We start from the raw sequence: 53,923 nt of genomic DNA, 5'->3' as shown, positions 1-53,923 counted from the left end.
GGGCGGCGGCCGGCAGCCGGGCCGGCTCGAGGTCCCAGAGATCCCAGGGCGGGCGGGGAGCCGGCGGGAGGCGCTCGGGTGGAGGAGCGGATCCCGGGTGCGCCGTCGCCGTCATGGCGACAGTATGACACATTCTGTATGGTTGTCACATGGTCGACGAACCATCCGAGACTGAGTCCGCCATCCTCGACGCGGCTCTCGCCGAGGTGCTGGACCACGGCATCCGCCGCACCACCGTGTCCGACATCGCGCGGCGCAGCGGGCTCTCCCGTCAGACCGTCTACCGCTACTGGCCCGACGCGCAGTCCGTCTTCGCCGCGCTGGTCACCCGCGAGCTCGTCGCCGCGCTGCCCACCGGGCTCCCCGAACGCGCCACGCTGGAGAGCACCGTGGCGGTCTTCGTCGAGACGGCCGACCGGGTTCGCAGGATGCCGCTCGTCGAGAGGCTGCGCGACACCGACCCCGAGCTCTTCGCCCGGTACATCCTCGACCGGCTGGGGACGAGCCAGCGCGCCATCCACGCCGAGACCGCCCGCCGATTGAGCGCCGGGCAGGCGTCCGGCGACCTGCGCGCCGGCGATCCGCTGCAGCTCGCGGCGATGGTGCTGCTCATCGCGCAGTCCGCCGTGCAGTCCGCCCCGCTCGTGGCCGAGTGGCTTCCGGGCGAGGCCTGGCGCACCGAGCTCACCGCCGCCCTCACGGGATACCTCCGGCCATGACGACGCGGATCGTCGGTCGCACACCCTTCCCGTCGGCGCTTCACGCCCGACGGCGCGACCGCGAGCTCGACGCGCTCGCCGGTCCGGGCGCGATCGACGTGCTGGTGGTCGGCGGCGGCGCGACGGGAGCGGGGATCGCCTTGGATGCCGCGGCCCGCGGCCTCCGGACGGTGCTGGTCGAGCGTCACGACCTCGCTCACGGCACGAGCCGGTGGAGCTCGAAACTCGTACACGGCGGCCTGCGGTACCTGGCGACCGGGCAGGTGGCGATCGCGCACGAGAGCGCCGCGGAGCGGCACCTGCTCTTGACGCGACTCGCCCCGCACCTCACGCGCGCGCTGCCCCAGGTCGTGCCGCTCTACGCCCCGGGACACGTGCGTCGCGGGGCGGTCGTCGGGTTGGGGTACGCGCTCGGCGACGGCCTCCGCCGGGTCGTCGGCACACCGGGCGACGTCCTCGGCCCGCCCGCGCCGATCTCCGCCCGCGAGGCGCTCCGGCTGGTGCCGGCGATCGCGGAGGACGGGCTCCGCGGCGGCATGCGCGGCTGGGACGGTCAGCTGATCGACGACGCCCGGCTGGTCGTGGCGATCGCCCGGACGGCCGCCGGGTACGGGGCATCCGTCCTCACCCGGGTGGAGGCGGTGTCGGTATCGGGCGACGGTGCCGTGCTCCGCGACCGGCTGACCGGCAGTGAGGTGCACGTGCGGGCGCGCGCCGTCGTGAGCGCCACGGGTGTGTGGGCGGGCGAGCTCGACCCGGCGGTGCGGCTGCGCCCGAGCCGGGGCACGCATCTCGTCGTGCCGGCGTCGCGGCTGCCCGGGGATGCGTCACTGACGGTTCCCGTGCCCGGATCGTCGAGCCGCTTCGTGTTCACGCTGCCCGCTCCGCACGGGCGCGTCTACATCGGCATCACGGACGTGGCGGCCGACGGCCCGCTCCCCGACGTGCCGCAGGCCACCAAAGCGGAGGTGGAGGGGCTGCTCGCGACCGTCAACACGGTGCTCGCCCGGCCCCTCGGGCGCGAAGACGTGGTCGCGACGTTCGCCGGGCTCCGGCCGCTTCTCGCCGCGCCCGACGGCACGGCCGATCCGGGGGCGACGAGCGACCTCTCCCGTCGCCACGCCATCCTCGAGTCGGCGACAGGTGCGCTGAGCGTCGTCGGCGGCAAGCTCACCACCTACCGGCGCATGGCGGAGGACGCCGTGGACGCGGTCGTGTCGCGGCGGCTGGGCGGAGCGGCCCCCGGTTCGCCGACGCGCGGACTGCCGCTCGTCGGGGCGTGGCCGCGTCGCCTGCTGGCCGACCTCGACGTTCGACCCCGCTTCGTGCGCCGCTACGGGGCCGAGGCGCCGTTCGCGGCGTCGTTGCCGGACGGGCCGGCGGCGGCCGGCGGCGTGACCGCGCAGGAGCTGGAGTGGGGCGTGCGGATCGAGGGCGCCCTCAGTATCGACGACCTGCTCGAGCGGCGCACGCGGCTGGGTCTGGTCCCCGCCGATGCGGAGGCGTCGACGGATGCCGCGGCCGCCGCCTTCGCCCGCGCGGGAGTCGCTCCGGTCTGATCGCCGTCAGAGAGTGAGCGCCGCCCGCATGATCTCGGCCTGCTCGGACGCGTGCACCTTCGGGGATCCGGTTGCCGTCGAGGCCGCGGCCGCCCGCGACACGCGCCGGACGGTGCGACCGTGGAGGTGCTTGCTGACCTCCAGCGCGATGAACGGCCACGCGCCCTGGTTCTCGGGCTCGTCCTGCACCCACACGAGCTCGGCGTTCGGGTACCGGTCGACGACCGCGTTGAGCTCGTCGATCGGCGACGGGTAGAACTGCTCCAGCCGGACCAGCGCGATCTCGGGGTTCGGCTTCTTCTCGAGCTCGGCCCGGAGGTCCCAGTGGATCTTCCCCGCGTGCAGCAGCACCCGCTTGACGGCCGTCGCGTCCAGACCACGGTCGTCGTCGAGCACCGGCTCGAACCGTCCAGTCAGGAAGTCCTCGACCGGACTCGTCGCGCCGCGCAGGCGGAGCATGGCCTTGGGGGTGAACACGATGAGCGGCCGTCGCGGGCGGGCGTACGCCTGGCGGCGAAGCAGGTGGAAGTACGACGCCGGCGTCGACGGGCGAGCGACCGTCATGTTGTCCTGCGCGCACATCTGCAGGTAGCGCTCGATCCGCGCCGACGAGTGGTCGGGGCCCTGGCCCTCGTATCCGTGGGGGAGGAGCAGCACGACACTCGACTGCTGGCCCCACTTCTGGTCGGCCGAGCTGATGAACTCGTCGATCACCGACTGCGCGCCGTTGGCGAAGTCGCCGAACTGGGCCTCCCACAGCACGAGCGAGTCGGCCCGCTCGACGGAGTAGCCGTACTCGAACGCCATCGCGGCGTACTCGCTGAGGAGCGAGTCGTACACCCAGAACCGGCCCTGGTCGGCGGCGAGGTTCGCGAGCGGGATCCACTCCTGCCCGTTGGCGCGATCATGCAGCACCGAGTGGCGCTGGACGAAGGTGCCGCGGCGGGCGTCCTGACCGGCCAGGCGCACATTCGTCTTCTCCAGCAGCAGCGAGCCGAAGGCCAGCAGCTCGCCGAAGCCCCAGTCGATCGAGCCGTTGCGGCTCATGTCGAGGCGCTTCTCGAGCAGCTGCTGGAGCTTCGGGTGCACCGTGAAGTTCTCGGGCTTGTTGACGAAGGTGTCGCCGATGAGCTGCACGATCTCGCGCGAGACGCCGGTCGTGTCGGGCTCTCCGACGGCCGGCTCTTCGGCCGCGGCATCCGGATGGATCACCGGCGACGAGCCGGTCTCGGCCGCGTGCGTCTCGGCGAAGGCGATCTCGAGGCGGTTCTGGAAGTCCTGCTTGGCCTTCTCGTACTCTTCCTCGGTGATGTCGCCGCGGCCGACCAGTGCCTCGGTGTACAGGCGCCGGACCGAGCGCTTCGCCTCGATGAGGTTCGTCATCAGGGGCTGCGTCATCGACGGGTCGTCGCCCTCGTTGTGGCCACGGCGGCGGTAGCAGACCAGGTCGATCACCACGTCGCGGTGGAACCGCTCGCGGTACGCGAAGGCGAGCTGCGCCACGCGGATGACCGCTTCGGGGTCGTCGCCGTTCACGTGGAAGATCGGAGCCTGGATGGTCTTGGCGACGTCGGTCGCGTAGACCGACGAGCGGGCGTCGATGGGCGTGGTCGTGAAGCCGACCTGGTTGTTGACCACGACGTGGACGGTCCCGCCCGTGCGGTAGCCCCGCAGCTGCGACATCTGGAGCGTCTCGACGACGACGCCCTGGCCGGCGAAGGCCGCGTCGCCGTGGACGAGGATCGGCAGCCACGAGAAGGTGCCGATCGGCTTGCGGTCCTGCTTGGCGCGGACGATGCCTTCGAGCACGCCGTCGACGGTCTCGAGGTGCGACGGGTTCGCGGCGAGGTAGACGGGAAGCTCTTCGCCGCCGTCGGTCTTGAAGGTGCCCTCGGTGCCGAGGTGGTACTTCACGTCGCCCGAGCCGCTCTTCGAGCCGATGGCCACCGAGCCCTCGAACTCGCGGAACACCTGACCGTACGTCTTGCCCGCGATGTTGGTGAGCACGTTGAGCCGGCCGCGGTGCGCCATGCCGATGGCGGCGCCGTCGAGCCCGGCCTCGGCCGCGCCCTGGAGGATCTCGTCGAGGAGCGGGATGAGAGACTCGCCGCCCTCGAGGCTGAACCGCTTCTGGCCCACGTACTTCGTCTGCAGGAAGGTCTCGAACGCCTCGGCCTGGTTCAGCTTGTCGAGGATGCGCAACTGCTCGGCCTGACCCGGCTTCTGGTACTTGACCTCGACGTTCTCCTGGAACCACCTGCGCTGCTCGGGGTCCTGGATGTGCATGTACTCGATGCCGGTGGTGCGGCAGTAGGAGTCGCGCAGCACGCCCAGGATGTCGCGGAGCTTCATCGTGCGCTTGCCGCCGAAGCCTCCGGTGACGAACTCGCGGTCGAGGTCCCAGAAGGTGAGGCCGTGCTGCTCGATCTCGAGGTCGGGGTGCGTGCGCTGCACGTACTCGAGCGGGTCGATGTCGGCCATCAGGTGGCCGCGGACGCGGAACGAGTTGATGAGCTCCTGGACGCGGGCCTGCTTGTCGACGCGCTCGGCGAGGTCGACGTTGATGTCGGCGGCCCAGTGGATCGGGGCGTACGGGATCCGCAGCGCGGCGAAGATGTCTTCGTAGAAGTTGCGCTGGCCGATCAGCAGCTCGTGCACCTTCTTGAGGAACTCGCCCGAGCCGGCGCCCTGGATGACGCGGTGGTCATAGGTGCTCGTGAGCGTGATCGTCTTGCCGATCGCCAGCTCGTTGAGCGTCTTCTCGCTGGCGCCCTGGAACTCGGCCGGGTACTCGAGCGCCCCGGCGCCGACGATGCAGCCCTGGCCCTTCATCAGGCGCGGGACCGAGTGGACCGTGCCGATGCCGCCCGGGTTGGTCAGCGAGATCGTCGTGCCCTGGAAGTCGGCCGCGGTGAGCTTGTTGTTGCGGGCGCGGGTGACGAGGTCTTCGTAGGTCGTCAGGTACTCGCCGAACGTGAGCTGGTCGGCGCGCTTGATGCTGGGAACGAGGAGCGCGCGGGTGCCGTCGGGCTTGGGGAGGTCGATCGCGATGCCGAGGTTGACGTGGGCGGGCGCGACCACCGAGGGCTTGCCGTCGATCTCGGCGTAGAAGACGTTCTGGCTCGGGAACTCCTTGAGCGCACGGATGATCGCCCACCCGATGAGGTGCGTGAAGCTGACCTTGCCGCCGCGCGTGCGCGCCATGTGGTTGTTGATCACGATCCGGTTGTCGATCATGAGCTTGGCCGGGACGGTGCGGACGCTGGTCGCGGTCGGGACGGTGAGCGACTCGTCCATGTTGGCGGCGAGCGTCTTGGGCATGCCGCGGAGGACGGTCACGTGGTCTTCGGCGCCCTCGGCCGGCTCGGACGGGAGCGACTTGGGCGCCTGCGCGGGGATCGGCTGCGGGGCGGCCGGACGGGCCGTCGTGCGCGCCACGGGCTGCGCCCCGATGACGGGGATCGGCGCGGTCACCGGTCGCGGCTCTCCGCCGCCGGTCGTGGCGGCGGGACTCGCACCTTCCGACCGCTGCTGGGTCGGCGCGGCCGGCGCGGGGTCTGCCTGCGCCGGGGCGGTCGGTGCGGCGGCGGTCTGCGCCGGTGCGGCGGCGGTCTGCGCCGGTGCGGGGGTCGCCTCGTCGACGGGATGGTAGGCCTCGAGGACCGGCCACCAAGCCTTGTCGACGGAGTTCCTGTCGATCTTGAACTGCTCGTACAGCTCGTCGACGAGCCATTCGTTGGCTCCGAACTCTCCTTCGTTCGAAACCCCGAGGCCCGTCACCTGGCTCGACACGCTGGATCGCCTGCTTTCATCGGTGAAGTTCTGGAGACGCGCGAGGCCGGACATCGCCCTCCCGCTCGACTGTCAAGCCTAACCCCATCCGGGCGAACGATCCCGGTTCGCGAGCTCGCCTCCGACGGCTCGCACCTCATTCTTCGCACAGGAACTGTCACTACCCTTGACCCACATGGAGTTCTACGGCGACCGCCCCGACGTCGATCTGACGTATTCCGATGTCTTCCTCGTCCCGCGGCGGTCCTCGATCACCAGCCGCCTCGACGTCGACTTGTCGCCCGGCGACGGCACGACCGCGACGATCCCGCTCGTGTCGGCGAACATGAACTCCGTGACCGGCGCCCGTCTCGCCGCCACTCTCGCCCGGCGCGGCGGCCTCGGCGTGCTTCCCCAGGACATGCCCCTGCAAGAGCTCGACGCCGCCATCCGGTGGGTCAAGGCCCAGCCGGTGCCGTGGGACACGCCGCTCGTGCTCCCGCCCGAGGCGACGGTGGCAGACGCCTCGCGGCTGCTCCCGGCCACCGAGGGTCACGGCATCGTGGTGGCGGATGCCTCGGCCGGGCGCGTCGACATCGGCGACGTCCTCGGCGTCGTGCCGGCGACGCGCCTCGGCACGGCCCTGCCCGACGCGCGCCTCGGCGACCTGGCGCGCGGCCGCGCGGCATCCATCGATGCGGTGGACATCGAGAGCGCCCGTCACGCGTTCGACGTCATCGTCGCCGCGGGCGCCGAGACGGTGTGCGTGCTCGACCACGGTCACGTCATCGGCACGCTCTCGCGCCGCAGCGCACTGCGCTCGACGCTGTACCGGCCCGCGGTGGACGCCTCCGGCCGGCTGATCGTCGCGGCGGCGGTCGGCATCAACGGCGACGTGGCGGCGAAGGCCCGCGCGCTCGCCGCCGCGGGCGTCGACGTGCTCGTCGTCGACACCGCCCACGGACATCAGGAAGGGATGCTGCGCGCCCTCCGCGAGGTGGCGGCCCTCGACCTGGGCATCCCGATCGCGGCGGGCAACATCGTCACCGCCGAGGGCGTCCACGACCTGGTCACCGCCGGCGCCGACATCCTCAAGGTCGGGGTCGGGCCGGGGGCGATGTGCACCACCCGGATGATGACGGCCGTCGGCCGTCCCCAGTTCTCGGCGGTGCTCGAGACGGCCGAGGCCGCCCGCATCATGGGAGCGCACGTGTGGGCGGACGGCGGGGTGCGCTACCCCCGCGACGTCGCGCTCGCGCTCGCGGCGGGCGCGGCATCCGTCATGATCGGCTCGTGGTTCGCCGGGACGATCGAGGCGCCCGGGGAGCTGCAGGTCGACGACGCCGGGCGCGCGTACAAGGAATCGTGGGGCATGGCCTCGACCAAGGCCGTGCACGAGCGGTTCGGGCGCCTCGACCCCTACGAGCTGGCGCGCAAGGAGCTGTTCGCCGAGGGGATCTCGTCGTCGAAAATCTACCTCGACCCGCTGCGGCCGGGACTCGAGGACCTGCTCGACATGATCACGTCGGGCGTGCGGTCGTCGTTCACCTACGCCGGCGCCTCGACGGTCGCCGAATTCCACGACCGGGCGCGGGTGGGCCTGCAGTCGGCCGCGGGCTACGAAGAGGGCAAGGCGCTGCCGGTCAGCTGGTAGGCCAGGCCCCGGCGTGACGTAGAGGGCACCGGTTCGGACGCCGACGCTATTCGGTCGGGAGCGGAGGACAGTCAGCCTCGCTCATCGCTTCGTCGATGTACGCGACGACCGCCACCACGTCGGTCGCATCCTGTCCGGACCCCGCCTGAATGATGAGATTTCGGGTCATCGTCAGCCCGTTGCACTCACCGTCCGCGGCGAGCCGGTCGATGTCCGCTTGCGTGCCTTCACCGAATTCCGCCCACTCGACCGCTGTCCGCTCTCCGGATTCACTCCGCGGCGTGCAGGCGACGAGGAGAATACTCGCCGCGGCGACCAGCGGGACGATGAATCGGGAAGCCATCCGATCAGTATGGCGGGACGGAACGTCCGATGCCTCGATCGCGCAAGGCGTCGTCAAGGCACCAAGAGGCCGTGCCTGAGCTTGGGCCGGGGGAGGAATCGCCGGTGCCGTGCGCGTGCGGGGGAGGGATGCCGGGGGCCGGGCGGGTGCGAGGGGACCTGCCGTAGACTTGCGGGACGATGGACGACCCCCCTAGTTGCAGACGTTCGCCCCACCGACCCGCCTCCCGTCCGAACGGGGGTGATGCGTGATGGATTACGTCATGCTGGGCGTGGGGCTCCTGCTCACGGTCGGGACCGGCCTGTTCGTCGCGAGCGAGTTCGCGCTGGTCAACCTCGATCGCGCCGACCTCGAGGCCCGCCAGGCGGCGGGCGAATCCCGTCTCTCGCTGACGATCAGCGCGCTGAAGATCACCTCGACCCACCTGTCGAGCGCGCAGCTGGGCATCACGCTGACGACGCTGCTCACCGGCTACACGATGGAGCCGGCGATCTCCAACCTGCTCCGTCCCGTCTTCACGGCGTGGGGTCTGCCCGAGGGGCTCGTCAGTCCGCTCGCCGTCATCATCGCCGTGTCGGTCGCGACGATCTTCTCGATGATCATCGGCGAGCTCGTTCCGAAGAACTTCGCCCTCGCGATCCCGCGCCAGACGGCGAAGCTCGTCATGCCCTTCCAGGTCGCGTTCACCACGGTCTTCCGTCCGGCGATCTTCGTGCTCAACGGCAGCGCCAACGGCGTGCTCCGCTCGGTCGGGATCGAGCCCAAGGAGGAGCTGTCGGGAGCGCGCACCGCCGAGGAGCTGTCGAGCCTCGTCCGCCGCTCGGCGAGCGCCGGCGTGCTCGAGGAGGACACCGCGTCGCTCCTGGACCGCAGCCTCACCTTCTCGCGCCTGAGCGCGGCCGACGTGATGACGCCGAGGCCCAGCATCCACGCCCTCGCCGCCGACGAGTCCGCAGAACAGGTGATCCAGCTGGCGCGCCGCACCGGCCACAGCCGCTTCCCCGTCTACGACGACTCGATGGACGACATCACCGGCATCGTGCACCTCAAGGCCGCCGTCAGCGTTCCGCGCGAGCGTCGCGCCGAGGTTCCCGCCGGCGCGCTCGCGACCGAGCCGCTGCGCATCCCCGAGGCCGTGCACCTCGACGCCCTCGTCTCGGAACTGCGCGCCCGCGGCTACCAGATGGCCGTGGTGGTCGACGAGTACGGCGGCACCGCCGGCGTCGTCACGCTCGAAGACCTCGTCGAGGAGATCGTCGGCGAGGTCCTCGACGAGCACGACCGGCGACGCGCGGGCATCGTGCGCGCCGACGACGCCGTCATCTTCCCCGGCGAGCTGCGACCCGACGAGGTCCGCGACCGCACCGGCATCCGCATCCCCGAAGGAGACGTGTACGACACCGTGGGCGGCTACATCATGAGCGTCCTCGAGCGGATCCCCTCGGTCGGCGACAGCGTCGACATCGAGGACGGCACGATCGAGGTGCAGCGCATGGACGGCCGGCGGGTCGACCGCGTGCGGTTCACGCCGGCGCCCATGCCGCACGACGACGAGGCGGCCGAAGGGGGTGAGCGGCGATGAACGACTGGGCGGGAATCGCATGGCTCGTCGTGCTGCTGGTGTTCAACGCCTTCTTCGTCGGCGCCGAGTTCGCCGTCATCTCGGCCCGGCGCTCGCAGATCGAGCCGCTGGCCGAGAGGGGTTCGCGCTCGGCGAAGACGGCCCTGTACGCCATGGAGCACGCGACGCTCATGCTCGCGACGAGCCAGCTCGGCATCACGATCTGCTCGCTGCTGATCCTCAACGTGTCCGAGCCGGCGATCCATCACCTGCTCGCCGAGCCGCTCGGACTCACCGGGTGGTCGGAGGCGGCGGTCGACACGGTCGCGTTCGTCATCGCCCTCGTGCTCGTGTCGTACCTGCACGTCGTGTTCGGCGAGATGGTGCCGAAGAACCTCGCGTTCTCGGTGCCCGACCGCGCCGTGCTCATGCTCGCGACGCCGCTCGTGTGGGTGTCGAAGGTCTTCCACCCGGTGATCGTCACGCTGAACTGGATCGCCAACCACATCGTGCGGCTGTTCCGGGTCGAGCCGAAGGACGAGGCCGCGTCGACGTTCACGCTCGAAGAGGTCGCGACCATCGTCAACCAGTCGCGCATCGAGGGCGTCCTCGACGACGTCGCCGGCACCGTGGCGGCGGCGGTCGAGTTCACCGACAAGAAGGCGGCCGAGGTGGCGGTGCCGCTCGCCGACCTCGTCACACTCCCCGAGACGACGACGCCCGACGAGATCGAGCGTGCCGTGGCGAAGCACGGCTTCTCGCGCTACGTGATCGTCGACGACGCGGGGGTCCCCGTCGGGTACGTGCACCTCAAGGACATCCTGCGGGCCGCAGAGGGTCCGGATGCCGCGGCCGACGTCGCGCGTCCGATCCCGTCGAAGCGGATCCACCACATGGTGCCCGTGCTCGAGACGACCGATCTCGAGGACGCGCTCGCGGTGATGCGCCGGGCCGGCCGGCACCTCGCGCAGGTGCGTGACGCGCAGGGTGCGACGACCGCCGTGCTGTTCCTCGAGGACATCATCGAGGAGCTCATCGGCGAGGTGCAGGACGCCACCCGCCGCGGCCTCCGCTGAGCGACGGCGCCGGTCGCGACCTCAGCGCCGGGCGCGGAGGTACTGCTTCGGCCAGTAGTCGATGTCGGCGCCGAGCTCACCGGCGGCGCGCAGCCCGAAGTGCGGGTCGCGGAGCCACTCGCGTCCGGCCATGACGGCGTCGGCTTCGCCCGCGGCGAGGATCCGCTCGGCGTGGGCGGCGTCGTCGATCATGCCGACGGCGCTGACGGGAACGCCCGCGTCACGGCGGATCTGGGCGGCGAGGCCGACCTGGTAGCCCGGTCCGGTCGTGATGCGCTGGTGCGCCACGAGTCCGCCGCTGGAGATGTCGAAGAAGTCGGCGCCGTGCTCGGCGGCCCACCCGGCGACGACCGCGGTCTGCTCGGCGTCCCAGCCGCCGTCCGCCCAGTCGGTGGCGGAGAACCGCACCAGCAGGGGCACGGCGGGCGCGGCATCCGTCATCGCGTCGATGACGCGCAGCAGCAGGCGCGCGCGGTTCTCGAGCGAGCCGCCGTACTCGTCGTCGCGATGGTTCGACAACGGCGAGAGGAACTGGTGCAGCAGGTAGCCGTGGGCCGCGTGGATCTCGAGCACCTCGAAGCCGGCCTCGACGGCGCGGCGTGCGGCCGCCCCGAAGTCGGCGACGACGCGGTCGATCCCGGCGGCGTCGAGCGCGGCGGGCTCGGCGAAGCCGTCGAACGCCACCGCCGACGGCGCGACGGTCTGCCACCCGCCCTGCGCGACGGGGACGGTGCCGCGGTGGCCGGCGAACGGCGACCACGTCGACGCCTTGCGCCCGGCGTGAGCGAGCTGGACGGCCGCGACCGACCCCCGCGCGCGGATCGCGGCCACGATCGGAGCCCACGCGTCGCGCTGCTCGTCGTTCCACAGGCCGGTGTCCTCGGGCGAGATGCGGCCCTCGGGCGACACCGCGGTCGCCTCGGCGATCACGAGGCCGGCGCCTCCCGATGCGAACTGCGCGAGGTGGGTGTGGTGCCACTCCTGGGGCACTCCGTCCACGGCGCTGTACTGGCACATGGGCGAGACCCAGAGCCGGTTGCGAAGCGTCAGGTCGCGCAGCGAGAGGGGCGTGAAGAGGCTGATCATTCGGGGGAGTCTCCGCGGGTAGGGTGGCGCCATGACCCGGTCATGGACGGCTGCGGACGCCCGGCGCGTCCTGCGTAGGCCAACGGCGGCCGACGACAAGTATTCCCGCGGTGTGCTCGGCGTGAGGACCGGTTCGGACGCTTACCCGGGGGCGGCGGTGCTCGGCGTCGAAGCGGCGTGGCGCACCGGCCTCGGCATGGTCCGCTACCTGGGGCCGCGGCATCCCACGTCCCTCGTGCTCGCCCGGCGACCCGAGACCGTCGCCGCGGACGGCAGGGTGCAGGCGTGGGTGATCGGGTCGGGGACGGATGCCTCGACCCGCGACGACGCTGAGACCGAGCGGCTGAGGGAGCTGCTCGAGGGGAGCCTGCCGGTCGTCGTCGATGCCGGGGCGCTCGACCTCGCGGTCGGGGCGTCGGCGCCGCGCATCGTCACTCCGCACGACCGCGAGCATGCGCGGCTGCGGTCCGCGCTCGGCCTCGGCGACCCGGATAGCGATCGTGCGGGCTCGGCGCGGGGGACGGCTCGGGCGCTCGGCGCCGTCGTGCTGCTCAAGGGCGCGGTCACGATCATCGCCTCGCCCGACGGCGACGTGATCGAGGTCGACGCGGGCACGCCCTGGCTGGCGACCGCCGGCACGGGCGACGTGCTGGCCGGCGTGATCGGCGCGCTCGCGGCATCGGCGACCGCCGAGAGCGAGGAGACGGATGCCGCGTCCCTCGCCGCCGTCGCCGCCACCGGGGCATGGCTGCACGGCCGTGCCGGGCACCGTGCCAGCGAGGCTCGCGACGGCGGGCCGATCACGGCGCTCGACGTGGCGGAGTCCCTGCCGCGCGCGGTCGCCGAGCTCCTCGCCGGCGCGCCCTAGGATGACGAGCGTGTCGAGGCGCGGGTGGCTGTGGGTGGGCTTCGTCGCGGTGCACCTCGTCGTCGCGGTGCTTGGCTTCGTCGAGCCCAACATGCCCATGGGCGACGTGTACCTCGTCTACGAGCCGTGGGTGCGGGGTGCGCTGGAGGGCGGGGTCATCCCGGGCATCGCTCAGGAGTGGATCTATCCGCAGCTCGCGATCGTGCCGATGGTGCTCGCGCGCGGCCTGGCGTGGATCGGCGGCTACACCGTCGGCTGGGCGATCCTCGTCACGATCCTGAACGCCCTCGCGTTCGCCCTGCTGGTCGGGCGCGGACGCTCCACCGGGCGCGCGACCGCCGCCGCCTTCTGGCTCGCGTTCGTGCTGCTGCTGGGCCCCGTCGGCATGTACCGGCTCGATGGGGTGACCGTGCCGCTCGCGATCGCGGGATCGCTGTGGCTCGTCGGTCGCCCGCTCCTCGGGGCGATCCTGCTGTCGGTCGGCACGTGGATGAAGGTGTGGCCGGCCGCTCTCCTCGCTGCGGCCGTCATCGCGGTGCGCAGGCGTCTCACCGTCATCGGCGGCGCGCTGATCGTGTCGGCGCTGACCCTCGCGGTGGTGTTCGCGGCGGGCGGCGCCGCGCACGCGTTCGGGTTCGTCGCCGGGCAGACCGGTCGCGGGCTCCAGCTGGAGGCCCCCGTGACCGGCTGGTACCTGTGGCAGGCGGTGGGCGGGGTCGAGGGAGCCTTCGTCTACTACGACTCCGAGATCCTGACGTTCCAGGTGACAGGGCCGAACGTCGACGCGGTGATCGCCGCCATGACCCCGCTGCTCGCTGCGGCGGTGCTGGCGGTGGCCGCGCTCGGCGCCGTGCGCGCGTGGCGCGGCGGGTCTTTCGCCGCGCTCTTCCCCGCGCTCGCGCTGGCGCTCGTGCTGGCCTTCATCGTGTTCAACAAGGTCGGCTCGCCGCAGTTCCTGACGTGGCTGATCGCGCCCCTCGTGGTCGGCCTGGTGATCGATCGCCGCCGGTGGCTCGTTCCCGCCGGGGTCGCCCTCGCGTGCGCGCTGCTCACACAGCTCGTCTACCCGCTGCTCTACGACCGGCTGATCGTGGCCGATGCGCTCGCCGCCGCGGTCCTCTCCGCCCGCAACCTGCTGATGCTGACGCTGTTCGTCTGGGCGGTCGTGCGAGTCGCGCGGGTGCCGGCGCGCCGGACGCCCACCGCGGTCCCCGCCTGACCCCTTCGCCCCCGTACCCCGATACCGCACCTGAATCCCGCCCCCCACCTCTGGAGGTCCCCATGCTCGTCGCCTTCTCCGTCGCCCCCAGCGGCACCGGCAACACCGACGGGTCGGTGCACGACGCCGTCGCCGCCGCCGTCCGCGTCGTGCGGGAGAGCGGCCTGCCGCACCGCACGACGTCGATGTTTACGGAGATCGAGGGGGAGTGGGACGAGGTCTTCGACGTCGTGCGCCGCGCGACCGATGCGGTGGGCCGCTACGGGTCGCGGGTGTCGCTCGTGCTGAAGGCCGACATCCGCCCCGGCTACACCGGCGAGCTCGACGGGAAGGTCGAGCGGCTCGAAGCCGCCATCGCGGAGCAGGACGAGGCATCCTGAACCGTCTTTCGAATCGATTCGACAGGATGCCCCGGCCCGGGCTAGCATGACCCGGTGACCTCCTCGAACCTGACGAGGGGTGCGGCGACGTGGGCGCTCCTCTCGCTCGCCGTCGGCAGCTTCGGCATCGGCATGACCGAGTTCGTCGTGATGGGCCTTCTGCCCGACATCGCGCAGGACCTGCTGCCGGCGCTGTGGGCCGACAGCCCCGAGAGCGCGATCGCCCAAGCCGGCTGGCTCATCACGCTGTACGCGCTCGGCGTCGTCGTCGGCGCGCCCACGATCGCCGGCAGTGTCGCGAAGTACCCGCGCCATCGGGTGATGATCGGTCTCGCCGCGGCTCTCGCGGCCTTCAACGCGCTCACGTTCGTGCTGCCGACATTCGAGCTGGTCGCGGCATCCCGTTTCCTGGCGGGCCTGCCGCACGGCGCGTTCTTCGGCATCGGCGCCCTCGTGGCCGCCGACGTGCTCGGACCGGGCAACCGGGCCAAGGGCGTCGCCTTCGTGCTGACCGGCCTCACCGTGGCGAACGTGGTCGGCGTGCCGGTGGGCACCTTCCTCGGGCAGCAGGCCGGGTGGCGCCTGGCGTTCGTGCTCGTCGCGGGCATCTTCACGCTCGCCACCGTGCTCATCGCGCTGCGAGTGCCGCCGCACGAGGGCGAGCCCGGGCGCACGCTGCGCGCCGAGCTCAAGATCTTCCGGATCGGCCAGGTCTGGCTGGCGCTCGCGGTCGGCGCGATCGGCTTCGGAGGGTTCTTCGCCGTCTACAGCTACGTCGCCTCGGTCGTGACCGACGTCGCCGGGTCGCCGCAGTGGGTGGTGCCGCTCATCCTCGTCCTCATGGGGATCGGCATGACGGTCGGCAACCTCATCGGCGGGCACCTCGCCGACATCGACCTCAAGCGCACGCTCATCGCGCTCGCCGTCGTGCAGACGCTCCTCGCCCTCACCGCACAGTGGATCTGGGCGGTCGCGTTCTTCGTGTTCGCCACGGGCCTCGTGGCGTCGATCCTGAGTCCGACGATCCAGACGCGCCTGATGGACGTCGCCGAAGACAACCAGTCGATCGCCGCGGCGCTCAACCACTCGGCGCTGAACATGGGCAACAGTCTCGGCGCCTTCCTCGGCGGGCTCGTCATCGCCGTCGGGTGGGGATTCGTTGCCCCCGCCTGGGTGGGCGTGGCACTCGCGCTGTGCGGTCTCGCTCTGGCGTTGGTGAGCCTGGCGGTGGAACGGCGTCGCGCCCCCGTGCCCGTCGCCTGACGCGTATCAGTCGGCGCCCCCGTGCCGGACCGCGCGCCCTAGAGTGGTCGCGTGCCGGACGAGACCGCCGCTGATCGTGCTTCCGACCGCGCTGCCGACCGTCCTTCTGACCGAGCCGTGCGGGCTGTCGCCGACTCGATCGACCTCTCCCGCGCGCGCACGGCCGACGACGCCGCCGACCCGTCGATCCCCGTCGCCGCGACGGTGCTGCTCCTGCGGGACGGATCCGGCGGGCCCGAGGTGCTGCTGATCGAGCGTCCCGACCGCGGTTCGTTCGCGGGAGCGTGGGTGTTCCCCGGCGGCAGGGTCGAGGCATCCGACCGCCGCACACCCGACGAGGACGAAGAGGCCGTCGCACGGCGTGCGGGAGTGCGCGAGACGCACGAGGAGACGGGTCTCAGCCTCGACGAGGCCGAGCTCGTGACCGTGTCGGTGTGGGATCCGCCGCCGGGGATCGCGCTGCGGATCCGCACCTGGTTCTTCGCCGTGCGCGCACCGCGGGGAGAGCTCGCCCTCGCGGAGGCGGAGGCCGTCGCGGCATCGTGGACCACGCCGGCTGACATGCTGGCCCGGCACGGACGCGGCGAGGCGACGCTGTATCCGCCGACGTGGGTGACGCTGCACGCTCTCACGGCCCGCACGGATGCGGCTTCGGTCCTGTCGGCGGCGCGGCTGGCCGGCGTCGAGCGGTTCGAGACCGTGGCCCGGCGCGGGGCCGAGGGGCCGCTGCTGCTGTGGCAGGGCGACGCCGAGTACGCCCTCGATCCGGATTCCGGGACTGCGAGGGGCGAGGCATCCGGCCCCCGTCACCGGCTCGAGATCGGCGCGCTCCCGTGGCGGTACACGCGCGACGCGTGAGTCAAGCCGTCAGCAGCCGCCGCAGGTGCGTGCCGACCCGGTGCGTCTCGATGAGGAACCCGTCGTGTCCGAAGTCGCTCGTGAGGACGACCGCCTGATCGCCGTCGAGGGTATGACGGATGCCTCGGGCGATGCGGTGCTGTCCCTCGATGGGGAAGAGGCGGTCGGTGTCGATGCCGAGCACGAGCGCGGTCGCGGTGACCCGCGCGAGGGCGTCGTCGATGCCGCCGCGGTCGCGTCCGACGTCGTGGGAGTTCATCGCCTCGACGACCGTGATGTAGCTGTTGGCGTCGAAGCGGCGCGTGAACTTGTTGCCGTGGAAATCGAGGTACGACTCGACCGCGAACCGGCCGCCGCGCCCGAGCGGGCTGACGCCGGACTGCCAGGTGCGCTGGAAGCGCTGATTGAGCTCGGTCGGCGAGCGGTAGTTGAGGAGCGCCATGCGCCGGGCGAGGGCGAGTCCGCGGGTGGGTCCGTCGCCGTCGGCGGCGTCGTAGTACTCGCCGCCCTGGAACCGCGGGTCGATGCGGATGGCCTCGAGCTGCACCGAGTTCAGCGCGATCTGGTCGGCCGTGTTCACGGGCGGGGCTGACAGGATGCCGACCCGCTCGACGCGGTCGGGGAAGCCGACCGCCCACTCGAGGGCGTGCATGCCGCCCATGGATCCGCCGACCACGGCCGCCCACACGTCGATGCCGAGCGCGTCGGCGAGGCGCACCTGGGCGGCGACCTGGTCGCGGATCGTGAGATACGGGAACCGGCTCGCCCACTCGTAGCCGTCGGGCGCGATGCTCGCGGGCCCCGTCGAGCCCTGGCAGCCGCCGAGCATGTTGGGCGCGACGACGAACCACCGGTCGGTGTCGATCGGGGCGCCGGGTCCGACGACGTCGTCCCACCAGCCGCTGGTCGCGTGGCCGGGGCCGGCGGGTCCGCGCACGTGGCTGTCTCCGGTGAGGGCGTGCAGCACGAGGACCGCGTTGTCGCGGGCGGCGTTGAGCTCGCCCCACGTCTCGAACGCGAGCCGGTACGACGGCAGCTCCCGGCCCCCCTCGGTGCGGAACGAGCCGAACGCCGCGAACTGGCGGTCGCCGACCGGGTCGCCGTCGCGCCACGCGCCCGTGGCGGGCGGGCGTCCGAGCAGGAGGCGGACGTCGGCCTCGGTCACCGGTGCCGAGGGCACGGTGTCTTCCGAGGTCTGCCAGTCCATCGCCCCATTCTCGCCGGTGGCGCGAGCGCGGGACGGAGTGTTACGAGGTGCACAACGTCGGACATCGTGCTCGACCCGCCCTGCAGCCCGTGCCCGCTGGGGCGTTTCTCGCCGGTGCGCCGACGTTGTGCACGCGGTGCCGCGCGGCTCCCGCCGTTGCGGCGCTCTGCGCCGGTGCGCCGACGTTGTGCACGTCGTGCCGAGCCGCCTCGTGGCGACCGGGCGTCACGGGGTAAAGGGCCGCGTCTCGTACGTCGCGCCGTGCTGGTGGGCGAGGGCGATGGGCTCGGCGTCCCAGGTCTGGACGAACCGGTGGTCGGTCGCGGTGCCGGCGGGCACACGCGCGTCGATCTCGGGCAGCGTCCCGAGGGTCTCGTTCGAGAGCCACACGACCCGTCGGTCGATCCGGCGGCCGAGGTCCGCCATCAGATCGGCGAATTGGCGGCGACCGGCGGCGTCGAGGTAGAGCAGCACGGCGCTGTGGAAGACGACGATCGTGGCGTCCGCGGGTGCGGCGGCCGCGGCATCCGTCACCCGCTCGCGCAGGTCGCCGCGCTCGATGTCGGGCGGATCGGCGGCCGCGACCGCAGCGGCCGCCCTCAGTCGCGCGACGCGGGCGTCGTGGTCGGGCCCGGGCCAGACGAGGTTCGCGAGCCAGTCGATCGCGTCGGGGTCGGACGCGTCGATCGGGTCGAGGTCGATGCCGTGGCGCCAGACCACGTCGGGGTATCGGGCGGGGACGGATGCCTCGTCATCGGCGCGGCACGCCAGCACGACGTCGCTGGGTCCGGTCGGCGGGTCGACCCGGCGGGGGCCCGACGGGGTCGCGTAGTCGACGCTGTAGCGGTCGGGGAAGAGGCAGAGCCCGGCCGCCGCGCCGACCTCGAGGAGGGCGACCGGTCCGTCGATGCGCGACAGCGGCGGCAGCCAGGTCGCGCAGCGGTTGGCCTCGTTGGTCTGCACGGTGCGCGCGGCGCCGGTGGCGACGATCCGGTCCCAGTGCTCGAGCAGCCAGGGGCGCACCTCGTGGTACGGGCTCATCGGCGCGCCCTCCCACCGGGCCGCCGCGAACACGAGGTTCGCCTGCCGCTTGGGGAGGGGGAGCGCCGCGAGCCGGTCGAGCACCTCGGCGTCGCGGGCGATGCCGAGCGCCCAGTCCTCGTAGAGCGGCGACGTGCCGTGGGCCCATCGGCGGCCGAAGTCGTCGTAGTAGGCCGCGATCTCGTGCTGCTGGTCGGTGCTCACGGCCTCACCCTACGATCCCGCGGCGGGCGTGTCTGCGGTCCGGTCTAGCATGCGTGGAATGGACGTCATCGAGTACCTCATGGACGGCGACCCGGCCATCCGCTGGCAGGTGATGCGCGACCTGACCGATGCGTCCCCCGACGAGGTCCGTGGCGAGCGGGCCCGGGTGGCGACCGAGGGCTGGGGTGCGCGCCTGATCGCCGAGCAGGGCGACGACGGCCTGTGGGACGGCGGTGTGTACCGTCCGGGCTGGGTCGACGAGTCGCGTCCGTTCTTCGACGCGTGGACCGCGACGCATTTCTCGCTGCAGTCGCTCGTCGAGTTCGGCGTCGATCCCGCCTCGCTCGAGGCGCAGCGCGCCGTCGCGCTCGTGCGCGACAACGCGCGGTGGGAGTACAACGGCGCGCCATACTTCGACGGCGAGGTCGAGCCGTGCGTCAACGGCATCGCGCTGGTGTCCGGCGCGTACTTCGGGCAGGAGGCCGGTCGCATCTCCGAGACCCTCCTGGCCACGCAGCACGACGACGGCGGGTGGAACTGCTGGGAAGAGGATGCCGCCGCGCCCTCGTCGTTCCACTCGACGATCTGCGCCCTCGAGGGGCTGTGGGCGTGGGAGGAGGCGACAGGCGGGTCCGACGCGCTGCGCGAGGCGCGGCGTCGCGGTGAGGAGTACCTGCTGGAGCGACGGCTGTACCTGCGCAAGACCGACGGCACGGTTCCCGACCTGCGCATGACGATGACCTCGGTGCCGTGGCGGTGGTTCTACGACGTCCTGCGCGGCTTGGAGTACCTGCGGCTCGCTCGGCCGGAGCGCGACCCGCGCTGCGCCGACGCGATCGAGCTGCTGCGCGGCAAGCGGCTCGCGAACGGGCTGTTCCCGTTCGAGAACCACCACGAGGGACCCCTGCTGTTCACCATGGACGGCGAGCACGACGGGTTCCCCAGCCGGTGGGTCACGCTCCGCGCGATGCGCGTGCTGCGCTGGTGGGATCAGGACTGAGGGGCGCTTCCCCGCACAGACACGGATGCCCCGGCCCGCGTGGGCCGAGGCATCCGGTGTGTTCTGCACGCCAGCTCAGGCGCGGGCGGCCTCCGACACGCGCCGTGCGGCGGCGAGAGCCTGCTCGAGGTCGGCCTTGAGGTCTTCGATGTTCTCGAGACCCACCGAGAGGCGCACCAGACCCGGGGTCACGCCCGTGGTCAGCTGCTGCTCGGGGGTGAGCTGCGAGTGGGTCGTCGACGCCGGGTGGATGACGAGCGAGCGCACGTCGCCGATGTTGGCCAGGTGGCTGAACAGGGTGAGCGAGTTCACGAACTCGCGACCCGCCTCGACCCCGCCCTTGAGCTCGAACGACAGCACGGCCCCGACGCCCTTCGGGGCGTAGCGGTTCGCCGCCGCGTACCAGGGCGAGGTGGGCAGGCCCGAGTAGTTGACCGAGGCCACGTCGGCCTGGTTCTCGAGCCACTCGGCGATCTCCTGCGCGTTCTGCACGTGGCGCTCGATGCGCAGCGACAGGGTCTCGATGCCCTGGATCAGCAGCCAGGCGCTCTGCGGCGAGATCGCCGAACCGAGGTCGCGCAGCAGCTGCACGCGCGCCTTGATGATGTAGGCGAGTCCGTCGCCGACGGCCGCGGTGTACGACGCGCCGTGGTACGACGGGTCGGGCTCGGTCAGGCTCGGGAACTTCTCGACGTTCTCGGACCACTTGAACGTGCCGCCGTCGACGATGACGCCGCCGATGACGGTGCCGTGGCCGCCGAGGAACTTCGTCGCCGAGTGCAGCACGATGTCGGCGCCGTGCTCGAACGGCTTGATCAGGTAGGGCGTTGCGATCGTGTTGTCGACGATCAGCGGGATGCCGTTCTCGTGCGCGACGTCGGCGACGGTGCGGATGTCGAGCACGTTGATCTTCGGGTTGCCGATCGTCTCGGCGAAGAAGAGCTTCGTGTTCGGGCGCACCGCGGCACGCCACTCCTCGGGGTCGTCCTGGTTCTCGACGAAGGTCGTCTCGATGCCGAGCTTGGCGAGCGTGTACTTGAACAGGTTGTAGGTGCCGCCGTAGATCGAGCTCGACGACACGATGTGGTCGCCGGCCTGCGCGATGTTGAGCACCGCGAAGGTCTCGGCCGCCTGGCCGCTCGCGACGAGCAGGGCGCCGGTGCCCCCCTCGAGTGCGGCGAGGCGCTCCTCGACGACCGCCTGCGTGGGGTTCTGGATGCGCGTGTAGATGTTGCCGAACTCCGCGAGGGCGAACAGGTTCGCGGCGTGGTCGGCGTTGTCGAAGACGTACGACGTGGTCTGGTAGATCGGCGTGGCGCGGGCCTTGGTGACCGGGTCGGGCTGCGCGCCCGAGTGGATCTGCTTGGTCTCGAAACGCCAGTTCTCGGGTGCGGACATGGCTTGCTCCTGCGGGTTCGGTGGCGGAGGCGGCATCCCCCGACCGGATCGACAGTACGGATGCCTCGACCCAGCCGACAACGGAAGGGAAATGTGACGTAACGTCGCGCGGCCGCGGTGGGTCTCGCCGCCGTCCGGGCCTCGGTAGCGTGGAGGCATGACGATCAGACGTGCGGTGGTGACCGGAGCGAGTTCGGGGATCGGCGAGGCGACAGCCCGCGTCCTGCGGGAGCGCGGGTGGGAGGTCGTGGCGGTGGCCCGGCGTGCCGAGCGTCTGGCCGCCCTGGAGGCCGAGGTGGGGGTGGTCGCGTTCGCGGCCGACCTGACGGTCGACGCCGACGTCGAAGGGCTGGCGGCGTTCCTCGACGACCTGGGCGGCGTGCACTCGCTCGTGCACGTGGCGGGAGGAGCCCGCGGTGCCGACCGGGTCGAGGACGGCCGGGTGGACGACTGGCAGTGGATGTTCGAGGTGAACGTGCTGTCGGCGCAGCGCCTGGTCGCGGCGCTGCTGCCGCAGCTGCGCCGTGCGGCCGCCGCCGACGGGCACGCCGACACGCTCTTCGTCACGTCGACCGCGGCGCAGACCGCGTACGCGGGCGGGGCCGGGTACAACGCCGCGAAGGCGGGGGAGTCGATGCTCGCGCACGCCCTGCGGCTCGAGCTGAACGGCGAGCCCATCCGGGTGATCGAGATCGCGCCCGGCATGGTGCACACCGAGGAGTTCACCGCGAACCGTCTCGGCGGCGACCGGGTGGCGGCCGAGAAGGTCTACGAGGGAGTGGTGGCCCCGCTCACCGCCGAGGACGTCGCCGACGTGATCGCGTACGCGCTCGACGCGCCCGGTCACGTCAACCTCGACCTCGTGACCCTGCGGCCGGTCGCGCAGTCGGCCCAGCATCTGCTCGCGCGAGGACCGCTGCGTCCCCGCATCGACGACACCCCGCACGCATGAACCCGACGGCCGTCACCTATCCCTCCGGCGCCCTGACCTCGACGGGAACGGTGCTCCATGTCGCCGACGCCGGCGACGGCCGCACCGCGGTGATCCTCGACCGCACGGCGTTCCACCCGGTCGACACGGCGTGGCCCGACCAGCCCGCCGACCGTGGCACCCTGCGGTGGGCCGGGGGCGAGGCATCCGTCGTCGATGCCGTCGTGGGGGCGACCGAGGGCGGCGCGCTGCTGCTCGGCCCCGACGTGCCGGTGCGCACCGGCACCGAGGGCTGGACGTTCGTCGTCGCACACGTCGTCGAGGGCGACGCCCCCACGGTGGGGGACGTCGTGGACGTCGAGGTCGACGGCGGGGTCCGCGCGGCGCTGTCGGCGGGTCACACCGCATGCCACCTCGCGTCGCTCGCGCTCGACGAGGCGCTGGCCGGCGCATGGCGGAAGGACGTGCCGGCGGATGCGCTCGGGGCTCCCGCCTTCGACGCTCTCGCGATCGCGGAGTCGCGGATCCTCCCCGACGGGTCGCGCGACGTCTATCGCATCGGCAAGTCCTTGCGGCGAAAGGGCTTCGACCCGGCGGCGCTCGACGATCTGCACGACCTCGCCGCGCGGGTCGACGGACGTCTGGCGGAGTGGATCCGCGCCGGAGGCGCCGTGCGGATCGAGGCCGACGGGCCGGCGCTCGCCGACCGGCGTACGTGGGTGTGCGAGCTGCCCGGAGCGCAGGCGCGCATCCCGTGCGGGGGAACGCACGTCGCGGCTCTCTCCGAGCTCGAGACGGCCACGGTCGGGTTCGAGCTCACTCCGGTCGAGGGCGGCCTTCAGCTCGTCATGACCACCACGGTCGCCCGCTGACCTCAGGAGGCCGGAACGTCCGCGTCGGCGAACGCGACCTTCGGCACGAACAGCAGCAGGATGGCGGCGAGGAAGCCGCCTGCCGCGCAGATCGCCCACACCGTGAGGTAGCCGCCGAGGGAGGCGGCGGTCTCGCTGGCGACCGCGCCGGCGCCGGCGGCCAGGACGACGCCGAACACGGCCGAGGCGAACGTTCCGCCGATCGTCTTGGTGGTGTTGGTGAGGGCGGACGAGATGCCGGTCTGACCGTGGGGGGCGGCGGCGGCCGCGGCCGCGGGGAGCGCGCCCACGAGTGCGCCCGAGCCGATGCCGGCGATCGACAGGTTCAGCAGCACCTGCCAGAGCTCTTGGTGGAACGGCACGAACAGCGTGTACCCGACGCCGACGAGCGCGGAGGCGACGATGAGCATCGCGCGGGGGTTGGCGCGGCGGGAGGTGACGGCGAAGAGGACCGCGCCGACGATGAGCGAGACGAGGTACAGCCCGATGAGGTACGACCGCCACTCGGCGTCGAGCCCGAGCCCGTATCCGAGCGACGAGTCCGTCCCGGCGTAGGTCGACAGGGGGCCCTGGGCTCCGAGCAGGCTGATGCCGATGAGGAACGCCGTCGCCTGCACCGGCCACATCTCCGGCCGGCGCAGCACGCGGATGTCGACGGCCGGATCGGGCTGGCGCAGCTCGAACAGGGTGAACGCGACGAACGCCAGGATCCCGAGCGCGAGGAGCACCCAGACGACCGCGAACCCGGGCCCGTTGAGGCGCAGGAACGTCAGGGAGCTCGTTACTAGCAGCAGGCCGAGGGCGAGGATGACGAAGCCCCAGGTGTCGAGACGTCGGCCGCGCACGGGCTCTGACTCCGGCACGCCCAGCCAGATCACGAAGCACACGAGCGTGACGGCGATCGCGGGCACGGTGAGGGTGAGGGTGAGGTCGCCGGTCGCGGTGAAGATGCGCCCGGCGGCGAGGGCGCCGATGATCGCCCCGGCCTGCAGCCCCACGACGAGCAGGCCGGCGGCGCGGCGGGTCAGCGAGACGCCTCGGTTCTGGCGCCTGCCCCGTTCGAAGATGAGCGCGATCTCGAGCGGCAGCCAGACCACGTAGAAGCCCTGCAGCGCCCACGCGGCGAGGAAGCTCCAGAAGTCGCCGGCGAACGCCAGCCACCAGCTCGCCGCGGCGGTGAGGATGGCCGCGATGAGCAAGATCTTCTTGTGCCCGTACATGTCGCCGAGCTTCGCCAGCACCGGCACGACGAGCGCCGACAGCAGCAGCTGCGCCGCCTCGAACCAGTTCACGTCGGAGTCGTGGATGCCGAGCGCGGTGACGATGTCGCTGAAGAGCGGCACGTAGTAGCCCTGCAGGATGCCGCTGGTGATCTCGACCACGACGAACCAGCCGATGAGCGCCGCGGTGATGCCGACCGTGGAGCCGCGCAGCCGGTCGGAGACGGACGAGGGTGTGCTCACGACGCCGACCTTATCGCGGGGTCGCCCTAGTCTGGGGGTGTGCGCGCGACCCGTCATCGAACCCCCGCAGGAGGCTTTTCGTGGCGATGACGCTCGACCAGCTCGCCGGCGCCGGCCTCGTCGATCCGGAGTGGGCGAGGGCGCTGGAGCCCGTGGGTCCCGACATCGCCGCGCTCGGCGAGCGCCTGCGCGCCGAGGTCGCCGCCGGCCGCCACTACCTGCCCGCGGGCGACCGCGTGCTGCGCGCGTTCCAGCGGCCGCTGAGCGGCGTCCGGGTGCTGATCGTCGGTCAGGACCCGTACCCGACACCGGGGCATCCGATCGGTCTCTCGTTCGCCGTCGATCGTCACGTGCGCCCGCTGCCTCGCAGCCTGTCGAACATCTTCCAGGAGCTCGAGGCCGACCTCGGCGTCCCTCGGTCCGCGCACGGCGACCTGTCGGCGTGGAGCGACCAGGGCGTCATGCTGCTCAACCGCGTGCTGACAGTCGCGCCGGGCCAGCCCGCCTCGCATCGCGGCTGGGGCTGGGAGCGGGTGACCGAGCACGCCATCCGCACGCTCGTGGACCGTGGCGGTCCGCTCGTGGCGATCCTGTGGGGGAGGGATGCCGCGAACCTGCGCCCGCTCCTCGGCTCGACGCCGATCATCGAGTCGGCGCATCCGTCTCCGCTGTCGGCCCGTCGCGGGTTCTTCGGCTCGCGGCCCTTCTCGCGGACGAACGAGCTGCTTTATCAACAGGGCGCGGGGCCCGTCGACTGGGCGCTCCCGCCCGACGCGTAGGCTGGCGCCATGCTCGAGGAGGAATACGACCGCGATCGCCGCCGGCTGCCGCTGCACCTGCGTCGCCGACCCGAGCCGGAGCGCCCGTTCTCGTACGAGATCCGTCCCGTCGACGAGCGCGACCTTCCCGACATCCGCGAGATCTACAACCACTACGTCACCAACTCGGTGGTCACCTTCGACGAGAAGAAGTGGTCGATCGCCCAGTGGCGCGAGAAGCTCGCGTTCCTCCGCAAGCTCGACCTGCCGTTCCTGGTCGCGCAGTCGCCCACCGGGCAGATCCTCGGTTACGCGCTCGTGCAGCCCATGTCGAGCAAGTCGGCCTACCGTTTCTCGGTCGAGAACTCGATCTATCTGGGGCAGGCCGCGACAGGAAAGGGGCTCGGGCGTGCGCTGCTGGTCGCCCTCATCGAGGCGTGCGAACAGAAGGGCATCCGGCAGATGGTCGCGGTGATCAGCGACAAGGGGGCCGAGGGCTCGGTGGCGCTGCACGAGAAGCTCGGCTTCGTCGAGGTGGGCCGCATGGGTCGCGTCGGGTTCAAGTTCGGCCGCTGGCTCGGCACGATCTACATGCAGAAAGAGCTCAAGCCGGTGAAGAAGAAGAAGGGTTTCTTCGGTCGCTGACCCGGTCCCGGTCGGCGTCGGCGTCTACAGTGCGGCTCCACTCGCGCACCGCGTCGACCAGCTGGCGCCAGGCGCCGACCAGGTCGTCATCGGCGAGCTCGGCGTCGTGCTCGTGCTCTTCGCCGCACCGGGCGTGGATCGCCCACGTGAACCGGTCGGCCCCGCGGGGGTTGCCGGTCGTCTCGACGGCATCCCACGGGCACTGCGAGATGAGGGCGATCCACTCGGATGCCTCGGACTCTGGTGGCTCGGCGCGCCACCGCTTGGTCAGCCCGGCGAACCCTCCGGTGCGCGTGACGAGCACCGCCACGGGGCGCTCGGCGGCGCCGGTGTCAGTCCCGCTCGGGTGCGGCTCCTGCATCTTCGATCAGGCCGACCCCCGTCCATCCGGCGCGGACGGCGGCGACCTCCTCCGACTCCTCACCGTACTCCGCCGCGGCCGCCGCGAGGGTGGCCTGTGCAAACGCGTCGAAGTCGGCCGACGGCGAGAGCTCGCCGGTCGTGAGGGCCCGGTACCAGATCAGTCCCGCGCGTTCCCACGCGTTGCCGCCGAGCGCGGTCGCGACGAGGTAGAACGCGTGGTTCGGGATGCCGGAGTTGATGTGCACGCCGCCGTTGTCGTCATCCGTCTCGACGTAGTCGCGCATGTGCGCCGGCTGCGGGTCGCGGCCGAGCACATCGTCGTCGTATGCGGTGCCCGGGGCCGCGAGCGACCGGAGCGCCTGACCCTGCACGGCATCGGTGAAGATGCCCTCGCCGATGAGCCACGACGCCTGGTCGGCCGTCTGCCCGCGGGCGTGCTGCTCGGCGAGCGAGCCGAACACGTCGGCGATCGACTCGTTCAGAGCTCCGGACTGACCGCGGTACACCAGTCCGCCCTCGTCTTCGATCACGCCGTGGGCCAGTTCGTGCGCGACGACGGTGAGCGAGTTCGTGAAGCCCGCGAACACTTCGCCGTCGCCGTCACCGAACACCATGCGCTCGCCGTTCCAGAACGCGTTGTCGTAGTCCTCGCCGTAGTGCACCGTGGCGAGCAGGGCGCCCCCGGCGCCGTCGAGGCTGTTGCGTGCGAACGCGTCCCACAGGAAGTCGAACGTCGAGCCGAGCCCGTCGAAGGCCTGGTCGACCGCCGTGTCGCCGCTCGCCGGATCGTCTTCGCCCCGCACCCGCAGGCCGGGGAGATCTTCGCGGCCACCGGCGTCGGAGATCTCGCGATCGGGCGCGGGAGTGGTCTCGGCGACCAGTGCGCCCTCGTCGTCGATCGACAGGCGCAGGCGCGACCGGACCGGTCGGTACTCGCGGGGTGCGGCCAGCGTGGATCGCGCGGCTTGGGCCGCCTTGGCCCACGTGGGCTCCTGCACGGCGGCGATGCGGGCGAGCAGGTACGGGGGGACGATTCCGGGGGCCATGGTGAGAGGCTAGCCCGGGCCGCCGACGTGAAGGTCAGGCGCGGCCGGGGTCGTTCACCGGGGATCGCCGCGAGGCTGGCCCGGGCCGCCGACGTGAAGGTCAGGCGCGGCCGGGGTCGTTCACGCCGGGGTCGATCACCGGGATCGACGCGAGCAGTCTGCGGGTATAGGGCACCTGCGGCTCGAGCAGCACCCTCTCGGTGGGGCCCTCTTCGACGATGCGGCCGTCCTTCATCACGACGACCTGATCGCACAGGTTCTGCACGACCCCGATGTCGTGCGACACCAGCAGGAGCGTGAGGCGGTCACGGGTGCGCAGTTCGGCGATGAGCGCGAGGATCTGGGCGCGCACCGTCACGTCGAGCGCCGAGAGGGGCTCGTCGCCCACGAGCAGGCGCGGGCGGTGGACGATCGCGCGCGCGAGCGCGATCCGCTGACGCTGGCCCCCCGAGAACTCGTGGGGGTACCGCTCGGCCATGTCGGCCTCGAGACCGACGTCCTCGAGCACTTCCCGCACGCGCGCCCGCCGGTCGCCGTCGATGCCGAGGGCCCACAGGGGTTCCCCGACGATCCGTCCCACGCTCATCCTCGGATCAAGTGACGCGTACGGATCCTGGAACACGATCCCGGTCTGCCGTCGGAGCCAGTGGAGACGGCGCGCGCCGGCCGAGGCATCCACTTCCCGCCCGTCGAACCGGACCGTCCCGCTCGTCGGGGTGTCGAGGGCCAGCAGCAGGCGGACCAGGGTCGACTTGCCCGATCCGGACTCGCCGATGATGCCGACGGCCGATCCCTCCGCCACGTCGAGGTCGGCGTCGGCGAGGGCGGTCGTCGACGACCGGCCCGCGCGGTAGATGCGGGTGAGGCCCCGCGCGCGCACCAGCGGTTCAGTCATGCCCGGTCCCTGTCATACCCCTGCGCCTTCCGTTCCCGGGCCGGGCCGCCACAGCGTCGCCGTCGCGTCGCGCAGCAGGCCGCGGGTGACGGGCGACTGCGGTGCAATGAGCAGCGTAGACACGGGGGCGTCCTCGACGACGCGTCCGTCTTCGAGCACGATGCCGTGCGTGGCGATCTGCGACAGCACCGCCAAGTCGTGCGTGATGAACACGAGCGACATGCCGTCGTCCTCGACGAGCGACAGCAGCAGCTCGAGGATCTCGGCCTGGATCGTCACGTCGAGGGCGGTGGTCGGCTCGTCGGCGATCAGCAGTCGCGGCCGGCACGCCAGCGCCATGGCGATCGCGACCCGCTGGCGCTGCCCTCCCGAGAGCTGGTGCGGGTACCGCGAGACGATCTTCTCGGGGTCGGGAAGACGGACGCGGGATGCCTCAGCCACGGCGCGGGCCGCGGCATCCTTCCGCGACGCCTTCTCGTGGATGCGGATCGACTCGGCGATCTGGCGCCCCACCGTGCGAATGGGGTTCAGCGCGGTGCGGGGCTCCTGGAAGACGATGCCGATCTCGTCGCCGCGCAGCTCGGCCAGCTCGCGGTCGCCGAGGCCGATGAGTTCGCGGCCGTTCCACCGCACGCTCCCGCCGGCCGTGGCGCCGTCGGGAAGCAGGCCGAGGATCGCCAGGGCCGTGAGGGATTTGCCCGACCCGGACTCGCCGATGAGGCCCACGCGGGCGCCGTCGGGCACCGTGAACGACACGCCGTCGACCACGCGCCGGCCGTCGATGTCGACCGTGAGGTCTCGCACCTCGAGGCTCACGCCACCACCTCCGGGATGTGGGTCCGGGCCACCCGTCCGGCGCCTCGGGCGCGGCTGAGCGTCGGGTCGGTGGCCTCGCGCAACCCGTCGCCGAGCAGGTTGAGACCGAGCACGGTGAACGTGATCGCGAGGCCCGGCCACACCACCGACAGCGGGTGCACGGTGATGAACTGCTGCAGCTCGGCCAGCAGCACGCCCCACGACGGCTCGGTCACCGGGGCGCCGAAGCCGAGGTACGACAGGCCCGCCTCAGCGAGGACCGCCACCGCCATGCCCCACGACAGCTGCACGATGAACACCGGCGCGACATTCGGCATCAGATGGCGGACGAGGTTCTGCCACGGCGTGAGACCCGACGCGCGGCCCGCCAGCACGAAGTCGCTGTGCAGCACGCGGCGCAGCTCGGGCCGGGTCACTCGGGCGATGTTCACGCCGAAGCCGATCCCCACCGACCAGATCACCACCCACAGCGACCCGCCCCACACCGCCGAGATCATCATCGCGATGATCAGCACGGGGAACGCGATGAGGATGTCGACGAAGACGGCCACCGACTCGCGCATCCACCGGGCGGTGAGGGCCCCGAGCGCGGCGAGGGCGACGCCGATGACCGTCGCGACGAGCCCGGCGCCGACGGCGACGAGCACGGTCGTGCGCGCCCCGGCCATGATGAGGCTCAGGATGTCGCGTCCCGTCCCGTCGGTGCCCAGGACGTGCGGCCAGCCGGGCAGACCCCACCGGGCGGCGATATCGACGCGCTGCGGGTCGAACGGGGTCCAGAAGAGCGACACGATCGCCGTGGCCACGACGACGATCACGACGACGATTCCGAACCGGCCGGTCGAGAGCGCCCAGAGGCGGCCCAGCCAGTTGCGGCTGGTTGCGGGACGGCGGGTGTCTCGAGAGCTCATGCCGCCTCCCGCTGCCGGGGGTCGATCACGCGGTGGACGAGGTCGACCACGAAGCCGACGATGAGCACGAAGCCGGTGAGCACGAGCAGTTCGCCCTGGACCATCGGCAGGTCGCGCGCGCCCACGTCGGCCACCAGCATCCGTCCGATTCCCGGAAGCGTGAAGAGCTGCTCGATCACCACCGCGCCGACGATGATGCCGGCGACCTGCAGGCCGAGCACGGTGATGACCGACAGCCCGACGTCGGGGAGGCCGTGACGGATGAGGGCGGCGTTGCGGGTGAGGCCCTTCGCGGCGCCGGTGCGGACGTGGTCCTGGCCGACGGCCTGCAGCGTGGCGCTGCGGACGAAGCGCATCAGCATCGCCCCCTCGACGATCCCGATCGTGAGCGCCGGAAGGATCAATGCGCGCAGAGCGGCGGCCGGGTCGTCCCATCCGGCGCGCGGGAAGCCCTGTGCGGGGAGCCACCCCAGCCACACCGCGAAGACCACGACGAGCATCATCCCGGCCCACACGACCGGCACCGCCGCCAGCCCCTGGGCGCCGACGCTCAGCGCCGTGCCGTCGCCGCGTCCGCGGCGCATCGCCGACAGGACGCCCAGCGGCACGCTGAAGACCACCGCGATCAGGAGCGACAGGATACCCAGCGGAACGGTGACCTGCGCCTTCTCGGCGAGCTCATCCGTCACGCTCGACCCGGTGAGCAGCGACGTGCCGAGGTCGCCGCGGAACACGCCCCCGATCCAGTCGAAGTACTGCGCCGGGAGCGGCTGGTCGAGGCCGAGCCGCTCCCGGATCGCCTGGATCTGCTCGGGCGTGCTGTTGGTGCCGGCGATGAGCTGGGCAACATCACCGGGCAGCACGCGCAGCGACAGGAAGATCAGCACGCTGGCGACGAGCAGGCCGAGCAGGAGCAGGGCCAGGCGCGTCAGCGTGTAACGGATCACCCGTTGCTCTTGGTGAGTTCCGCGAGGTTGAGGCGCTCGTTCACGTTGATCGAGGGCATGCCGCCGATGTTCGTGCCCACCGCGACGACCGAGGCCCCGTTGTAGAGCCAGTCGCCCGCGGCATCCTCCGACACGATGCGCGCGGCTTCCGCGAGCAGCGCCGCCGCCTCGTCCTCGTCGGTCGACGCGAGCGACTGGGCGTACAGCTCCTGCACCTCGGGGTTGTCGTAGGTGAAGTAGTAGTCGGGGTTCGCCCAGTTCTCGAAGTCGCGCGCCTCGGTGTGCAGCACGAAGCTGAGGTCGTAGTCCTGGTTGATGTAGACGTCGTTCAGCCACGTGGAGAAGTCCACCGAGTCGACCTCGAGCGTGATCCCGACCTCGTTCAGGTTCGACACGAGGATCTGCGGGATCGTCGTCGGGTAGAAGTTCGGGATGGTGAGGGTGAGCTCCAGGTCCTCGGCGCCGGCCTCTTCGAGCAGCGCGCGGGCCGCCTCGGGGTCGTAGGGCGCGACATCCGACAGGTCTTCGTAGCCCGGATCGAGCGACGGGATGGGGCCGTACTGGGTCTCGCCGGCGCCGAGCGCCTCGACGAACGCGTCGTGGTCGATGGCCTGGCGGATCGCCTGCCGCACCTTCTGGTCGGCGAGCGGGCTGCCCTCGTTCTGGTTGAACGCGAGGGTGCCCTTGTCGGTGGACTGTCCGAGGACGAGAGCGAAGTCGCCGCCCTCCTCGACCTGCTCCTTCAGGTTCGCGTCGAAGCCGGTCAGCACGTCGATCTCGCCCGCGAGCGCCGCGTTGAGCGCCGCCTGGTTGTCGGGGATGTAATCGAACACCACCTCGGCGACCTGTGCGGGCTCGCCCCAGTACTCGTCGTTGCGCACGAACGTGATGCTGTCGCCCTGGCGCCACTCGTCGAGCACGAACGGGCCGGTGCCGTTGGCGGCCGTGTTGTAGTCGACCTCGTCGCCCTCCTTCAGGACCAGACCGGCGCGGCCGGTGAGGTTCCACAGCAGGCTCGAGTCGGGCTCATCGAGGGTGAGCGTGATCTGCTGCCCGTCCGCCTCGATCGACGAGACGTTGGCGAGGCGGGCGCTGTCGCGCCACTCCGGCGTGTCCTTGCGGGTCGTGAGCGACCAGACCACGTCTTCGGGCGTCAGCTCCTGACCGTCGTGGAACGTCACCCCCTCGCGCAGGGTGAAGGTGTAGGTGAGCCCGTCCTCCGAGACCTCCCACTCCTCGGCGAGCGCCGGCACGATGTCCTGCTCGGGCGTACGGGCGACGAGGCCCTGGTAGATGTTGTCGACCAGGATCTGGTCGAGGGCCGCGCCCGCGGTCTGGCGGATGTCGAGGTTGCCCGGTTCGAGCACGAGGCGGATCGCGACGGATGCGTCGGGGTCGGGCTCTCCGGTGCTGCTGGGTGCGGGCGATGCGCCGCCGCTGCAGGCGCTGAGCACGAGGGCGCTCGCGGCGAGCAGGGATGCCGCGGCAAGGGCGGTGCGACGAAGCATGGAAATCCTTTCGGGACGGATCGCACGAACGTGCGCCCTCCAGCCTAAAGAGGTCGCGAGAGGCCGGGAGAACCTGCTACTCGGAACGCAACATAAGCGTTAATCGTTCCCCGCGAGCCCGCGCAGCCCCGCGCCCAGCTCCTGCGGGGCGTCCTCCTGGATGTTGTGCCCGGCTTCGATGACAACGACGGATGCCGCGGGCACCCGCCGCGCGAATTCCGTGGCGTCGTCGGGGGTGACATAGCCGCGCGATCCGCGGATCAGCGTGATCGCGGCATCCGTTCCCGTCAGATCGTCCCAGCCGGACTCGTCGAGCACCGCCGAGACGGCGTCTGGGGTCGCGTCGGCGGCGACCGCCGCGGCGGCGAGGTGGGCGAAGTGGTGCTTCCACTCGACGCGGCCGTCGGGGCGCACCCGCGAGTTGAAGAACACGCCGCGCTCGGCCTTCGCACGGGTGCCGCCGCCGAGGCCGAAGGCGAGGGCACGGTCGACGAGCTCGTCGCGCGACGCCCAGTCGGTGGGGCCGGCGAAGAACCGCCGGATCTGCGTCGGCCCGGCCGACGGGTCGACGCCGGGGGTGATGTCGACGACGACGAGCTCGCGCACCAGATCGGGACGGGATGCCGCGACCGCCGCCGCGGTCAGTCCGCCGAGCGACTGCCCCACGAGCACCTGCGGGCGGTCGGTCCACGCGGCGATGCCCGCGGCGACGTCCGGCGCGAGGACGCGGGCGATGTAGGCGGCGTCGTCGCGCCACGAGGAGTCGCCGTGCCCCGGCAGGTCGATCGCGAGTGCCGGCAGCCCCAGGGCGAGGACGGTGGTGTCCCACGTGTGGGCGTTGAGACCGGCGCCGTGCAGGAACGTCACCACGGGAGAGGACGGGTCTGGATCGGCGGCGCCGGGGTCGGTCGCGTCGGCCGGCGTCCAGCGCAGCGCGCTGAGCGTGCGACCGTCCGGCAGGGTGAGCGTGAGGCGCTCGCCGCGGGGGAGGGGGCCGTCGATGCCGGCGTCGGCGGCCTGATCGGCCAGGAACGAGAACTCGTCGATGGGATCGCTCACCCGGCCATTCTCTCCCACCCCGGTCTCTCGCAGTCCGGCCCGCCCTCTCCGCCGTGGTGCGCCTAGGCTGGCGGCATGACCGAACGCCGTGTGCACCTCTCGCGTTCCGCTCCGCCCGCGTACCAGTCGCTCGCGGCCTTCTCGAAGACGGTGGGCGCGCTCGCCGCCGAGAACGGCGTCGACGAACGGCTGAAGGAGCTCGTGCAGATCCACTCGTCGCAGCTCAACGGCTGCGCCTATTGCGTGCGGGTCCATGTCGAGCGGGCGGTCGCGGCGGGGATCACGGCGGACGTGATCGCCCAGCTGCCGGTGTGGCGCGACTCCGGGGTGTTCTCCGACCGCGAGCGCGCCGGCCTCGAGCTCGCCGAGGCGTTCGTGCGCATCCACGACGACGGGATTCCCGACGACGTCTACGATCGCGTCGGCGGCATCCTGACAGAGAAGGAGTACGTCGCTCTCAGCTGGATCCTCGTGTCGATCAACGCGTTCAATCGCATCGCGATCGCGGGCCGCTACAGCGTGCCTCCTCGTGACGACCTGGCGGGCGAGGACCGCGACGCCGCCTCCGGCGCGGCATGGTGACCGAGAACCCCGACCCGGCGGACCCGGCCCGGCCGGCGGACCGAACCCGGCCCAAGGACCCGGCCCGCAGGTCGGACCCGGCCCGGCCCGCCGACCCGGTCGTCTCCGGCGCGGTGAACCTCCGTGACGTCGGCGGGCTGCCCGCGGGCGAGACCGTCACCCGGCACGGGGTGCTGTTCCGGTCGGGCAATCTGGCGCAGCTCGACCGGGAGGGGACGCGGTCGCTCGCCGATCTCGGCCTGCGCCGCATCATCGACCTGCGCGCCGACGACGAGGTCGCGTACGCGCCGAGTCGGATCGACGGCCTGGCGGTGACGACCCAGCGGGTGCCGCTCTTCCTCGGATCGGTGGAGTCGTTCTTCGCCGACGACATCGGCCTCGACGAGATGTATCGCCGGCTGGTGGAGGATTCGTCGGCGGGTGTCGTCGACGTCGTGCGCGGCATCCTCGCCGATCAGCCGGTGCTCGTGCACTGCACCGTGGGGAAGGACCGGACGGGTGTCACCGTCGCGCTCACGCTCGCGGCCGCGGGTGTCGAGTCCGAGGCGGTCGTCGCCGACTACGCCCGCACCGAGGGCCTTCTCCCGGAGTGGCGCAACCGTCGGGTGGTGCAGATGCTGCGGTCCATGCATCCGGAGGCGGTGCATCTCGAGGATCTCGCGACCAGGTCGCCGGCTCCCGTGATGCGGGCGCTGCTGGCCGAGGTCGATGAGCGGTACGGGTCGGCGGCCGAGTACCTCGTCGCGCACGGACTCACCGAGGACGAGCTCGCCGAACTGCGGCGGGTGCTGCTGCGGCCGCGGTGATCGCGCGAGTCTGAGGATCCCCCCTACTGAGGTAAGGCAACCCTTCATTCCGGGTATAGTGGAGTCGTCATGGACTCCATCGAGCAGCACACCCCCCGGCACGTGCAGCGCACCGCGTCTCGCGGCGACGCTCACAGCGCCGCCGCCTGCCGGGCGTCGCGGCACACGCGGGTGCAGCACCTGATCACGGCCGACGAGTCGTCTCTCGTCGAGCTCGAGGCGCTGCTGGCGACGCTGCCGATCTGCTCGACGGGTCGGGTGTTCGTCGAGATTCCGGATGCCTCGTGGCAGGCCGACATCGTCGTCCCGAGCCGCATGGTGCTGACATGGCTCGACCGGTCGCAGCGCTCCGGCGCCCCGGGCACGAGCCGCGGGTGCGCGTCGGGTGAAGCGCTCGCGCGCGCCGTGAACGGTTGGGCCGACGAGATGCTGTGCAGCGACGACGACCAGACGCGAATCCACCTGCTGGGCGGCTTCCTCGGCACCGCCGACATCGTCGACCACCTCACCGCGCTGGGCATCGATCCCGCCTCCATCCACACCCCCGCGCAGTACGGCCTGGCCACCTCGCGCTGACCCGGTCCGCTGAGCGCATGCCCGCGCGGTCACCCTCTTGACGCGTGCCGTCGCGAGGAGTTCGATGAGCGCCGATGAGCGGAGATGCTCGTCGTGTACACCCTGGGGAGGGAAACATGCGCAGATCGATGCTGCTCGGAATCGCGGTCGGAGCCGTGATCGCACTGGGTTCGGGCGGGGGTGCGTTCGCCGGCGAGCGGGCCGGCGACGGGCACGAGACGCCCGCCGGTGAGAAGGCCCGTTCGGCGTGCGCGTTCTCGGGGCTGGAGGACTTCGACTTCGGAGCCCCCGTCCAGCCGGGAACCGTGCAGAACTGGGGTCACATTCCCAAGGAAGCACGCGACATGTTCAGCGTCCGCGGTGCCGCGGTCGTGAGCACGCCATTCGGTGAGGAAGGCTGCAACGCCAACCTCTACCCGAACAAGTAGCGGGGGCGCAGGGGGTGGGGCGCGGTCCGCTACGCGCGGGCCGCGCCTCGCGGCACGTAGTTGCCGTCCTCGAGCCCGGCTTCGATCTCGAAGCGGTTGCGCAACGGGTCGCGCCCGGCCAGCAGGTAGAGGAAGGGCATGAGCATCCCGTACCTCTCCCACTGGCGCTTGTGAACGGCCTCGTGGCGCAGCAGGGTCTCGGTCACGCGGCCGTCGCCCGTGAGGAAGCAGCCGCCGACGCACACGCCGCCGCGCGCGAACGTCCAGTTCGGCATCCCGCGGAAGACCCACAGCCCCGCGCGCTTCTCGACGCGTCCGGTGCTCCACAGCGTGCCCCAGATCCACCCGACGGTCGTGCCGTACCAGTAGCCGATACGGCTGATCGGCGAGTCCTGCAGCACACGCGGGATGCGTCGGTCGAGCCGCTGACCGCGGGCGACGGCGGCGTCGGCGGCGTCACGCCAGCCGCTCGGCGGCGCCGGGATCGGGGTCATGCGAGAGCCCCCACCACCCGGAGGATCGCTCCGAGGTCGTCGTTCGCGGTCGCGAGCGACGCGGGCGAGTAGCCGGCGAGTGAGGCGCCCGCGAGGGGCAGCTCGGCGCGGACGCGCGAGATCGCGGCCGTCAGCTCTGCGACCGACAGGCCGAACGGCTCGGGGTGCGCGTTCCCGGTGATCTCGGCCGGGTCGAGCACGTCGACGTCGACATGGAAGTACACGGCGCTCGCGCCGCTGTCGCGCACGGCGGCGGCCAGGCCGTCGGGGTCGCGGAGCGCGTCGACGTCGAAGGTGGCGATGCCGGCCCGCGCCACGGCGTCGAGTTCGGGGTCGTCGTACGAGCGGGCCCCGGCGACGAAGACGCGCTCGGCCGGCACCGTCCCGGGCGGGAGCGAGAGGCCCGGCTCGCCGTCGCCGAGCACCGCCCGCAGCACCATGCCGGCGAACGCGCCGGAGGGGGACGAGTCGGGGGTGTTGAGGTCGGGGTGGGCGTCGAACCAGACGACCGCGAGCTCGGGGTGGCGTGCGGCGGCGTGCGCGATCGGCGCGAGGGCGACGCCGCAGTCGCCGCCGACGGTGAGGACGACGTCACCCGAGGAATCGAGGGCGGCGGAGACCTGGTCGCGGATGCGTTGCAGCGACGAGAGCCGGTGGACTCCCGTGCCCAGGGCTTCGCCCGCCTCCATCGGAACGTCGAGGATGGTGGTGCTCGAGCGGGGAAGGTCGCCGGCGATGGCCTGCGCCCCGTCGATCAACTGCATGGCCCGCGACGAGGGGCTTCCCTGCCACTGCGGCACGACGAGGTAGCGCGTCATCCCCTCATCCTCTCGCACCGGGGGCCTCGGACTCTCCCCGGCGCGTGGCTGCGGCATCCGCTCATCGCCTTGCGGGGTGCGCGCTCTCGGGGGCGCCGCACGTGAGTCGGCGTCCCCGAGAGCGGCGCGGTCACGGCGTGTACGGGGCGCTCGGAGCGTCGATCGCGGCCTGGGTGGGCGTGGCGCCGGACTTCAGGGCTGCCAGACGTGCCTCGACCTCGGTGAGCTGACCGATGTCTTCGAGGCTCTCGAACTGGGCGTCGAGGGTGGATGCCGCCAGCTCCTGCTTTCCGGCGGCGAGGGCCTCCTGACGGCGCACCTTGTCTTCGAAGCGGCCGAGCTCGCTCGTCGGGTCGAGCACGTCGATCGACTTGACGGCGTCGTGCACCTTGTTCTGCGCTTCGGCCGTCTTGGCGCGGGCCAGCAGTTCGGAGCGCTTCGACTTCAGCTGCTCCAGCTTCTGCTTCATGCCGTTGAGGCCGTCCTTCAGCTTCGCGACGACCTCCGTCTGCGAGGCGATCGTGGGCTCCACCGCGCGGGCCTCGTTCTCCTCGCTGATCTGGCGCTGCAGCGCGATCTTGGCGAGGTTGTCGAACTTGTCGGCGTCGGCGGTGTTGCCCGCGGTGCGCAGCTCGTCGGCCTTGCGGCTGGCGGCGAGCGCCTTGTTGCCCCATTCGGCGGCCGCCTGCACATCCTCCTGGTGGTCGCGCTCCAGCAGGCGCAGGTTGCCGATCGTCTCGGCGATCGCCGCCTCGGCGTCGGCGATCGAGTTGGTGTAGTCGCGCACGAGCTGGTCGAGCATCTTCTGCGGGTCCTCGGCGGAGTCGAGGAGTGCGTTGATGTTGGCCTTCACGAGGGTCGAGATGCGACCGAAGATGGACTGCTTCGCCATCGGATTTCCTTCCTATCGGACTGAACGTGTGGGGTGTGGATCGTGGGATGCCGCGCACGCGGCGGGAACGGGGATCAGAAGCGGCCACCTCCTCGACGGCCGCGAGTGCCGCCGCCTCCGAAGCTCCCGGGGCGGATGCCGCCGCCTCGGCCGCCCGAACCGCCGAGCATGCCGCCCAGACCACCGCCCAGGCCGCCGCCGAAGCCGCCACCCAGACCTCCGCCCAGGCCGCCGCCGGAGCGACCGCCGCCCATCATCGAGTTGATGAGGATGCCGCCCAGGACGGCGCCGAGCATTCCGTCGCCGCCGCCGGAGGAGCCGCCACCGCCGAACATGCCGCCGCCGGAGAACGAGCCGACGTCGCTCTGCGCGAGCTGGATCGCCTGGCCGGCGAGCTGGTCGGCGCGCTGGGCGTGCTGCATCGCCTGCTGCGGGTCGCTCGCCTGCAGCCCCTGCGCGCGGACGAGCGCCGCGCCGGCCTCGGCGAGCCGGGTGCGGGCCTGGGCGCCGACCGCTCCACGGCGTGCGGTGATGTAGTCCTCGGCGGCCGACACCTGCGCTTGTGCCTGAAGGATGAGCTGGCCGACCATCTGGCGTGCGCGCTGGGCCTGAGCCTCGGCATCCCGAATCCCCTGCACGAGCCGGTCGATCTGCTGATTGGCCGCTTCGAGGGCCTGCAGCGCGGCGAGCGGGCGCTTCGCGGGGCCGGCCAGCTGGGCTCGGGCGGCGTCGATCTGCTGGGTCGTCGCCGCGACCGCCGCGGCGACGCGTCCGTCGGAGTCGGGAAGGCCCCGGGCGGCGATCACGTCCTGTTCCAGTTCGGTGATGAGCGCCGCCGCGCGCTGCTCGCCCGCCGTGAGGTCGGCGGCGAGCTTGTCGATCGCCTGCTCGAGGAGGACCGCCTGACCGACGGCCTCCTCGGCCGCGCGGATGCCGACGGCAGCCTCGCCGCGGTCTCCGGCGTTGAGCGCGGTTCGGGCCGCGATCAGCTGCTCGCGTGCGAACGCGATCCGCTGCCGCGCCTGTTCGGGGTTGTCGTCGACGGTGGCGAGCGCCTCGGAAGAGTACGACGAGCGAAGGGTCTGCAGGTGCGCGGCGGCTCCGCCGAGGGAGGCCTCGGCCTTGTCGGCTTCGGCGGTGGCCGTCGCCAGGGCTTGGGGGGCGTTCTGCTCGAGTCGGCGCAGCTCGTCGAAGGCTTCCGCCTTCTCGTCGAGCACCGTGTTGGCCTGCTCGCACAGGGCGATGATGCGGGTGTTCCACGCGCGGGCGTCCTGGGACGAGTCGGGGGTGGCGTCGTCGAGCTGCTGCTTGAGCGTGAATGCTTCGTCGAGGTTCGCGCGGGCCTGCGCGATCGCCTGCTCGAACTCGACGGTCGCCGCTTCGCCGAACTGCGCTTGCGCGAACTGCAGCTCCTGCGCACTCGTCTTGAGCGCATCGTCGGTTTCGACGAGGGCGGATGCCGCCTGCCGCTCCAACTCTTCGACGCTGACCTGCTCCACCGGGGGAGTCGCCGGCCCTCCGGGGGCGGTCGGGCGTCGCCGGCGGCGCAGGAACATGACGAGGAGCACGATGCCGATGACGACGACGGCGACGACGAGCAGCCACGTGAACCAGCCCGAGCCGCCTGTGGCCCCGGCGCCCCCCGAACCGGTTCCGCCCGAGCCTCCGGAGGATGCGTCGGCGAGGCCGTCAGCGGCGGCGTCCACCGCGCCCGGCCAGTCGTTCTGCCGGAGGGCGGGCTGGATGCGCTCCTGCTCGATGGATGCGACCTGCTCCGGACTCACCGGACCCGCGGAGTCCGCCGAGAGATAGTACTGGCGCCCCTCGGTGGCCACGGCGAGCAGGTACTGACTGGGTCCGAGACCGTTGTCCTCGGCGGTCTGATTGGCCCAGTCCTCTGCGCTGGACGGGTCGGTGAAGTCGTCGACGAACACGACCCACAGGTCGAGGCCGGAGTCGGCCTTCAGCTGCTCGAGACGCGCCTGCGCGTCGGACTCCTCGGCGGGCGACAGCACGTCGGCATCGTCGAGGACGTACGCGGACCCCAGCGAGACGGGCGGGGTCGCGAGCGCGCTCGGGGCTCCGATCGCCGTGACCGCGACCACCGCAGCGGAGGCCAGCGCTGCAGCCCAACGCCGTCGCATCGATCCCCCCTCTGGGATTCGGGTTACCCCTCGGGCGAGTCTATTCAGGCCCGGGGATACGACGGTAGCCCACGGGGGCGACCCCAGGTGTGTGTTCGCCGAGAACCCGGGTCGCTCCCCGGAAGCGGGTGGGGCCGCGGGTAGCCTCTCCGCTTCGGAGGGATTCCCATGGACGATCGCTACGGCACCGACGTGCTCGCCTCCGGGTGGCGCACGCATGGCACGAAGACGCTGCCGCGGGTGGAGGCATCCCGTGACCTCGTCGTCGAGGTGGCGGCCGACGGCTTCTGCGGTGCGGTGGTCGGGGTCGCGTCGGGAATGGTCGAGCTGGAGGACCGGCACGCGAAGCGCCGCCTGTTCCCCCTGGGTGCGGGGTTCCTCGTGGACGGAGAGGACGTCGTGCTCGTGCCGCCGGCCGCCGCGCCCGCGCGGACGGGTCCGCAGCGGACCGCGTCGGGGTCGTTCGCGGCGCCCGAGGCCCGGGCCCGCGTCGCCCGGGCGAGCCGCATCTTCGTCGAGGGGCGTCACGACGCCGAGCTGGTCGAGAAGGTATGGGGCGACGACCTGCGCGCCGAGGGCGTCGTCGTCGAGTTCCTGCAGGGCATCGACCTGCTCGAGTCGGCGCTCGACTCCGAGCCCCCGTCGGCGGAGCGGCGCTACGGCGTGCTCGTCGACCATCTCGTCGCGGGTTCGAAGGAGTCGCGCATCGCGCAGGGGATCGAGCGCGGTCGGCACGGCGCTCACGTGCGGATCGTCGGTCACCCCTGGATCGACGTGTGGCAGTGCGTCACCCCGAGGGCGGTCGGCATCGAGGCGTGGCCTCACGTGCCGCGCGGCATCGAGTTCAAGGTGGGCGTGTGCCGGGCGCTCGGGTGGCCGGCGCGCGACCAGGCCGACCTCGCGCGGGCATGGCAGCGCATCCTCGGCTCGGTCCGCACGTACCGCGACCTCGAGCCGGCGTTCCTCGGCCGGGTCGAGGAGCTCATCGACTTCGTCACGGCCTGAGGCTCCGGATCGCAGTCGAACCGCGGTCGGGTCGGCGGACGCCGGTGCGGTCGATAGCCTTGAGGGGTGTCCGAGCCTGCCCCGTCGTCGCCCTCATCCCCGTCGTCGCGCTCGACGTCGGGGGCCACGCCCGGGCAGGAAGCAGCGACCGGGCCCGCGCGCACGTACCGCGACCGGCCGGTGTCGTTCGTGCGGCGGAGCGGCCGAATGTCGGAGGCCCAGGAGCGGGCGTGGGCCGAGCTGTCCCCGAGGTACGTGATCGAGTCGCCGCGCGCGATCGCGTCGACGAGTGTGCGTCCGGGTTCTGCGGTCGACCCCGCCTCGGTGTGGGGGCGTACCGCGCCACTCGTCGTCGAGATCGGTTCGGGCCAGGGGCACGCGATCGTGCATGCCGCGGCATCCCGTCCCGACACCGACTTCCTCGCGATCGAGGTCTTCAAGGCGGGGCTCGCCCGCACGATGCTCGACGCCGATAAGGCCGGGGCGCGCAACCTGCGCCTCGTCGAGGCGAACGCACCCGAAGTGCTCGAGCACCTGCTGCCCGAGGCATCCGTCACTGAACTGTGGGTGTTCTTCCCCGACCCGTGGCACAAGAAGAAGCACACGAAGCGGCGTCTGGTCACGGACGGGTTCGCGCGGCTCGCCGCGCGCGCGCTCGTCGATGGCGGGATGCTGCGGCTCGCCACCGACTGGGAGGACTACGCGCTGCAGATGCGCGAGGTGCTCCGCGCGGCCGACGACTTCGAGGCGGCCTTCGAGGGCGACTGGGCCCCTCGGTTCGACGGTCGCGTGCTCACCGCGTTCGAGCGGAAAGGCGCACGGGTGGGACGCGAGATCCGCGACCTGGCGTACCGTCGGCGGCGGCGGCCGTGATCGTCGTCGTGGCGCCTCGTTTCGGGGGCGATCTCGTCCGACCGGGGCTTCCGGAGGGCCGCGACCGCTGATGCCCGCACACCCCGCCGCCGCTCCCGTCGTCACGCTCCCCGCGTGGTCGTGGCGTCTCGTGCCCGCGCTGCTCGTGGCTCTCGCAGCCCCGGCGTTCTTCGTGGCGCGCATCCCGTGGCTCGGTTGGGCGCTCCTCGCGGCGGGGCTGCTCGTCGCGCTCGTCATGGCGCGCACGGATGCCGCCGCCCCGCCGGTCTCGGAAGGCGCGCCGCGTCCGCCGTCGCTGCTGCGCGATCTTTCGCTGATCGCGATCGGTCTGCTGATCGTCAGCGCCATCCCGCTCAAGGCGGAGCTCGACAACCTCGCCATGGTGCGCTTCGCGGTCGCCCTCGGCGGCGCCGTCGCCGTGCCGTACGCGATCTCGCGGTGGGTCTACCGCGACCACGCCGTGCGATTCCCGTGGCGCGGCGGCGGACGCTGGACGGTCTTCCAATGGGGGTGGCTCGCCGCAGTGCTGGTGCTGGGGTGGCTGATCCTGCCGTTCTACTTCATCACCTCCGGCGTGTACCTGAACTGGCCCGTGGTCGACACTCCGGATCTCATCGCGCGGCTCTTCGTCGGTGTCGGAGCCGTCGGAATCTGGGACGAGCTGTTCTTCATCTGCACCTGCTTCGCCCTGCTGCGGCGTCACTTCCCGTTCTGGCAGGCGAACGTGCTCCAGGCGGTGATCTTCGTGTCGTTCCTGTGGGAGCTCGGCTACCAGGCGTGGGGTCCGGTGCTCACCATCCCGTTCGCGCTGCTCATGGGCTGGATCTTCATGCGGACCCGGTCGCTGGCGTACGTCGTGACCGTGCACCTCCTGTTCGACGCCGTCGTGTTCCTCGTGCTGGTGCATGCCCATAACCCGGGCGTGCTCGAAGGCTTCTTCCTCGTCTGAGGCCGGCGCTCGCGGGCGCGGGGAGTCTCGGCGCGGCTCTCGGGCGCGGCGGAGTTTGGGGCGCGGTGGAGTTTGGGGGCGCGGTGGAGTTTCGGGCGCGGCGGAGTCTCGGGCGCGGGTCTCGGCCGCGGGGAGCGGGGGTTGCGGCGGAGTTTCGGGCGCGGCTCTCGGCCGGGGGAGCGGGGGTTGGGCCGCCGGGTACGGGCCACGTCACGGTGCTCGGGGGTGCTCAGGGGGCGCAGGGGTGCTCAGGGGGTGCGCAGAAACCCCGGGTAAAATCGGGGGCGGATCCCGACCGGATCCCCGGACGACGGATCAGTACCCGGTGAGCGACAAGACTGGCCAGGAGCACAGTCATGTCGTGGGTCATCCTCATCCTCTCCGGCGTTTTCGAGGCCGTCTGGGCCACCGCGCTCGGCAAGTCCGAAGGCTTCACCAAGCTGTGGCCGACGGTCGTGTTCGGCGTGACATTGCTGCTCAGCATGGGCGGACTGGCGCTCGCGATGCGGGAGATCTCGACGGGCACCGCCTATGCGGTCTGGGTCGGGATAGGTGCGTCCTTGACCGTGGCGTACGCGATGATCACCGGCGACGAGGCGTTCTCGATCGTGAAGACGCTGCTCATCCTCGGCCTCGTCGGCTGTGTCGTCGGGCTGAAGCTGGTCGGTCACGAGTGACGCAGGGCGCGCGGCGGTCGGTGCCGGGAGCGGGCCGAATCCTCACCTTCACGTTGACGTCGAGATGACTTCTTCGTGAACTCTTGACGCTCTCTTTCGTCGGAGTAAATTCACTCCTGCGAAGAGAAAACGGAAACGAGGAACCCGCAAGGGAACCAGACACAGAGACCGCACATCGCATGATGATCGCCCCGAGGCTTCGGCCCCGGGGCGATCTTCGTTTCGGCGGTGAGGCGGCCGGGTGACCGAGCTTGGCCTGGCCGTAGGCTCGCAGGATGGAGCGCACCCCCTTGCCCGATGATCCGGCGCTGGCCGATCGCCCCGCTGACGTGAGGGTCGATGACGTGAGGGTCGATGACGTGGTGCCGGCCGATCGTCCCGCTGGCGCGAGGGTTCTGCGGGACGACGCTGTGCTGCGGCCGGCCCGCCCGGGGGATGAAGCCGGGATCCTGTCGGCGATCCAGAGCCTGGCGGAGTACGAGCGCGAGCCCGACGCGGTCGAGAACACGGTCGATGCGATCGGGGACCGTTTCTTCGGCGATGACCCCCGCGTCTTCGCGCACGTGGTGGAGCGGGACGGCTCGATCGTCGGGATCGCCGTGTGGTTCCTCACGTACTCGACGTGGACGGGCCGGCACGGTATCTGGCTCGAGGATCTCTTCGTGGACGAGGAGCAGCGCGGACGCGGCTACGGCAAAGCGCTCATCGCAGCGCTGGCAGCAGTCTGCGTCGAGCGGGGGTATTCGCGGCTGGAGTGGACCGTTCTCGACTGGAACGCCCCGTCGATCGCGTTCTACCGTTCGCTCGGTGCTGTGCCGATGGATGAGTGGACGACGCAGCGCCTCAGCGGAATCGAGCTCGAGGCCCTCGCCCGCTCGTAGGCGTCGGGCTCGGGGCCAGCCCTGTGGTCGGCGCGCAGCCAACGGAGGTCCACCACGAGAACAGCGGGCTGCTGAGGCATCCGGATCCCTAGAACGGCGCGCTGCCGTCGGTCGACGGGCGGAACGTCGGCACGTCGCGCTCCGGCTTCACCACATAGGCCCGCCCCGACGGTGATATCCAGTGGAGCGCACCGCCGGAGTCCGCCCTCTGCTCGACCGTCCACCCACCGTGGTGCTTGATCGAGTGATGACCCTTGCACAGCGGCGCCAGGTTCTGGGCGCCGGTGTGTCCGCCGTGTTGCCAGGCCACGGTGTGGTCGATCTCGCATCGGGACGCGGGGACGCCGCACCCCGGCGCCATGCACCGGTCGGAGCGCCAGCGAATGAGCCTGCGCATCGAGGGCGGTGGTCGATACTGCGTTCTGCCGACGGAGAGCACGATTCCGGTCTCGGGGTGGGTGAGGACCCGCATCCAGTCGTCGGCGCCGGCGCAGAGGTCTCGGGCGACATCGACGGGGATCGGCCCGAGACCCTCCACGACGGGGACGCCATCCGCCGTCGCCCGAGAGGCCGGACGGGGAGAATCGACGCTCGGCGAGGCGACACCGGGATGCGCGACGCCGCTCGTACCACCGGACGACCCGTCGAGGAGCGAGAGCACGGGAACCGTGACGGCAACGGTCGCACGGATGCCCCGACCTTCGGGCCCGATCGACGTCGTGTCGCCGTCCACGAGCAGGTCGCCGAAGGCGTCCGCTCGCAGCTGGTCGAGAGTGCGTTCTTCGTCAGGTCGCGCTTTCAGGGCCTTTCCGATCGCGGTGAGGCGGTTGTGGATCGCGTGGGCCTCGACGGCGGGGATCAGCGTGCAGCCAGGCCATACCGTCGTCGGCGGGCTCGACGACCACCCGACGCTGCGTGACCGCGGACTCCAGTCGAGCCGCCAGGGTCGCCGCCTCTTCGAGTTCGATCAGCCTGCGAAGACCGCGACGGAACGTGCCCGTCGACGACTGCTCGGCCAGTTCGATCGCACGGGGGAGGAGGCGCTCCCGCACCTCGGGGCTCGTCCCATCGAGCAGGTCGGCCAACGTGCGGGCGTGCTGCTCGGTGATCGCCGCGCGGCTCAACGAGTCCAGCGCCTCGGGGTAGCGGTCGACGAGTGCCTCTGCGGTGGCGAGCAGCATCCCGGCGCTGTGCTCGGTGATGCGCAAGGCGGCCGCCACCTCGAGACGCACCGACCGCTCGATCACCTCGGCGACCGCGTTCCCGTACCTGGTCGCGTCGGCGAGGGCATTGCGACGCAGGCGATCGAGCCGCTCGAACCGCTGCGCAGCGAACACGGCCATCATCGCGGCTGCCTCGCTCACCAGATCCACGTCGTCGGGTATCGGCGGCGCCCAGTCGCCGGGTTCGTACGCATCGGCCTCGTCGGTTCTCGGCATCCGCTCCTCGGACCCGCGAGGGACGAGGCCGTCACCGGACGACCCCGCGCCCGCCTGCGCCCGAGACCGGTCGGCTGACTCTCCTGCTTCCATATCAGAACACTAGAACATATCTCCGACACTCTGCCCAGACCTCGACCCGGAACCTCCGACACTCCGACCCAGCCCCCGGACCCCCAACCTCTCACACCCCGAACTCGAACCGGTGACAAGGGTGTTGACACCTGCCCCGAGCGCGACGTACCCATGGAGCCCGTGCCCGCACCTCGCCCGGAGCACGCAGTCCGACCACCACACCCGCCCACGACCGATACCACCGAGGAGCACCCCCACGATGAGCGAGACGAGCGAGAAGCTGGCCGAAGCGGCGAAGGAACGAGGCATCCGGATCGCGGTCGCCGAGTCACTGACGTGCGGACTCCTCGCTACCACCATCGGCGAGGCGTCCGAGGCGGAGGCGTGGTTCGCGGGCGGCGTCGTCGCCTACCAGACGCCCGTCAAGGAGTCGCTGCTCGGGCTGGAGCCGGGCACCGACACGTGCTCCGCCGCGTGCGCGGAGCAGCTCGCCCGCGGCGTCCGCGAGCTCATGTCGGTCGACATCGCCGTGTCGACGACGGGGGTCGGCGGCCCCGACCCGCAGGACGGGCACGCGCCCGGCACGGTGTACCTGGGATGGGCGTCGGCGGACGGCGTCGGGCACCGCCGGTGCGAGTTCTCGGGCGACCCCGAGGACGTGCTCCGGCAGACGGTGGACGAGGCGCTCGCCGTCCTGCTCGACCAGGTCGGCGCCGGCCGAGACTCGCGCTAGCGGGAGCCCCCACCCCCCCCACGTCCGGATCGCGCACGGGCGCATCCGCTTCGCGCACTTCCTGTTCCGCCGCACGCGGTCGGTGCTTACGATTTCCGGTGACGCTTTCGCACCGCACCGCGCCACGGTCACGGTGCGTGCGCCGGGATGTGTGCGAAGGGAAGTGATCCGGATGTCGCACATCGAAGTGATCTACGGCGGGCACACCTACACCGTCGTGCGCCGGACGTTCGACGACGTCCAGCGGCAGCTGGAGCAGATCGTCACCAGCAGCGGCGGCGGATGGCTGGAAGCGCACGACGGACACGGCGCGGGGTCGCTGGTGCGCCTGCTCGTCAGCTCGGGTGTCCCGCTCGCGCTGGCGTTCGTGCCGGACGATCCGGTGGAGACGGACGACGGTGCGATCGAGACGGATGCCGGCGCCGCCACCGACTTCGACGACGCGGCGTTCGACCTCTAGTCGACGCCGACGCGCCGGGCTGCGGCGACGGCCTCGCGCGCGCCGCCCTCGAACGGCGCCCCGTGTCCGGGCAGGACCAGCCGGGCGTCGGTCACGGCGAGGGCGTCGAGGCTGAGCAGATTCGTCTCGGCGTCGGCGGTCGCGGAGCGCGACACGAGCCGCGGTCCGGTGCGACCCGTGTACGGGTCGAGGGTGACGAGGGCGTCGCCGCTGAACAGCACCCCGCGATCGGGGAGCAGGAATCCGCAATGACCGTCCGTGTGCCCGGGAGACCACACCGGCACCGGACGACCCGGCACGTCCATCGCGCGCCCGGGCGCGACATCCGCCTTCGCCTTCGTGCCCTCCACCCACAGCGCGCCCGCCGCCGTCATGCGCGCCAGGATCGGGATGCCGCGCGGGTGGCGCAGCGGCGCGCTCACGCGCGGACGCTGCGGTCGGTACCGATACGGATGCTGCGCGAGCTCCTTGTCCGACGGATGCACGTGCGAGCGCACCCGGTGCTCGCCGTGCAGGCGATCGCTGAGTCCCACATGATCGAAGTGGCCGTGCGTGAGGAGAGCGGCGGCGATGTCCTCGGGCGCGGCGCCGACCTCGTGAAGCGCGCGCAGCAGCCCTCGCCACATCCCCGGAAGCCCGGTGTCGATGAGGATGAGCCCATCGCCCGACGAGACGAGATAGAAGTTCACCGCCGCGCGGTGGATCCGGATCACGCCGGGAGCGACGGTGGTGACAGATGCTTTCTCGTGCGCCATGCCAGGCACCCTCTCCCGCCGCGCACGACAGCGCAGAGGGGATTGCCACCGGGTGGGCGCGATGTTACGTCGCGCGCCCGCGTTGCGGGGCGGGCCCGTCCGCGGCGCGGGTCACTCGTCGGGGCGGTCGGGGTCGTCGCCCTCGGCCTGCGACGGGTGGCCCTCCTCCGGAGGCTCCTCGCCGGTGTTCGGCCGGTCGGGGTCTTCGCCCTCGGCCTGTGAGGGATGCTCCTCCTCGCCGGCAGCGACGTCGTCGTCCGGGTCCTCCTCGGGGTTGCCCGGACGCACCGCCGCATCGTCACGGATGTCGATCCGCGTGACGCCGTCGTGCTCGGTCACGTCGATCCGCGGCGCGGCGTCCGCCTCGGTGGCGTCGGGCGCGGCCAGCAGCTGGTCGCGGCGCTTCTCTTCGTCGGTCATCGCATCGGTCATCGCGCGTCCCTTCCGTCGTGTGTCTCGACGCTAGACCCGTGGTCGTCGCTCGCGGACGGGCTTGACACCGCGACGAACCTCCGGTGCGAGGCATCCGCTCACGCGAGGCCGCGCAGGTCGTCGGGGATCTCGTCGTCGAAGAACTGCGGCTGCGCGGGGGCCGGATGCCGCAGCCGCTCGGTGCGCGCGCGAAGAGAGGCGATCGCCTCGTCGTTGGGCGGCGGGGTCGCCACCCCCGTCGCCGATTCCACCATGAGGGCGGTCGCGGGGTTGAGCAGGAAGGTCACCTCGACCTCGTTCCCCTCGAGGCGGATCGCCGAGAGGGTGACGGTGTCGGCGGTGTTCTCGGCGCCGAGCGCGGCGGCGTACTGGATGAGGGCGTCGGCCGAGGCATCCGACATGAGCAGCGAGTTCTCGCCGTAGGTCACGTGCTTCATAGGAGACTCCGTCCTCGCCCGGCGGCACGGGTGTGCGCTGTTCGGGTTCTCGATGGTGCGTCGGCACGACGCCCGGACCGAGCGGCTTGACAGGCCGCGACGCGCGGGGTACCGGCCCGCTCAGCGCCGATGGACCTCGTCCGTCGCCCGGCCGGATCGCTGCTCGGCCTGGAGCCGTTCCGCCTCCTCGCCGCCGATCGCCTCGCCGCGGGCGACGAGCCCGGCGACGTCCGACAACGGGATCTCCTTGAGGAACAGCGCGAGGATCAGCGCGAGCGCGATGAACGGGACGAGGTACCAGAACACGGGCGCGAGCGCGTCGGCGTACGCGGTGACGACGCCCTCCCGGATCGGGTCGGGGAGGCCGTTGAGCACGGCCGGGTCGATCGTCGCCGTGGCCTCGCCGGCCAGCTCGGGCGTCGCCCCGGCGTCGGTGAAGACCGTGGTGAGGTTCTCGGTGAGCCGAGTGGTGAACAGCGTGCCGAACACCGCGGTGCCGAGCGCGGCCCCCACCTCGCGGAAGTAGTTGTTGGTCGACGTGGCCGTGCCGATGTCGGCGGCCGGCACCGCGTTCTGCACCACCAGCACGACGACCTGCATGATGAGCCCGAGGCCCGCGCCGAAGACGAACAGGTAGACGCAGATCAGCCAGATGGGCGTCGTCGCTGCGAGGGTCGTCATCGCGACCATCGCCGCACCGGTGAGGACGGTGCCGACGATCGGGAAGATCTTGTAGCGCCCCGTCCTCGTGATGAGCACACCCGACGCGATCGACGTGCCGATGAGTCCCACCATCATCGGCAGCATGAGGAGACCGGATGCCGCAGCCGACGTGCCGGACGACATCTGCAGGAACGTCGGCACAAAGCCTATGGCCGCGAACATGCCGATCCCGAGGACGAGGCCGATCGCGGTGGCGTTGACGAAGATCGGGTTGCGGAACATCGCCAGCGGCATGATCGGGTCGGCCGCACGCGATTCGGTGAAGACGAACAGCGCGGCGGCCAGGAGAAGGCCCGCGCCCCACGACCACGTCGCGGCGTGATCCCAGCCGAACTCGACGGAGCCGCCGAAGTCGGTGAAGAAGATGAGGCACGTGGTCGCCGCCGAGAGGAACAGCACCCCGAGCCAGTCGATCGGCTTCTCGCGCTTCTTGTCGGGAAGCTTCAGTGCGAACACGGCGATCAGGAACGCGGCGATCCCCACGGGGATGTTGATGTAGAACGCCCACTGCCAGGTCAGGTGGTCGACGAAGAAGCCGCCCAGCAGCGGTCCGCCCACGGCCGCGAGCCCGAAGACGGCGCCGAGCGGTCCGAGGTACTTGCCGCGCTCGGAGGCGGGCACGATGTCGGCGATGATCGCCTGCGACAGGATCATGAGGCCGCCGCCGCCCAGACCCTGGACGGCGCGGAAGACGACGAACATCCAGAAGTCGGTCGCGAACGCGCACCCGATCGATGCCAGGGTGAAGATCGCGATCGCCGCCATGAAGAGCCGCCGGCGGCCGAGCACGTCGCCGAACTTGCCGTAGATCGGCATGACGATGGTGGTGGCCAGGATGTACGCGGTCGTGATCCAGACCTGGTGCGAGACCCCGCCGAGCTCGCCGACGATCGTGGGCATGGCCGTCGACACGATCGTCTGGTCGAGGCTCGCCAGCAGCATGCCGGCGATGAGGGCCGAGAAGATGACCCAGATGCGCCGCTTGGTGAGCAGGAACGGGGTCTCGCCTTCTGGCGTGACGGTCGGGACGGCGGCGGTGGTCATGACGGGTTTCCGATCAGCGAGGTCTGGGTGGTGAAGAGGGATCGGGCGGCGTCGATCCGCCGGTCGAAGATCTCGAGGAAGGTGCGGGAGCCGTCGGCGAGGAACTCCTCGGCTGCCGAGCGCACCAGGGCGCCGACGATCTGCGCGGCGACCCGCGCGCGCAGATCTCCCGGCTCGAGGCCCTCGCGCTGCTCGATGAGCCGCGCGTCGGCACGCTCGCCCTCGGCCCCGAGGTCGAGCATCCGCTTGAGCAGCCGCGGTTCGCGCTCGACGGCGCGGAACAGGTCGCCCACCGTGTCGGGAGCGATGTCGAGGGCCTGCCACCGTTCCTCGGCGAGGACGGCCAGATCGGTGAGCAGTGTGGGGGAGAGGCCGGGGTCGGACGACCCTCCGGCGACGAAGCGGGCGATGGCCGCGGCATCCGTCCGCTCGATCGGCACGCCGAGGACGGCGTCGTCCTTCGACGAGAAGTAATTGAAGAACGTGCGGCGGGAGACCGCGACCTCGCTGCACAGCTCTTCGACGGTGAAGCCGGCCAGTCCGCGGTCGGCGGTGAGGCGCCGTGACGCGCGGATGAGCGCGCGCGTCGTGTCGGCACGGCGGACTTCGCGCGGCGAATCTGCACTATCGGCCATGGGGTGCAGTTTTGCACCTTCAAGCGCGAAGTGCAACTTCACCTCCCGCCACCTTTCTCACTATTCAGTGTTGCCAAGTACCGGTACTCAGTGTTACCGTCTAGTGGTACTCAGCAACACAGAGTAGGAGATGAGTCCGATGGGCAATCAGATGACCGAGATGCTGAAGGGCACTCTCGAGGGCATCGTGCTCGCGGTGCTCTCGGCACGGCCGGCGTACGGCTACGAGATCACCGCGACGCTTCGCGATCAGGGCTTCTCCGACCTCGTCGAGGGGACGGTGTACGCCCTCCTCGTCCGCATCGAGCAGCGGGGATTCGTCGACGTCGAGAAGGTCCCGTCCGAGAAGGGGCCGCCGCGCAAGGTGTACTCGCTCAACGCGCAGGGGCGCGAACAGCTCGAAGAGTTCTGGAGGACCTGGAGCTTCCTCGCCGAACGGATCGAACAGCTCCACAACACCGATGGCAACGCGACGCAAGGAGAGAACTGACATGGCCGCCAAGTGGATCGAATTCCTGACCGGCTCGCTCGACGACAAGCGGGCGTACCGGCAGTACAAGGCTCGGATCGCGGCGCTGCCCGAGCCCTACGGCGCGGCCGCCAAGGCCTTCGAGCGCTACTTCATGTACAACGGCGGCATCACCGACGGCGACCCCGGCGTGATGATCACGATGCTGAACGACTTCGCCGACCTGTGGGAGCGTGCCGCCGCCGACCAGACGCCCGTCGACGACATCGTCGGGGATGACCCGGTCGAGTTCGCCGAGGCCTTCGCCGCCGCCTATGCCGGCAAGCGCTGGATCGACAAGGAGCGCGACCGGCTCACCCGGACGATCCGCGACCTCGAGAAGGAGGACCAGCAATGAGCGCGACCGCCATCCAGGTGCGGGGCGTCGAGAAGTCGTTCAAAGACCTCCCCGTGCTGCGCGGCGTCGACTTCGACGTCGACCGGGGCACGATCTTCGCCCTGCTCGGCTCGAACGGAGCCGGCAAGACCACCCTCGTCCGCATCCTGTCGACGCTGCTGAAGGCCGACGCCGGCTCGGCGACCGTGCAGGGTCACGACGTCGCGACGGCGGCCGGCGAGGTGCGCGAGGCGATCAGCCTCACGGGCCAGTTCGCCGCCGTGGACGAAATGCTGTCGGGACGCGAGAACCTCGTGCTCGTCGCCAAGCTGCGGCACCTGAAGAACCCGGGGGACGTCGCGGACGACCTGTTGGCGCGATTCGACCTCACCGAGGCGGGCAGCCGCAAGGCCGCCACGTACTCCGGAGGCATGCGGCGCCGGCTCGACATCGCGATGAGCCTGATCGGCGACCCGCCGGTCATCTTCCTCGACGAGCCCACCACCGGCCTCGACCCGCAGGCGCGGATCGAGGTCTGGCAGACCGTCAAGCAGCTCGCCCGCAGCGGCACCACCGTCCTGCTCACGACGCAGTACCTCGATGAGGCCGAACAGCTCGCCGACCGGATCGCGATCCTGCACCAGGGCACCATCATCCAGAACGGCACGCTCGCAGAGCTCAAGCGGCTGCTGCCGCCCGCCCAGGTCGAGTACATCGAGAAGCAGCCGTCCCTCGAGGACGTGTTCCTCGCCCTGGTGGGCGAGGCCGGCGACACCGACCACCCCACACCCCGGAAGGATCCGTCATGAGCGCTCACGTCGTCGGCGACACCGCCGTTCTCACCGGTCGCTCGCTGCGGCACGTCCTGCGCAGCCCCGACACCATCATCACCACGGCGGTCATGCCGATCGCCTTCATGCTGCTGTTCGTCTTCGTCTTCGGCGGGGCGATCGACACCGGCTCGTTCGACGGTTCGTACGTCGACTACCTGCTCCCCGGCATCCTGCTCATCACCATCGCCTCGGGGATCTCGTACACCGCGTACCGGCTCTTCCAAGACATGCAGGGCGGCATCTTCGAGCGGTTCCAGTCCATGCCGATTGCGCGGTCGGGGGTGCTGTGGGCGCACGTGCTCACGTCGATCGTCTCGAACGGCGTCTCGCTCGTCGTCGTCGTGGGCGTCGCGCTGCTGCTCGGCTTCCGCACCGGCGCCGGGGTGGGGGCGTGGCTCGCCGTCGCGGGGATCCTCTTCCTCTTCACCCTCGCGCTGACCTGGCTCGCCGTGATCCCCGGGCTCACGGCGAAGACCATGGACGGCGCGGTCGCCTTCTCGTACCCGCTGATCTTCCTGCCGTTCCTCAGCTCGGCGTTCGTCCCGACCGAGTCGATGCCGGGCCCGGTCGCCTGGTTCGCCGAGAACCAGCCGGTCACGCCCATCGTGAACACGATCCGCGCGCTGTTCGCGCAGGAACCCGTGGGCAACGAGATCTGGGTGGCGCTGGCGTGGTGCGTCGGCATCCTCGTCGTGGCCTACATCGCGGCGATGGCGATCTACCGCCGCAAGGTCAGCTGACCGGCTGCGCGTTCGACGCGAGCCGTCGGCACGGGCCGTCTCCCTCGGGAGGCGGCCCGTCGTCATGCGGCCAGCGGCTCCAGGCGCTGCGAGACGGCTTCGAGCGCGGTGCGGATCGTGTCGAACTCGTGCACGCCATCGGGGTTGCCGACCCACAGCAGGTACACGCGAGCATCCTTGCACTCGAGGTAGGCGACGATGCGGTGCGGATCGTGCTCGGCGACAG

The 53,923-nt window shown here is 71.4% G+C and carries 58 protein-coding genes and 1 riboswitch (2 of these 59 cut by a window edge); of the genes, 30 read left to right on the top strand and 28 right to left on the bottom strand.

The genetic code is table 11. From position 1 onward, the window contains the following. Nucleotides 1-115, bottom strand: the beginning of a protein-coding gene (locus ACFUTX_RS12555; RefSeq protein WP_378864987.1) for an FAD-binding oxidoreductase. Its footprint begins 1,523 nt before the window's first position; only the first 115 of its 1,638 coding nucleotides appear in the window; its start codon is at nt 113-115; its stop codon lies off the left edge, out of view. Nucleotides 116-149: 34 nt separating this feature from the next. On the opposite strand from ACFUTX_RS12555, the gene ACFUTX_RS12550 reads away from it, so the two are divergent. Both ACFUTX_RS12550 and ACFUTX_RS12545 read left to right on the top strand, forming a co-directional pair. Continuing rightward, nucleotides 150-719 carry a TetR/AcrR family transcriptional regulator gene (locus tag ACFUTX_RS12550; RefSeq protein ID WP_378864985.1) on the top strand — a complete coding sequence of 190 codons (570 nt, stop codon included), beginning with the start codon at nt 150-152 and terminating at the stop codon, nt 717-719. Continuing rightward, the gene (locus tag ACFUTX_RS12545) at nt 716-2,278 is read left to right on the top strand and encodes a glycerol-3-phosphate dehydrogenase/oxidase (protein ID WP_378864982.1); all 1,563 of its coding nucleotides are present in this window, start codon (nt 716-718) and stop codon (nt 2,276-2,278) included. Before ACFUTX_RS12550 ends, ACFUTX_RS12545 begins: the two co-directional genes overlap by 4 nt. A 6-nt stretch (nt 2,279-2,284) precedes the next feature. Here the strand turns inward: ACFUTX_RS12545 and ACFUTX_RS12540 are convergent, their stop codons facing one another. After that, on the bottom strand, nt 2,285-6,070 hold the full coding sequence (locus ACFUTX_RS12540) for a multifunctional oxoglutarate decarboxylase/oxoglutarate dehydrogenase thiamine pyrophosphate-binding subunit/dihydrolipoyllysine-residue succinyltransferase subunit (RefSeq protein WP_378865336.1): 3,786 nt from the start codon (nt 6,068-6,070) through the stop codon (nt 2,285-2,287). A 175-nt stretch (nt 6,071-6,245) separates the two neighbouring features. Between ACFUTX_RS12540 and ACFUTX_RS12535 the strand changes: the two genes are divergently transcribed. Continuing rightward, complete coding sequence (locus ACFUTX_RS12535; protein WP_378864980.1) at nt 6,246-7,703, top strand: GuaB1 family IMP dehydrogenase-related protein; 1,458 nt, start codon at nt 6,246-6,248, stop codon at nt 7,701-7,703. Nucleotides 7,704-7,749: 46 nt separating this feature from the next. Here ACFUTX_RS12535 and ACFUTX_RS12530 read toward each other — a convergent pair whose 3' ends face one another. Next, a complete protein-coding gene (locus tag ACFUTX_RS12530; protein WP_378864978.1) occupies nt 7,750-8,046 on the bottom strand; it encodes a hypothetical protein in 297 nt (98 codons plus the stop codon). A 250-nt stretch (nt 8,047-8,296) separates the two neighbouring features. Here ACFUTX_RS12530 and ACFUTX_RS12525 point away from each other — a divergent pair, with 250 nt between their 5' ends. Beyond that, the gene (locus ACFUTX_RS12525) at nt 8,297-9,628 is read left to right on the top strand and encodes a hemolysin family protein (protein WP_378865334.1); all 1,332 of its coding nucleotides are present in this window, start codon (nt 8,297-8,299) and stop codon (nt 9,626-9,628) included. Beyond that, nucleotides 9,625-10,683 carry a hemolysin family protein gene (locus ACFUTX_RS12520; protein WP_378864975.1) on the top strand — a complete coding sequence of 353 codons (1,059 nt, stop codon included), beginning with the start codon at nt 9,625-9,627 and terminating at the stop codon, nt 10,681-10,683. The genes ACFUTX_RS12525 and ACFUTX_RS12520 overlap by 4 nt, the downstream gene beginning before the upstream one ends. Nucleotides 10,684-10,704: 21 nt before the next feature. Here ACFUTX_RS12520 and ACFUTX_RS12515 read toward each other — a convergent pair whose 3' ends face one another. Then, a complete protein-coding gene (locus ACFUTX_RS12515) occupies nt 10,705-11,769 on the bottom strand; it encodes an NADH:flavin oxidoreductase/NADH oxidase (protein ID WP_378864972.1) in 1,065 nt (354 codons plus the stop codon). 31 nt (nt 11,770-11,800) lie between these two features. Between ACFUTX_RS12515 and ACFUTX_RS12510 the strand changes: the two genes are divergently transcribed. From ACFUTX_RS12510 to ACFUTX_RS12490, 5 genes are all read left to right on the top strand, one after another. Beyond that, nucleotides 11,801-12,637 carry an NAD(P)H-hydrate dehydratase gene (locus ACFUTX_RS12510; RefSeq protein WP_378864969.1) on the top strand — a complete coding sequence of 279 codons (837 nt, stop codon included), beginning with the start codon at nt 11,801-11,803 and terminating at the stop codon, nt 12,635-12,637. A 10-nt stretch (nt 12,638-12,647) separates the two neighbouring features. After that, complete coding sequence (locus ACFUTX_RS12505; RefSeq protein WP_378864966.1) at nt 12,648-13,856, top strand: hypothetical protein; 1,209 nt, start codon at nt 12,648-12,650, stop codon at nt 13,854-13,856. Nucleotides 13,857-13,918: 62 nt separating this feature from the next. Then, nucleotides 13,919-14,236, top strand: coding sequence for an MTH1187 family thiamine-binding protein (locus ACFUTX_RS12500; protein WP_378864963.1), 318 nt, complete (start codon nt 13,919-13,921; stop codon nt 14,234-14,236). A gap of 54 nt (nt 14,237-14,290) precedes the next feature. Then, on the top strand, nt 14,291-15,499 hold the full coding sequence (locus ACFUTX_RS12495; RefSeq protein WP_378864960.1) for an MFS transporter: 1,209 nt from the start codon (nt 14,291-14,293) through the stop codon (nt 15,497-15,499). Nucleotides 15,500-15,550: 51 nt separating this feature from the next. Further along, nucleotides 15,551-16,357, top strand: coding sequence for an NUDIX domain-containing protein (locus ACFUTX_RS12490; RefSeq protein ID WP_378864957.1), 807 nt, complete (start codon nt 15,551-15,553; stop codon nt 16,355-16,357). Nucleotide 16,358: 1 nt separating this feature from the next. Here the strand turns inward: ACFUTX_RS12490 and ACFUTX_RS12485 are convergent, their stop codons facing one another. Together ACFUTX_RS12485 and ACFUTX_RS12480 are read right to left on the bottom strand one after the other, a co-directional pair. Next, nucleotides 16,359-17,564, bottom strand: a complete 1,206-nt coding sequence (locus ACFUTX_RS12485; RefSeq protein ID WP_378864954.1) for a homoserine O-acetyltransferase — start codon at nt 17,562-17,564, stop codon at nt 16,359-16,361. Nucleotides 17,565-17,789: 225 nt separating this feature from the next. Further along, nucleotides 17,790-18,809: a DUF2332 family protein gene (locus tag ACFUTX_RS12480; protein ID WP_378864951.1), complete on the bottom strand. Its 1,020-nt coding sequence runs from the start codon at nt 18,807-18,809 to the stop codon at nt 17,790-17,792. A gap of 58 nt (nt 18,810-18,867) precedes the next feature. Here ACFUTX_RS12480 and ACFUTX_RS12475 point away from each other — a divergent pair, with 58 nt between their 5' ends. Next, on the top strand, nt 18,868-19,809 hold the full coding sequence (locus ACFUTX_RS12475; protein ID WP_378864948.1) for a hypothetical protein: 942 nt from the start codon (nt 18,868-18,870) through the stop codon (nt 19,807-19,809). 75 nt (nt 19,810-19,884) lie between these two features. Here ACFUTX_RS12475 and ACFUTX_RS12470 read toward each other — a convergent pair whose 3' ends face one another. Next, nucleotides 19,885-21,207 carry a bifunctional o-acetylhomoserine/o-acetylserine sulfhydrylase gene (locus tag ACFUTX_RS12470; protein ID WP_378864946.1) on the bottom strand — a complete coding sequence of 441 codons (1,323 nt, stop codon included), beginning with the start codon at nt 21,205-21,207 and terminating at the stop codon, nt 19,885-19,887. A 157-nt stretch (nt 21,208-21,364) separates the two neighbouring features. On the opposite strand from ACFUTX_RS12470, the gene ACFUTX_RS12465 reads away from it, so the two are divergent. Further along, nucleotides 21,365-22,159 carry an SDR family oxidoreductase gene (locus ACFUTX_RS12465; RefSeq protein WP_378864943.1) on the top strand — a complete coding sequence of 265 codons (795 nt, stop codon included), beginning with the start codon at nt 21,365-21,367 and terminating at the stop codon, nt 22,157-22,159. Next, the gene (locus ACFUTX_RS12460; protein WP_378864940.1) at nt 22,156-23,010 is read left to right on the top strand and encodes a metal-dependent hydrolase; all 855 of its coding nucleotides are present in this window, start codon (nt 22,156-22,158) and stop codon (nt 23,008-23,010) included. Before ACFUTX_RS12465 ends, ACFUTX_RS12460 begins: the two co-directional genes overlap by 4 nt. Before the next feature lie 2 nt (nt 23,011-23,012). Here the strand turns inward: ACFUTX_RS12460 and ACFUTX_RS12455 are convergent, their stop codons facing one another. Beyond that, a complete protein-coding gene (locus ACFUTX_RS12455; protein ID WP_378865331.1) occupies nt 23,013-24,443 on the bottom strand; it encodes an MFS transporter in 1,431 nt (476 codons plus the stop codon). A gap of 110 nt (nt 24,444-24,553) precedes the next feature. Between ACFUTX_RS12455 and ACFUTX_RS12450 the strand changes: the two genes are divergently transcribed. Both ACFUTX_RS12450 and ACFUTX_RS12445 read left to right on the top strand, forming a co-directional pair. After that, entirely contained in the window at nt 24,554-25,252 is a 699-nt protein-coding gene (locus ACFUTX_RS12450; protein WP_378864937.1) for a uracil-DNA glycosylase, read from the top strand. 9 nt (nt 25,253-25,261) lie between these two features. Continuing rightward, nucleotides 25,262-25,876: a GNAT family N-acetyltransferase gene (locus ACFUTX_RS12445; RefSeq protein ID WP_378864934.1), complete on the top strand. Its 615-nt coding sequence runs from the start codon at nt 25,262-25,264 to the stop codon at nt 25,874-25,876. Here the strand turns inward: ACFUTX_RS12445 and ACFUTX_RS12440 are convergent. The 8 genes from ACFUTX_RS12440 to ACFUTX_RS12405 form a co-directional block, all read right to left on the bottom strand. Further along, a complete protein-coding gene (locus ACFUTX_RS12440; protein ID WP_378864931.1) occupies nt 25,836-26,237 on the bottom strand; it encodes a protealysin inhibitor emfourin in 402 nt (133 codons plus the stop codon). The two genes, ACFUTX_RS12445 and ACFUTX_RS12440, sit on opposite strands and share 41 nt — an antisense overlap. Further along, nucleotides 26,209-27,285, bottom strand: a complete 1,077-nt coding sequence (locus ACFUTX_RS12435; RefSeq protein ID WP_378864928.1) for a M4 family metallopeptidase — start codon at nt 27,283-27,285, stop codon at nt 26,209-26,211. The genes ACFUTX_RS12440 and ACFUTX_RS12435 overlap by 29 nt, the downstream gene beginning before the upstream one ends. Nucleotides 27,286-27,385: 100 nt before the next feature. Then, entirely contained in the window at nt 27,386-28,180 is a 795-nt protein-coding gene (locus ACFUTX_RS12430) for an ABC transporter ATP-binding protein (protein ID WP_378864925.1), read from the bottom strand. Between the two features lie 12 nt (nt 28,181-28,192). Further along, nucleotides 28,193-28,996 carry an ABC transporter ATP-binding protein gene (locus ACFUTX_RS12425; protein ID WP_378864922.1) on the bottom strand — a complete coding sequence of 268 codons (804 nt, stop codon included), beginning with the start codon at nt 28,994-28,996 and terminating at the stop codon, nt 28,193-28,195. Beyond that, complete coding sequence (locus ACFUTX_RS12420) at nt 28,993-29,907, bottom strand: ABC transporter permease (RefSeq protein WP_378864919.1); 915 nt, start codon at nt 29,905-29,907, stop codon at nt 28,993-28,995. Before ACFUTX_RS12420 ends, ACFUTX_RS12425 begins: the two co-directional genes overlap by 4 nt. Next, complete coding sequence (locus tag ACFUTX_RS12415) at nt 29,904-30,854, bottom strand: ABC transporter permease (RefSeq protein ID WP_378864916.1); 951 nt, start codon at nt 30,852-30,854, stop codon at nt 29,904-29,906. Before ACFUTX_RS12415 ends, ACFUTX_RS12420 begins: the two co-directional genes overlap by 4 nt. Further along, the gene (locus ACFUTX_RS12410; protein WP_378864913.1) at nt 30,851-32,362 is read right to left on the bottom strand and encodes an ABC transporter substrate-binding protein; all 1,512 of its coding nucleotides are present in this window, start codon (nt 32,360-32,362) and stop codon (nt 30,851-30,853) included. The genes ACFUTX_RS12415 and ACFUTX_RS12410 overlap by 4 nt, the downstream gene beginning before the upstream one ends. A gap of 99 nt (nt 32,363-32,461) precedes the next feature. Then, nucleotides 32,462-33,421, bottom strand: coding sequence for an alpha/beta fold hydrolase (locus ACFUTX_RS12405; protein WP_378864910.1), 960 nt, complete (start codon nt 33,419-33,421; stop codon nt 32,462-32,464). Nucleotides 33,422-33,496: 75 nt separating this feature from the next. Here ACFUTX_RS12405 and ACFUTX_RS12400 point away from each other — a divergent pair, with 75 nt between their 5' ends. From ACFUTX_RS12400 to ACFUTX_RS12385, 4 genes are all read left to right on the top strand, one after another. Further along, the gene (locus ACFUTX_RS12400; protein ID WP_378864908.1) at nt 33,497-34,003 is read left to right on the top strand and encodes a carboxymuconolactone decarboxylase family protein; all 507 of its coding nucleotides are present in this window, start codon (nt 33,497-33,499) and stop codon (nt 34,001-34,003) included. After that, nucleotides 33,997-34,809, top strand: a complete 813-nt coding sequence (locus ACFUTX_RS12395) for a tyrosine-protein phosphatase (RefSeq protein WP_378864905.1) — start codon at nt 33,997-33,999, stop codon at nt 34,807-34,809. Before ACFUTX_RS12400 ends, ACFUTX_RS12395 begins: the two co-directional genes overlap by 7 nt. Nucleotides 34,810-34,878: 69 nt before the next feature. Then, complete coding sequence (locus tag ACFUTX_RS12390) at nt 34,879-35,385, top strand: SIP domain-containing protein (protein ID WP_378864903.1); 507 nt, start codon at nt 34,879-34,881, stop codon at nt 35,383-35,385. A 116-nt stretch (nt 35,386-35,501) separates the two neighbouring features. Further along, complete coding sequence (locus ACFUTX_RS12385; RefSeq protein ID WP_378864900.1) at nt 35,502-35,813, top strand: hypothetical protein; 312 nt, start codon at nt 35,502-35,504, stop codon at nt 35,811-35,813. Between the two features lie 29 nt (nt 35,814-35,842). Here the strand turns inward: ACFUTX_RS12385 and ACFUTX_RS12380 are convergent, their stop codons facing one another. From ACFUTX_RS12380 to ACFUTX_RS12365, 4 genes are all read right to left on the bottom strand, one after another. Beyond that, a complete protein-coding gene (locus ACFUTX_RS12380) occupies nt 35,843-36,307 on the bottom strand; it encodes a Fe-S oxidoreductase (RefSeq protein WP_378864897.1) in 465 nt (154 codons plus the stop codon). Then, complete coding sequence (locus ACFUTX_RS12375) at nt 36,304-37,125, bottom strand: arginase family protein (protein WP_378864894.1); 822 nt, start codon at nt 37,123-37,125, stop codon at nt 36,304-36,306. Before ACFUTX_RS12375 ends, ACFUTX_RS12380 begins: the two co-directional genes overlap by 4 nt. 130 nt (nt 37,126-37,255) lie before the next feature. Continuing rightward, nucleotides 37,256-38,017, bottom strand: coding sequence for a PspA/IM30 family protein (locus tag ACFUTX_RS12370; protein ID WP_378864891.1), 762 nt, complete (start codon nt 38,015-38,017; stop codon nt 37,256-37,258). Nucleotides 38,018-38,091: 74 nt separating this feature from the next. After that, the gene (locus tag ACFUTX_RS12365) at nt 38,092-40,161 is read right to left on the bottom strand and encodes a TPM domain-containing protein (RefSeq protein WP_378864888.1); all 2,070 of its coding nucleotides are present in this window, start codon (nt 40,159-40,161) and stop codon (nt 38,092-38,094) included. 168 nt (nt 40,162-40,329) lie between these two features. On the opposite strand from ACFUTX_RS12365, the gene ACFUTX_RS12360 reads away from it, so the two are divergent. From ACFUTX_RS12360 to ACFUTX_RS12340, 5 genes are all read left to right on the top strand, one after another. Beyond that, nucleotides 40,330-41,166, top strand: coding sequence for a DUF3097 family protein (locus tag ACFUTX_RS12360; protein ID WP_378864885.1), 837 nt, complete (start codon nt 40,330-40,332; stop codon nt 41,164-41,166). Nucleotides 41,167-41,373: 207 nt separating this feature from the next. Then, entirely contained in the window at nt 41,374-42,039 is a 666-nt protein-coding gene (trmB, locus tag ACFUTX_RS12355) for a tRNA (guanosine(46)-N7)-methyltransferase TrmB (RefSeq protein ID WP_378865328.1), read from the top strand. A 70-nt stretch (nt 42,040-42,109) separates the two neighbouring features. Beyond that, complete coding sequence (locus tag ACFUTX_RS12350; RefSeq protein ID WP_378864882.1) at nt 42,110-42,988, top strand: CPBP family intramembrane glutamic endopeptidase; 879 nt, start codon at nt 42,110-42,112, stop codon at nt 42,986-42,988. Nucleotides 42,989-43,270: 282 nt separating this feature from the next. Further along, nucleotides 43,271-43,335: riboswitch (guanidine-III (ykkC-III) riboswitch) on the top strand. Between the two features lie 9 nt (nt 43,336-43,344). Further along, nucleotides 43,345-43,665, top strand: coding sequence for a DMT family transporter (locus ACFUTX_RS12345; protein ID WP_378864879.1), 321 nt, complete (start codon nt 43,345-43,347; stop codon nt 43,663-43,665). 275 nt (nt 43,666-43,940) lie between these two features. Next, nucleotides 43,941-44,546 (top strand): GNAT family N-acetyltransferase, encoded by a 606-nt coding sequence (locus ACFUTX_RS12340; RefSeq protein ID WP_378864876.1) that lies wholly within the window; start codon nt 43,941-43,943, stop codon nt 44,544-44,546. Nucleotides 44,547-44,634: 88 nt separating this feature from the next. Here the strand turns inward: ACFUTX_RS12340 and ACFUTX_RS12335 are convergent, their stop codons facing one another. Together ACFUTX_RS12335 and ACFUTX_RS12330 are read right to left on the bottom strand one after the other, a co-directional pair. Beyond that, nucleotides 44,635-45,348, bottom strand: coding sequence for an HNH endonuclease (locus ACFUTX_RS12335; protein WP_378865324.1), 714 nt, complete (start codon nt 45,346-45,348; stop codon nt 44,635-44,637). Further along, nucleotides 45,332-45,985, bottom strand: coding sequence for a hypothetical protein (locus tag ACFUTX_RS12330; protein WP_378864873.1), 654 nt, complete (start codon nt 45,983-45,985; stop codon nt 45,332-45,334). Before ACFUTX_RS12330 ends, ACFUTX_RS12335 begins: the two co-directional genes overlap by 17 nt. Nucleotides 45,986-46,319: 334 nt before the next feature. Here ACFUTX_RS12330 and ACFUTX_RS12325 point away from each other — a divergent pair, with 334 nt between their 5' ends. Both ACFUTX_RS12325 and ACFUTX_RS12320 read left to right on the top strand, forming a co-directional pair. Continuing rightward, nucleotides 46,320-46,793, top strand: coding sequence for a CinA family protein (locus ACFUTX_RS12325; RefSeq protein ID WP_378864870.1), 474 nt, complete (start codon nt 46,320-46,322; stop codon nt 46,791-46,793). Between the two features lie 172 nt (nt 46,794-46,965). Next, nucleotides 46,966-47,253, top strand: a complete 288-nt coding sequence (locus tag ACFUTX_RS12320; protein ID WP_378864867.1) for a hypothetical protein — start codon at nt 46,966-46,968, stop codon at nt 47,251-47,253. Here the strand turns inward: ACFUTX_RS12320 and ACFUTX_RS12315 are convergent. The 5 genes from ACFUTX_RS12315 to ACFUTX_RS12295 all read right to left on the bottom strand — a co-directional run bounded on the left by ACFUTX_RS12315 (nt 47,250) and on the right by ACFUTX_RS12295 (nt 51,279). Then, nucleotides 47,250-48,008: an MBL fold metallo-hydrolase gene (locus ACFUTX_RS12315; protein ID WP_378864865.1), complete on the bottom strand. Its 759-nt coding sequence runs from the start codon at nt 48,006-48,008 to the stop codon at nt 47,250-47,252. The genes ACFUTX_RS12320 and ACFUTX_RS12315 overlap by 4 nt on opposite strands. Before the next feature lie 111 nt (nt 48,009-48,119). Continuing rightward, nucleotides 48,120-48,440 carry a hypothetical protein gene (locus tag ACFUTX_RS12310; protein ID WP_378864862.1) on the bottom strand — a complete coding sequence of 107 codons (321 nt, stop codon included), beginning with the start codon at nt 48,438-48,440 and terminating at the stop codon, nt 48,120-48,122. A gap of 98 nt (nt 48,441-48,538) precedes the next feature. Continuing rightward, the gene (locus tag ACFUTX_RS12305; RefSeq protein WP_378864859.1) at nt 48,539-48,877 is read right to left on the bottom strand and encodes a hypothetical protein; all 339 of its coding nucleotides are present in this window, start codon (nt 48,875-48,877) and stop codon (nt 48,539-48,541) included. Between the two features lie 120 nt (nt 48,878-48,997). Continuing rightward, nucleotides 48,998-50,644 carry an MDR family MFS transporter gene (locus ACFUTX_RS12300; RefSeq protein WP_378864856.1) on the bottom strand — a complete coding sequence of 549 codons (1,647 nt, stop codon included), beginning with the start codon at nt 50,642-50,644 and terminating at the stop codon, nt 48,998-49,000. Next, on the bottom strand, nt 50,641-51,279 hold the full coding sequence (locus ACFUTX_RS12295; protein WP_378864853.1) for a TetR/AcrR family transcriptional regulator: 639 nt from the start codon (nt 51,277-51,279) through the stop codon (nt 50,641-50,643). The genes ACFUTX_RS12300 and ACFUTX_RS12295 overlap by 4 nt, the downstream gene beginning before the upstream one ends. 139 nt (nt 51,280-51,418) lie before the next feature. On the opposite strand from ACFUTX_RS12295, the gene ACFUTX_RS12290 reads away from it, so the two are divergent. Genes ACFUTX_RS12290 through ACFUTX_RS12275 form a run of 4 tightly spaced genes read left to right on the top strand, consistent with a single transcriptional unit; the run spans nt 51,419 to nt 53,697 of the window. Further along, complete coding sequence (locus ACFUTX_RS12290; RefSeq protein WP_378864850.1) at nt 51,419-51,769, top strand: PadR family transcriptional regulator; 351 nt, start codon at nt 51,419-51,421, stop codon at nt 51,767-51,769. 1 nt (nt 51,770) lies between these two features. Continuing rightward, nucleotides 51,771-52,145, top strand: a complete 375-nt coding sequence (locus tag ACFUTX_RS12285) for a DUF1048 domain-containing protein (protein ID WP_378864847.1) — start codon at nt 51,771-51,773, stop codon at nt 52,143-52,145. Next, a complete protein-coding gene (locus tag ACFUTX_RS12280) occupies nt 52,142-52,933 on the top strand; it encodes an ABC transporter ATP-binding protein (protein ID WP_378864844.1) in 792 nt (263 codons plus the stop codon). Before ACFUTX_RS12285 ends, ACFUTX_RS12280 begins: the two co-directional genes overlap by 4 nt. Next, on the top strand, nt 52,930-53,697 hold the full coding sequence (locus ACFUTX_RS12275; protein ID WP_378864841.1) for an ABC transporter permease: 768 nt from the start codon (nt 52,930-52,932) through the stop codon (nt 53,695-53,697). Before ACFUTX_RS12280 ends, ACFUTX_RS12275 begins: the two co-directional genes overlap by 4 nt. A 62-nt stretch (nt 53,698-53,759) precedes the next feature. On the opposite strand, the gene ACFUTX_RS12270 is transcribed toward ACFUTX_RS12275, so the two are convergent. Continuing rightward, nucleotides 53,760-53,923, bottom strand: the 3' portion of a protein-coding gene (locus ACFUTX_RS12270; RefSeq protein ID WP_378864838.1) for a hypothetical protein. Its footprint extends 85 nt past the window's final position; 164 of the gene's 249 nt are visible here — the last part of the coding sequence; its start codon lies off the right edge, out of view; it ends in the stop codon at nt 53,760-53,762.

This window comes from Microbacterium sp. NPDC057407, from assembly GCF_042803895.1.
Classification (GTDB): Bacteria; Actinomycetota; Actinomycetes; order Actinomycetales; family Microbacteriaceae; genus Microbacterium.
Note: the sequence above shows the minus strand (reverse complement) of the source record. Positions and strands in the feature narration are given on the sequence as shown.

Coding starts and splice junctions, on each gene's coding strand:
- ACFUTX_RS12550 (WP_378864985.1), top strand. CDS start 150: ATGGTCGACGAACCATCCGAGACTGAGTCCGCCATCCTCGACGCGGCT.
- ACFUTX_RS12545 (WP_378864982.1), top strand. CDS start 716: ATGACGACGCGGATCGTCGGTCGCACACCCTTCCCGTCGGCGCTTCAC.
- ACFUTX_RS12535 (WP_378864980.1), top strand. CDS start 6,246: ATGGAGTTCTACGGCGACCGCCCCGACGTCGATCTGACGTATTCCGAT.
- ACFUTX_RS12530 (WP_378864978.1), bottom strand. CDS start 8,046: ATGGCTTCCCGATTCATCGTCCCGCTGGTCGCCGCGGCGAGTATTCTC.
- ACFUTX_RS12525 (WP_378865334.1), top strand. CDS start 8,297: ATGGATTACGTCATGCTGGGCGTGGGGCTCCTGCTCACGGTCGGGACC.
- ACFUTX_RS12520 (WP_378864975.1), top strand. CDS start 9,625: ATGAACGACTGGGCGGGAATCGCATGGCTCGTCGTGCTGCTGGTGTTC.
- ACFUTX_RS12515 (WP_378864972.1), bottom strand. CDS start 11,769: ATGATCAGCCTCTTCACGCCCCTCTCGCTGCGCGACCTGACGCTTCGC.
- ACFUTX_RS12510 (WP_378864969.1), top strand. CDS start 11,801: ATGACCCGGTCATGGACGGCTGCGGACGCCCGGCGCGTCCTGCGTAGG.
- ACFUTX_RS12500 (WP_378864963.1), top strand. CDS start 13,919: ATGCTCGTCGCCTTCTCCGTCGCCCCCAGCGGCACCGGCAACACCGAC.
- ACFUTX_RS12485 (WP_378864954.1), bottom strand. CDS start 17,564: ATGGACTGGCAGACCTCGGAAGACACCGTGCCCTCGGCACCGGTGACC.
- ACFUTX_RS12475 (WP_378864948.1), top strand. CDS start 18,868: ATGGACGTCATCGAGTACCTCATGGACGGCGACCCGGCCATCCGCTGG.
- ACFUTX_RS12470 (WP_378864946.1), bottom strand. CDS start 21,207: ATGTCCGCACCCGAGAACTGGCGTTTCGAGACCAAGCAGATCCACTCG.
- ACFUTX_RS12465 (WP_378864943.1), top strand. CDS start 21,365: ATGACGATCAGACGTGCGGTGGTGACCGGAGCGAGTTCGGGGATCGGC.
- ACFUTX_RS12460 (WP_378864940.1), top strand. CDS start 22,156: ATGAACCCGACGGCCGTCACCTATCCCTCCGGCGCCCTGACCTCGACG.
- ACFUTX_RS12445 (WP_378864934.1), top strand. CDS start 25,262: ATGCTCGAGGAGGAATACGACCGCGATCGCCGCCGGCTGCCGCTGCAC.
- ACFUTX_RS12440 (WP_378864931.1), bottom strand. CDS start 26,237: ATGCAGGAGCCGCACCCGAGCGGGACTGACACCGGCGCCGCCGAGCGC.
- ACFUTX_RS12435 (WP_378864928.1), bottom strand. CDS start 27,285: ATGGCCCCCGGAATCGTCCCCCCGTACCTGCTCGCCCGCATCGCCGCC.
- ACFUTX_RS12430 (WP_378864925.1), bottom strand. CDS start 28,180: ATGACTGAACCGCTGGTGCGCGCGCGGGGCCTCACCCGCATCTACCGC.
- ACFUTX_RS12420 (WP_378864919.1), bottom strand. CDS start 29,907: ATGAGCTCTCGAGACACCCGCCGTCCCGCAACCAGCCGCAACTGGCTG.
- ACFUTX_RS12410 (WP_378864913.1), bottom strand. CDS start 32,362: ATGCTTCGTCGCACCGCCCTTGCCGCGGCATCCCTGCTCGCCGCGAGC.
- ACFUTX_RS12400 (WP_378864908.1), top strand. CDS start 33,497: ATGACCGAACGCCGTGTGCACCTCTCGCGTTCCGCTCCGCCCGCGTAC.
- ACFUTX_RS12395 (WP_378864905.1), top strand. CDS start 33,997: ATGGTGACCGAGAACCCCGACCCGGCGGACCCGGCCCGGCCGGCGGAC.
- ACFUTX_RS12390 (WP_378864903.1), top strand. CDS start 34,879: ATGGACTCCATCGAGCAGCACACCCCCCGGCACGTGCAGCGCACCGCG.
- ACFUTX_RS12385 (WP_378864900.1), top strand. CDS start 35,502: ATGCGCAGATCGATGCTGCTCGGAATCGCGGTCGGAGCCGTGATCGCA.
- ACFUTX_RS12380 (WP_378864897.1), bottom strand. CDS start 36,307: ATGACCCCGATCCCGGCGCCGCCGAGCGGCTGGCGTGACGCCGCCGAC.
- ACFUTX_RS12375 (WP_378864894.1), bottom strand. CDS start 37,125: ATGACGCGCTACCTCGTCGTGCCGCAGTGGCAGGGAAGCCCCTCGTCG.
- ACFUTX_RS12370 (WP_378864891.1), bottom strand. CDS start 38,017: ATGGCGAAGCAGTCCATCTTCGGTCGCATCTCGACCCTCGTGAAGGCC.
- ACFUTX_RS12365 (WP_378864888.1), bottom strand. CDS start 40,161: ATGCGACGGCGTTGGGCTGCAGCGCTGGCCTCCGCTGCGGTGGTCGCG.
- ACFUTX_RS12360 (WP_378864885.1), top strand. CDS start 40,330: ATGGACGATCGCTACGGCACCGACGTGCTCGCCTCCGGGTGGCGCACG.
- trmB (WP_378865328.1), top strand. CDS start 41,374: ATGTCGGAGGCCCAGGAGCGGGCGTGGGCCGAGCTGTCCCCGAGGTAC.
- ACFUTX_RS12350 (WP_378864882.1), top strand. CDS start 42,110: ATGCCCGCACACCCCGCCGCCGCTCCCGTCGTCACGCTCCCCGCGTGG.
- ACFUTX_RS12345 (WP_378864879.1), top strand. CDS start 43,345: ATGTCGTGGGTCATCCTCATCCTCTCCGGCGTTTTCGAGGCCGTCTGG.
- ACFUTX_RS12340 (WP_378864876.1), top strand. CDS start 43,941: ATGGAGCGCACCCCCTTGCCCGATGATCCGGCGCTGGCCGATCGCCCC.
- ACFUTX_RS12330 (WP_378864873.1), bottom strand. CDS start 45,985: ATGCCGAGAACCGACGAGGCCGATGCGTACGAACCCGGCGACTGGGCG.
- ACFUTX_RS12325 (WP_378864870.1), top strand. CDS start 46,320: ATGAGCGAGACGAGCGAGAAGCTGGCCGAAGCGGCGAAGGAACGAGGC.
- ACFUTX_RS12320 (WP_378864867.1), top strand. CDS start 46,966: ATGTCGCACATCGAAGTGATCTACGGCGGGCACACCTACACCGTCGTG.
- ACFUTX_RS12315 (WP_378864865.1), bottom strand. CDS start 48,008: ATGGCGCACGAGAAAGCATCTGTCACCACCGTCGCTCCCGGCGTGATC.
- ACFUTX_RS12310 (WP_378864862.1), bottom strand. CDS start 48,440: ATGACCGATGCGATGACCGACGAAGAGAAGCGCCGCGACCAGCTGCTG.
- ACFUTX_RS12305 (WP_378864859.1), bottom strand. CDS start 48,877: ATGAAGCACGTGACCTACGGCGAGAACTCGCTGCTCATGTCGGATGCC.
- ACFUTX_RS12300 (WP_378864856.1), bottom strand. CDS start 50,644: ATGACCACCGCCGCCGTCCCGACCGTCACGCCAGAAGGCGAGACCCCG.
- ACFUTX_RS12295 (WP_378864853.1), bottom strand. CDS start 51,279: ATGGCCGATAGTGCAGATTCGCCGCGCGAAGTCCGCCGTGCCGACACG.
- ACFUTX_RS12290 (WP_378864850.1), top strand. CDS start 51,419: ATGGGCAATCAGATGACCGAGATGCTGAAGGGCACTCTCGAGGGCATC.
- ACFUTX_RS12285 (WP_378864847.1), top strand. CDS start 51,771: ATGGCCGCCAAGTGGATCGAATTCCTGACCGGCTCGCTCGACGACAAG.
- ACFUTX_RS12280 (WP_378864844.1), top strand. CDS start 52,142: ATGAGCGCGACCGCCATCCAGGTGCGGGGCGTCGAGAAGTCGTTCAAA.
- ACFUTX_RS12275 (WP_378864841.1), top strand. CDS start 52,930: ATGAGCGCTCACGTCGTCGGCGACACCGCCGTTCTCACCGGTCGCTCG.